This window comes from Streptomyces tyrfis (assembly GCF_037034285.1).
Lineage (GTDB): Bacteria > Actinomycetota > Actinomycetes > Streptomycetales > Streptomycetaceae > Streptomyces.
Genome location: NZ_JBAGJZ010000017.1, coordinates 57672 through 115342, shown reverse-complemented (window position 1 = coordinate 115342; position 57671 = coordinate 57672). Strand labels below are relative to the sequence as shown.

Here is a 57671-nt window from a genome sequence, read left to right as displayed (position 1 = left end):
GCGGGGTGGTGGAGTGCTTGGCCAGCAGCTCCTCCAGCTGGGTGCGCATCCGCAGGATCTCGTTGGCCGCGATCTCCAGGTCGGAGAGCTGCTCGCGGCCGGTCTGCGAGGACGGCTGGTGGATCAGCACGCGCGCGTTGGGCAGCGCCATGCGCTTGCCGGGGGTGCCCGCGGCCAGCAGCACGGCCGCGGCGGAGGCGGCCTGGCCCATGCAGACGGTCTGGATGTCCGGCTTCACGAACTGCATCGTGTCGTAGATCGCGGTGAGCGCGGTGAACGAGCCGCCGGGGCTGTTGATGTAGACGGAGATGTCGCGGTCCGGGTCCATCGACTCCAGGCACAGCAGCTGGGCCATGACGTCGTTGGCCGAGGCGTCGTCGATCTGCACGCCGAGGAAGATCACGCGCTCCTCGAAGAGCTTCGCGTACGGGTCGTACTCGCGTACGCCCTGCGAGGTCCGCTCCACGAAGCGCGGCACGATGTAGCGGTTGTCCACCTGCGGGCCGGTGTAGAGGCCGCTCGCGGAGGCGCCGGGGAAGTTGTTCATGAGAGAGTTCACCGTCCTGGTGGCGTTCTGTGGCTGGGGGTCTCGGCGTACGAGAGGTGCGCGCGGCGCGGAGCCGATCCGGTGCTGCCGGATCAGGCGCCGGTGCCGCCGCCGCCCGGAACGCCCGACGCGAACGAGATGATCTCGTCGATGAGGCCGTACTCCTTGGCCTCCTCCGCCGTGTACCAGCGGTCGCGGTCGCCGTCGCGGATGATGGTCTCGACCGTCTGGCCGGAGTGACGGGCGGTGATCTCCGCCATCCGCTGCTTGGTGCGCAGCAGGTACTGGGCCTGGATCTTGATGTCGGAGGCCGTGCCGCCGATGCCGGCCGAGCCCTGGTGCATGAGGATGTCGGTGTTCGGGAGCGCGAAACGCTTGCCCGCGGCGCCGCCGGTCAGCAGGAACTGGCCCATCGAGGCCGCCATGCCCATGCCGATGGTGACCACGTCGTTCGGGATGTACTGCATGGTGTCGTAGACCGCCATGCCGGCCGTCACCGAGCCGCCGGGGCTGTTGATGTAGAGGTAGATGTCCTTGTCCGGCTCGGCGGCGAGGAGGAGCAGCTGCGCGGTGATCTTGTTGGCGATCTCGTCGTCGACCTGCTGGCCGAGGAAGATGATGCGCTCGCCGAGAAGCCGGCTGTAGACCTGGTCGCCGAGGTTTCCACCGAGGGACGGCTCTCCTGCGGCGTAGGGCATCGGATTCGTCACGTATCCACCTGCTCGTCTCTGACGGCTCCGGCCGTCTCAGCGTCTTCCTACCGGGTGGGGCGGAAACTCCCCTGCCCTTCCTATTCATGGACCCTAACGCGCAGGTGGGGCAACGCCATCCCGCTTCCGCGACTGTTCGCTGGGAGCGCAAGGTCCGCAGTCCGCACAAGGGTTGTGGGGCTTCCCGCGCCGCCCGGCGGGCGGTCCAAGGCGACGGGCTCCGGACGCGCAGCGTCCGGAGCCCGTCGTTCGGATGGCGCGAGGCTCAGGCCTCGTTCTTCTCCGCGGCGGCCTCGGTCTTCTCCCCGGCCTTCTCGGCGGCCTCGGCAGCGGCGTCGGCCACGTCGCCGGCGGAGCCGTCGGCGGCCTCGACCGTCTCGATGGCCTCCTCCTCGTCCTCCAGGTCGACCGGCTCACCGTTGGTGTCGACGACCTTGGCGGCCTCGACGACCACGGCCAGCGCCTTGCCGCGGGCGACCTCGCCGACGAGCATCGGCACCTGGCCGCCCTCGACGACGGCCTGGGCGAACTGGTCGGGGCTCATGCCGGAGGAGGCGGCACGGCGCATGAGGTGCTCGGTGAGCTCCTCCTGGTTGACGTTCAGCTTCTCCTTGTTGACGATCTCGTCGAGGAGGAACTGGGTCTTGATGCCCTTGACCGCCTGCTCGGAGGTCTCGGTCTCGAACTCCTCGACCGTCTTGCCCTGGATCTCCAGGTACTTCTCGAGGGTCAGGCCCATCTGGCCGAGCTGGTGGTGCTCCAGGTTGTGCCGGCGGGTCTGGATCTCGTCCGCGAGGAGCTTCTCCGGAATCGGGACCTCGGCCAGCTCCAGCAGGGCGTCCAGGACGCGCTCCTGGGCCTGGGTGGCCTGCTCGTACTGGCGGCTCTCCTCGAGGCGCTTGCGGCTGTCCGCCTTCAGCTCGTCGAGGGTGTCGAACTCGCTCGCCATCTGGGCGAACTCGTCGTCCAGCTCGGGGAGCTCACGGGCGGCGACGGCGGTGACCTTGACGGTGACCTCGGCCTCCTTGCCCGCGGCCGAGCCGCCCTTCAGCTCGGAGGTGAAGGTGGCCTCGCCGCCCGCCTCCAGGCCGGTGACGGCGGCGTCGATGCCGTCGAGGAGCTCGCCGGAGCCGATGGTGTACGAGACACCCTCGGCCACGCCGTCCTCCAGGACCTCGCCGTCGACCTTGGCCTGCAGGTCGACCGTCACGACGTCGCCCTCGGCGGCGGCGCGCTCGACCGGGCTGGTGGAGGCGAAGCGCTCGCGGAGCTGCTCCACGGCCTTCTCGATGTCCTCGTCGCCGATCTCGACGGCGTCGACGGTGATCTCGATGCCGGAGTAGTCCGGGATCTCGATCTCGGGGCGTACGTCAACCTCGGCGGTGAAGGCCAGCAGCTCGCCGTCCTTCAGCTCGGTGATGTCGACCTCGGGCTGGCCGAGGACGTTGAGCTCACCCTCGTTGACGGCCTCGGTGTAGAACTTCGGGAGGGCGTCGTTGACGGCCTCCTCCAGCACGGCACCGCGCCCGAACCGCTGGTCGATGACCCGCGCGGGGATCTTGCCCTTGCGGAAGCCCTTCACCGTGACCTGCTGGTTGATCTTCTTGTACGCCGCGTCGAGGCTGTCCTTGAGCTCCTCGAAGGGCACCTCGACAGTGAGCCGAACCCGGGTCGGGTTCAGGGTCTCCACGGCGCTCTTCACGGTTCGGTCTCCTTGTGGCTGACTTCTTGGGGTTCTGCTCCGCCGCACCGGTGGCGGCTTCGCGGACCGAGCCCGGTACATCAGACACACGGGCACGCATTTTGCATAGTAACGGCAAGGAGACGGACTCCCGCAACGCGCTCTCGCAAGCGGCCCGCGATCCCTCCGGGGCGATCCGGACCGATCCTGCCAGTGGTCGGCGGTCCCGTTCGCCCGGCCCGTGCGCGCCCCCCGCGCGCCGGGGGAACCGGACGGTCCGTGCCGCTCGCCCGTTCCGCCGGGCCGCTGCCGGGTTTCTGCCGATGGTCGGGGTGGCCGGATTCGAACCGACGACCTTCCGCTCCCAAAGCGGACGCGCTACCAAGCTGCGCCACACCCCGTCGGTGCGACACGTAGGGTACATGCAGAAGGGCGGCGCATCGGCCGCTTCGCGCGGGCGGCTCGCGCGGCGGCGCCGAACGCGACACCGGGCGGCCGCGATCGGGTGTGCGGGCAGCGGTCACGACCCGCTACGATGCTTCTCGTGCCGCCGGTCGCCGGACCAGCGGTGCGCTGTCTGCGGGCGTAGCTCAATGGTAGAGCCCTAGTCTTCCAAACTAGCTACGCGGGTTCGATTCCCGTCGCCCGCTCCATGCCGGGAGCCCGGCTCGACGAACTCGCTCGTCGGGCCGGGCTCTTCGCGTTGCGCGGACGCGTCCGGCACGGGCGAACGACCGGTCGCGTTCCGGCGGCAGCGGCGCACGGGCGGGCGGTACGAGCGCCACGGAACGGGCATGCGCGCGGTCCGGCCGCGTGCGGGCATGGGCGAGGGCCCGGCGGCGTCCGGGCGGCGACGGCCGTCCGGCCCCGGGGGGCTCTCCGGTCCGGCGGGGCGGGGTCAGAAGCTGATCTGGTTGATCGTCTGCGCTATCGAGTCCATGAACCGCTGAATCGTCGGCGCCATGCCGGTCGAGGCCAGGAAGAAGCCGAAGAGCGCCGCGACGAGGGCGGGGCCGGCCTTGATGGATCCGCCGCGGATCATGACCACCAGGATGATCGCCAACATCAGCACCACAGACAGCGAAATGGCCACAACTGATCACACCCTCGGTCGGTCCGCCTTGCCGGCCCGGAGGCATGCGGCCGCGCACCCCTCCGATCGGTCCATCGTGCCACCAACTCCCCCGCGACCGCCGCAGAGTGACGGATCGCACTGACGGGATCGCGCCATCCTCGCGCCTCGTGCGGCCCGCGCGCACCGGGGCGCCCGCCCGTTCCCCGCCGCCGGAAATCAATCATCCGTCAGATGATCACAACAACTCATGAACATGTCGGTTTCTCTATCCACACACTTTATTCACCCCTGATTCCACGTCCGGACGCGACGAAATTCCCACCCCCCAGGGCGTTCCGATATGCCCCATTCAAGGGGGATGAATCCAGGCATTTCGGACGGTTCCCCACGGTTTCACCTTTGTATTGGACGCGGACATGTAATTTCTGTGAGCCGTTTTACGAATTGCGATCCGGGCGTCTAGGGTGCTTTGAATGTTCCAAGCTCCGAACGTATTTCAGAGGGCCCCGCTCCCGTCGGCGACCCGGGAGTCGGAGCCCAGACACCGAGGGCCGAAGGCCGCCGCGGCGGCGCCTCCCACGACGACGGAGCAGAAGCCTCCGGCGGCCGTCCCGGCGAAACGGCGGGACGCCTACTTCGACAACGTGAAATATCTCGCCATCGTGCTGGTGGCGATGGCGCACGCCTGGGAACCGGTGATGGAGGGAAGCCGGACCACCCGCGCGCTCTACATGGTCGCGTACACCTTTCACATGCCGGCGTTCATCATCGTCTCCGGCTATTTCTCCCGCTCGTTCGACATGTCGGCCGCCAAGGTGAAACGCCTGGTCACCGGGGTCGCCGTGCCCTATGTGGTGTTCGAGACGGCGTATTCGCTGTTCAAGCGGTACGCGGGCGACTCGCCCGATCATCCGGTCAGCCTGATCGACCCCTGGTATCTCACCTGGTTCCTGGTCGCGCTGTTCATCTGGCGGATCACCACGCCGCTGTGGCGGACGCTGCGTCATCCGCTTCCGGTGGCGCTCGTCATCGCCATGCTCGCCTCCCTCTCGCCGACGATCGGCGACGATCTCGACCTCCAGCGCGTGCTGCAGTTCCTGCCCTTCTTCGTCCTCGGTCTCCAACTGAGGCCCGAGCACTTCGACCTGGTGCGCCGCCGCGAGGTGCGGATGCTCGCCCCGGCGCTGTTCGCCGCGGCCGTGGTCTTCGCGTACTGGGCGGCGCCCCGGATGCGGCTGGGCTGGTTCTACCGCAGCAACAGCGCGCAGGAGATGGGCGCCCCGTGGTGGTCCGGCCCGGTGATGACGCTGCTGATGTTCGGCTGCGCGACGCTGCTCACCGCCGGCTTCCTGTCCTGGGCGCCGCGCCGCCGCACGTGGTTCAGCGTGCTCGGCGCCGGGACCATCTGCGGCTACCTGCTGCACGGGTTCCTGGTCAAGGGCGCCGAGTACGCCGGGCTGTTCGACGCCTGCGCCTGGCTGTCGACGCCCCCCGGGCTGGTGCTGGTCTCGCTGGTCGCGGCCGGCGCGGTGACGCTGATGTGCACGCCCCCGGTGCGGCGGCTGCTGCGGCCGGTGACCGAGCCCGAGCTGGAATGGGCGTTCCGGCGCGGCTCCGCGACCGCCGGACGCTGAGGACCGCCGGGCGCTGAGGACCGCCAGGCGCTGATTCCGCGCCCTCCGTACGGTCGCGGACCGCGCGGCCCGCGACCGTACGGGAAGGACCGGTCCGGGCCGCTCCTCTTCCGGACCGGCCCTCCCCCGAGTCGGCGCTCCCCCAGGTCGGCGCTTCCGGTCAGTCCTCCGCCGTGTTGGCTTGAATCGTTCGCCCGGCGGGCGGTTCACCTGGGGTGAGACCGAGCAGTCGCCGGACGTGTGCATACTTCTCGGCCAACCGGGTACGCGTCGCCGGATCCAGGGCGGCGAGGCGGTCCGGGTCGGCGTTGTGCGCCAGGTCGGACTCCTTGACCAGCAAGGCGCCCGGGGTGTCGAGGATGCGCCGGGTGTACGGGCCGAGGTCCTCGCCGTCCCTTCTGGTGACGGCGAGGACCATGTCCTTGACCTCCCGCGGCAGCGCCGCCCCGGCCAGCCACTCCTCCGACAGGACGTGGTCCTCGACGGCGTCGTGCAGCCAGGCCGCGGCGATCTGGTCGTCGCTCCCGCCCCTGGCCCGGACGCCCTCGGCGACGGCGTGGAGATGTTCCGCGTAGGGGCGTCCCGCCTTGTCCGTCTGCGCCCGGTGGGCCGCGCGGGCGATCGCCTCGACTTCGGCCAGGTCCAGATTTCCGTGTGGCGTGGTCATGACCCGACCTTACGGACGGGCGGCCGTCCCGCGCAGGGCCGCCCGGGCCGGAATCGTCGCGGCGGCGAGCCCGAGCCCGATGATCGCGGCGACGAAGGCCGCGTACAACATCGGCGGGATGTAAGGGGGTTGGCCGGTCAGCCCCTTCATCATCGGGTTCAGCGTGGCCAGCGCGATGGCGGTGCCCAGTCCGGCCCCGGCGACGGTGACCAGCAGCGCCTCCCAGCGGATCATGCCCATGATCTGGCGGCGGGTGGTGCCGACGAGGTGGAGCACGGTCAGTTCGCGGCGGCGGTCGAGGACGGTCATCACCAGGGTGTTGACGGCGGCGACGGCGGCGAATCCGCCGAGGACCGCGGCCATGACGGCGTTGGCCCAGGCGTTGAGCTCGCGGTCGCCGTCCCGCGCGACGGCGTATCCGGAGGCATCGGTGACGGCGCCGAGCGCGGCGAGGCCCCGGGCGGCGGCGGGGGTCGCCCTCACCAGCAGTTCGGAGGCGTACGGCGAGGTCACGTGGGTCCGCAGGTCGGCGGCGGGCAGCGTGACGAGGCCGGTGCCCAGGCCGCGGCCGTAGACGGCGACGATCTTCGGTGACGCCTTGGCGCCGTCCGGGAGGCGCAGTTCGAGGCGGTCGCCCGTCGTCCGGCCGGTGGAGTCGGCGAGGGTGACGTCGATGGCCGCGGTGCCGGGACGCAGGGCGCTCAGCGATCCGCTCCGGACGTCGAGGTCCTGGACCTCGGTCAGTGCCTCCCCGGTGCCGATGACGCCCTGGACGGGGGTGTTCCGGAGCATCCGTTCGCCGCCCGAGCCGGCCGGCACCAGGACGGAGGTGCGGAGCAGCCCGACGGCCGCGGAGACCCCGGGCGTGGCGGCGGCGCGTCCGGTGGCGTCGGAGGCGAGCCCCGAGGGGGCGGTGACGACGTGGTCGGCGATGACGGCGTCGCGCTGCTGACGGGCGATCACCCGGTCCTCGCTGGTGTGCATGAAGACGAGCGTGGAGGCGAAGGCCATGGCGAGCACGATCGGGGTGATCGCGGAGGCCAGCCGACGGGAGTTCGTGAGGGAGTTGGCGGCGGCCAGCGAGCCGGCGGCTCCCGCGCCGCGCAGCGGGAGTCCGATGACCGCGGCGCAGATCCGGGCGATCAGCGGGCCGAGCAGGGCGACGGCGAGCATGAAGAGCATCACGACGCCGAGTGCGGCGTTCGCCGCGTCCTCGCCGCTGCCGGCGCCCGCGACGCCGGCGAGGACGAGGCCGCCGACGAGCGCGGCGACGCCGAGCGGGGTCCGGATCCAGCCGAACGGCGGGGGTTCGACCGCAGACTGCGCGAGGGCGAGCCCGGGCCGGGTCCTGGAGGGGCGGCGGGCGGCGAGGTGACCGGCGACCAGCGCGGTGAGCATGGTGGTGGCCGTGGCGATGGCCAGGGGCAGCCAGGAGACGTGCAGGACGACCGCCTCGGGGAGGGCGCCCTTGTCCCGGAGCTGTCCGAACCACCAGTGGGCCAGGGCGGCTCCGGGCAGGCAGCCGAGCGCCCCGGCGAGCGGGGCGATGAGCAGCGACTCGGTGGCGACGGCGCGGCGCAGCTGCCGGGGGGTGGCCCCGATGGCGCGCAGCATGGCGAACTCCCGGCCGCGCTGCCCGATGGAGAGGGCGACCGTTCCGGCGGCGGTGAAGACGGCGACCACGGTGGCGACGCCGCCGAAGGAGCCGCCGATCCCGGTGAGGAGTTCCCGGGCGCCGGCGAGGGCCGGTTCCTCGACGGCTCCGCGCTCGTCGCCGGTGCGGACGCGGGCGCCGGAGGTGTGGCCGACGCTCGCGCGCACCCGGTCGGCGAGGGCGGTGGCGGAGACGCCCGGCTCCGGGAGCACGGCGATGGCGTCGATCCGGCCGGGGTGGCCGGAGAGCCGCACGGCCTCGTGGTCGGCGAACCAGACGGCGCCGGCGGCGCCGCCCTCGGCGGGGACGGTGCCCGCGACGCGGAAGTCCCGGGGGCCGGCGGGGGTGTCGAGGGTGACGGTGTCGCCGGTCCGGATCTCGGTGCCGGTGCGCTGCCGGCCGCCGGCCCGGTCCTCGGCGCCGACCCCGTCCTCGGCACCGGCCCGGTCCTCCGCGCCGGTGCGGTGCCGGGTGTCGGCGGGCAGGACGACCTCGCCGGTGCGGGGCGCGCCGCCGGTGAGCAGCCGGGTGCCGGTCAGGGCGGCGGAGCCCCAGCCGTGGGCGGTGAGCGGGGCGCCCTCGTGGTGTGCGAGGAAGCCGACGTCTGCGATCGCGGCGGCCACGCCGGGCGCCGCGGCCACCTCGCGCGCCAGGGACTCGGGGAGCCGTGCGGTGTCCGGTACGGGCGCTCCGGCGTCGTACGCGCCCTCGCCGCGGCCGACCGTCAGCGGGGACCACTGGTCGGCGGCGACCACCACGGGCGCCTTCGCGTAGCGGCCCGCCGGGACGGAGGCGCGCAGACCGGTCTCCAGCAGGATGCCGCAGGCGGAGACGATCGCGGCGGCCAGCAGCAGGGCGACGAACGTGCCGGCGAACGACGCGGGCCGGAAGCGGACGGCGGCACGGGCCAGGCCGTTGGGGAGGCGCGGGGTGAACATCAGGCGGCCGCCCCCGCGCGGGCCGTGCCGGAGAAGGCCCCGGACGCGCCCGGGGCGGTCAGCGCGGTCAGCCGGGCGGCGATCCGTCCGGGGTCGGTGCGCGGCAGGCTGTCCACGATCGCCCCGTCGGCGAGGAAGAGGACCCGGTCGGCCCAGGCCGCGGCGGCCGGGTCGTGGGTGACCACGACGACGGTGGCCCCGAGCTCGTCCACCGCGTGCCGGAGCAGGCCGAGGATCTCGGCGGCGGTGGTGGTGTCGAGCGCGCCGGTCGGCTCGTCGGCGAAGATCACGTCGGGCCGGGTGATCAGGGCGCGGGCGATGGCGACGCGCTGCTGCTGTCCGCCGGAGAGCAGGCCGGGGCGGCGGCCGCCCTTGTCCCCGAGGCCGACGCGGGCGAGGAGTTCGGCGGCCGCCTGCCGGCTGCGGGCGGCGCCGGGGCGCTGGCCGGCCAGGCGCAGCGGCAGCAGGACGTTCTGCTCGACCGTCAGGGACGGGAGCAGGTTGAACGCCTGGAAGACGAAGCCGACGCGGGTGCGGCGCAGTTCGGTGAGGCGGTGCTCGTTCATCCCGGTGATCTCGGTGCCGCCGAGGCGGACGGAGCCGGCGGTGGGCCGGTCGAGTCCGGCCGCGCACTGCAGGAAGGTCGACTTCCCGGAGCCGGAGGGGCCCATGACCGCGGTGAAGCCGGCGCGCGGGAGGGCGAGGTCGATGCCCCGCAGCGCGTGCACGGCCGAGGCGCCGCGGCCGTACTGCCGGCGGACCCCGCGCAGTTCGACCGCGATGTCCGCTCCGGCGGCGGTGTGCGCTCCGGCGGCGTCTGGGAGGCCGGGCCGCCGGTGGGCGTCCGCCGGGCGCGCCGGGGCGCCGGGTGACCCCGCCGCCGTCGGCGCGCCGACCGCGTGCCCCTCGTCCGGCTTCGCCCCGTTCCACTGCCGCGCGCCCGGCCCGTGCGTCCGCGGCCCGTGCCCGTCCGGTTTCCGCGCGCCCGGTCCGGTGCGTCGCAGCCCCATGATCTCCGCCTTCCGTCGTTCACCGACCGGTCCTCCGGCCGGCGATTCGAACGTACGGATCACGGACGGTCGTCGGCCATGGCGGCTGCTGGCGCATCGAGGGTGGGGCAAACCCCAGGCCGGGGTCCAGGAGTCCCGGGGTCATAGTTGCAACGTCAATCGTTCGGTAAACTAATTACTGACGACTTCTTGACGCTCTCTTGACCCAAGCGAAGGATCAGGCTCATCGGACACGCGGACACGCTCATCGCCATGGGCGGCGCCTTCCTGGCCGCCGCCGTTCTCGCCCGCGTCGGCAGCCGTATCGGACTGCCGACCATCCCCCTCTTCATCCTGGCCGGGATCCTGCTCGGCCCCCACACCCCGGGCATCGTGCTGGTCGCCGACCCGCACGACCTGGAGATGCTCTCGGCGCTCGGCCTGGTGCTGCTGCTCTTCTACCTCGGCCTCGAATTCCATCTCGACGACCTCAAGGCCGGCGGCCGCAGGATGGCCGTCGCGGGCTCCGTCTACCTGCTGCTGAACGTCGGCGCCGGGCTCGGCTTCGGCTTCGCGCTGGGCTGGGGCACCTCGGAGGCCCTGGTCATGGCCGGGGTGATCGGCATCTCCTCGTCGGCCATCGTGACCAAGATCCTCGTCGACACCAGGCGACTGGGGAACCCGGAGACCAAGACGATCCTCGGGATCATCGTCGTCGACGACATCTTCCTCGCCCTCTACCTCGCCGCGCTCCAGCCGATCCTGTCGCGCTCGGACAGCCTCGGCGCCGCGGTGCTCGACGGCGGCAAGGCGTTCGGCTTCCTGCTGCTGCTGGCGCTCACCGCCCGGTTCGGCACCAGGCTCGTCAGCCGACTCATCCACACCTCGGACGACGAGCTGCTGGTCATCTCCTTCCTCGGCGCCGCCGTGTTCGTCGCCGGGGTGTCCGAGTGGTTCGGGGTCGCGGACGCGATCGGCGCGTTCATGGTGGGCCTGATGCTGGGCAGCACGACGTCGGGCGGGCGCATCCTCAAGCTGGTCCATCCGCTGCGCGACGCCTTCGGCGCGATCTTCTTCTTCGCCTTCGGCCTCTCCATCAACCCCGGCGACCTGCCGGGGGTGGTGTGGCCGGTGCTGGCCGCCGTGGTGCTGACCGTGCTGATGAACGTGCTCTCCGGGATGGCCTCGGCGCGGGTCTACGGCTTCGGCGCACAGGCCGCGGCGAACATCTCCACCACGCTGACGGCCCGCGGCGAGTTCGCGCTGATCCTCGCCACGATGGCGGCGGGCGCGGGACTGGACGAGCGGCTCCCGCCGTTCATCGCCGGATACGTGCTCGTCCTCGCGGTGCTGTCGCCGCTGTCCGCCGGGCGCTCGCACTGGCTGGCCCGCGTCCTGCCGGGCGGCCGCGACCGGGACGGGGACGGGGGCCGGGGCGATGACGCCGGCGCCGAACGGATGCCGGTCCCGGCCTGAGCCGGCGCGCGCCCGGCCGCTCCGTCCGCGTACGGAACGGCGGCGCACCGACCGCCGCGGTCCGGACCGGTCCGGACCGCCGGCCGGACCACGCCCCGCCCGGAACCCGGCCGCCCCGCCCGGGCGGCGGCCGCCCCGCCCGGGCGGCGGGCGCCCCGCCCGGGCGGCTCGCGCGTCTCAGGCCGTGCGCGACAGCAGCAGCAACGCCCGGTCGTCGTTGACGTCCTTGGCGCACGCCTCGATCAGATGCCAGGCCGCGCCCTCGAAGCCGGTGGCGACATAGCGGTCGGCCTCGCCGGTCAGCCGGTCGATGCCCTCCGCGATGTCCCGGTCGGACGCCTCCACCAGGCCGTCGGTGAACAGCATCAGCACGTCGCCGGGGGCCAGCGAGCCCTTCACGGCGTCGAACTGCGCCCCGTCGTACACCCCGAGGAGCGGCCCCTCGGCCGCCATCTCCTCCCACTGCCCGCTGCCCGAGTGGAGCTGGAGGGCCGGCGGATGGCCCGCGGAGAAGAGTTCGTAGTCGCCGGATTCGAGGTCCAGGACCAGATGGATCGAGGTGGCGAAGCCCTCCTCCCAGTCCTGGCGCAGCAGATAGCCGTTGGCGGCCGGGAGGAAGCCGTGCGGCGGCAGCGAGCCGAGGAGACCGCCGAAGGCCCCGGACAGCAGCAGGGCGCGGGAACCCGCGTCCATGCCCTTGCCGGAGACGTCGGTGAGCACCGCCTCCAGGGTCCGCCCGCCGTGGGTGCGGGCGGCGACGACGAAGTCGCCGGAGAACGACTGCCCGCCCGCCGGGCGCAGCGCCATCTCCCGGTGCCAGCCCTGCGGCAACCGGGGCAGCGCGCTCTGCACCCGGATGCGTTCGCGCAGGTCGAAGAGCATGGTGCTGCCGCGCCGCCACGGCACGCCGACCCGGGCCCGGAACTGGGCGAGGACCAGCCCGAAGAAGCCGCAGGCCGCCACCACGAGCACGACGCCGGGCGTCACCCGGGCCGGGCCGTCCTCGTACGGGCCCAGCCCGAGCGACTCCACGATCAGGGCCGCGGCGGCGGTCGCGTACAGACCCAGCAGGCTCGCCGGGCGCAGCAGCAGGCCGCCCGCCACGATCGGCAGGCCCAGCGCCGCCGGCGAGAACCACACCGGGTTCAGCAGGGTGGCGCAGGTGACGGCCGGAACGACGAGCAGCAGACCGACCAGCGCGATCCAGTCGGATCCGTCGCCGCGGAAGTAGTCGACCCCGGATTTGCGCAGCGCGATGCGCGCCCGGTGCACCGATTTCCTCCATCGGGCCGGGTACATATCTGCTCCTGCGCGTCGGGCCATTGCGGGGACCCTATCCACCCGACGGCTTCCGGTGCAGGGGGACCCCGTGACAATGCGTTCGAAATCGGGTCGACCGGGTGTTGCGTGCCTGGTAGGCATGGACCATGACTACCGAGCTCCGCGTACTGCGCCCCTCCGAGTGGAACCAATGGTTCGAGTGTCTGGAACTCGCGTTCGGCGGTGTCGCGGAGCCACCGGAACAGCGTGAGCTGGACGAACAGCTGACCGAGCACGAGCGGTCGCTCGGCGTCTGGGACGGCTCCGAGGTCGTCGCCACGGCGGGGGCGGCCAGCTTCCGGGTCGCCGTGCCCGGCGGGGCGTTGGTGCCCGCCGCCGGGGTCACGATGGTGAGCGTCGCCTCCACCCACCGCAGGCGCGGGCTGCTGACGTCGATGATGCGCCGGCAGCTCGACGACGTCCGGGCGCTGGGCGAGCCGCTCGCCGTTCTGACGGCGTCCGAGCCGGCGATCTACGGCCGGTTCGGCTACGGCGCGGCCACCCGGCAGATGTCCCTGACGATCGACACGGACCGGGTGCGGCTGACGGTGCCGGAGGGCACGGACGAGGTACGGCTGCGCCGCGCGACGCCGGACGAGGCGACGGCGGCCTGCGAGAGCGTGTACGACCGGCTGGTGGCCGGCCGGCCCGGCACCCCGGCGCACGGCCCCGGCTGGGAACGGAAGCCGATGGTCGACCCGCCGGGCGAGCGGCAGGGGGCGTCGGCGCAGCAGTGCGTGCTGGCCGAGCGGGACGGCGAACTCGTCGGCTATGTCACGTATCACATCAAGCCCGAGTGGGAGCCGTCCGGCCCCAAGGGCACGGTGACGGTGAAGGACCTGGGCGCGCTGGACCCGGCGGCGTACGCGGCGCTGTGGCGGTTCGTCTTCGACATCGACCTGACGTCGACCGTCGTGGCCAGGAACCGGCCGGTCGACGACGCGGTGCTGCATCTGGTGTCGGACGTGCGGCGGTGCAACATCCTGATCCGGGACGCGCTCTACGTACGGCTGGTGGAGCTGGGCGCGGCGCTGGAGGCCCGGACATACCAGGCGCCGGTGGACGTGGTGTTCGAGGTCGAGGACGCGTTCTGCCCCTGGAACGCGGGACGTTGGCGGCTGACGGGCGACGCGAAGGGCGCGGCGACCTGCCGGCGCACCGATGAGGCGGCCGATCTCGCGCTGTCGGCACGGGAGTTGGGCGCGGCCTATCTGGGCGGCGAGTCGCTGACCGCGCTGGCGGCGGCCGGGCGGGTGCGGGAGCTGCGCCCCGGCGCGCTGGCGGAGGCGTCGCGGGCGTTCTCCTCGGACGTCGCGCCCTGGCTGCCCCAGGGGTTCTAGGGGGGCCGGTCCCGGGGCTCGGTCGCGGCCCAAGGCTCAGGCGCGTTGGCAGCCCGGGCACCAGAAGAGGTTGCGGGCGGCGAGTTCGGCGGTGCGGATCTCGCCGCCGCAGACGTGGCAGGACTGCCGGGCCCTGCGGTAGACGTACACCTCGCCGCCGTGGTCGTCGACGCGTGGCGGGCGGCCCATCGCCTCCGGGGTGTGCTCGGGGCGGACCGTGTCGATCCGGTTGTTCCGCACGCCCTCGCGCATCAGCGCCGCCAGGTCGGCCCAGATCGCGTCCCACTCCGCGCGCCGCAGGTCCCTGCCCGCGCGGTACGGGTCGATGCCGTGGCGGAAGAGCACCTCCGCGCGGTACACGTTGCCGACGCCCGCGACGACCTTCTGGTCCATCAGCAGCGCCGCGACGGTGATCCGGCTGCGGGAGATCCGCCGCCAGGCCCGCTCGCCGTCCTCGTCGGTCCGCAGCGGGTCCGGGCCGAGACGGTCGTGTATCGCGTCCTTCTCGGGCTCGGTGATCAGCGCGCAGGTGGTGGGGCCGCGCAGGTCCGCGTGGTGGTCGTCGGTCAGCAGCCGCAGCCGGACCGTGTCGGCGGGCGGGGGCGCCGGGGCGACTCCGAAGCCGAGCTTGCCGAAGAGGCCCAGGTGGATGTGGACCCAGCCGAGTTCCCCGAAGCCGAGGAAGAGGTGCTTGCCGTGGGCGTCGACGCCGGTGAGCGTCCGGCCGTCGAGCAGCGCGGCGCTGTCGGAGAACTTGCCCTGCGGGCTGCTCACCCGCACCCGCCGCCCGGCGAACCGGTCCCGGTGGTCCGCCGCGAGGCGGTGGATGGTGTGTCCCTCGGGCACTGCGGCGGCTCTCCTCGGTGACGTGGCCCCGGCGACGGCGCTCGCGTCGCCGGGGCGTGGCGGTAGGACGGTGCTGCGGTGGTGCGGGGACATGACGGTGCCGCCGGCGAACCGGCGGCACACGGGACGGTCGTCGGTCAGCCCTGCTGCGGGTGGTGGGCCGGGATCGGCGGCAGCTCGCCGGTCGTCTCGTACGCCGTCAGCATCTCGATGCGGCGGGTGTGACGCTCCTCACCGGAGTACGGCGTGGCCAGGAAGATCTCGACGAACTTGGTGGCCTCGTCCACCGAGTGCATCCGGCCGCCGACGGCGATCACGTTGGCGTTGTTGTGCTCGCGGCCCAGGGCGGCGGTCTGCTCGCTCCAGGCGAGCGCGGCGCGCACGCCCTTGACCTTGTTCGCGGCGATCTGCTCGCCGTTGCCGGAGCCGCCGATCACGATGCCGAGGCTGTCCGGGTCCGCGGCCGTCCGCTCGGCGGCGCGGAGGCAGAACGGCGGGTAGTCGTCCTGGGCGTCGTAGATGTGGGGGCCGCAGTCGACGGCCTCATGGCCCTGGGCCTTCAGCCACTCGACGAGGTGGTTCTTGAGTTCATAGCCGGCATGGTCCGAGCCGAGGTACACGCGCATGTTCCGAGTGTGGCACGAGCGACGCCGGGCAGCCTTCAGCGGGGTGGGCGTCGTTCACCGACCGCAGCCGAACCGTTCCGCTGGGCGAGCGGGACGCCGGCCCTCGTCCTGCGCGCGGCGCCTGTGGAGTTCGTGTGCGGCACCGGTGTGGGGAATGCCTCACCGGCAAAGAAATCGGAATGAAGGGTTCCGTTCATGATGCCGGAAGAGCTTCAATGCACCCACGTCCCGCCCACGTCGTCCGTGGCCGGGACGACCGCGCCCCACCGCGGTATCCGTAGCCGAGCGACCGCGCCCCACCGCGGCTTCTCGCCCGGCGGGCGGGGCGTGCACGAGCGATCGGCACACGTAAGGACTCGATTCCATGACGTCGAAGACGACTCCGACCGGGCACCGGCCCGGCGCACCGGACCGGTCGGACGGGCCGGACCCGTCGGGTTCCTCCGACGGACTGCGGGCGGGTCTCAAGAACCGGCACCTCTCGATGATCGCCATCGGCGGAGTCATCGGCGCGGGCCTCTTCGTCGGCTCCGGCACCGGCATCGCCGCCGCGGGACCGGCCATCCTGATCTCGTACGCCCTGGTCGGCATGATGGTCGTCTTCGTCATGCGGATGCTCGGCGAGATGGCGGCGGCCCGCCCCAGCTCCGGTTCCTTCTCCGCCTACGCCGACCAGGCGCTGGGGCGGTGGGCCGGTTTCTCGATCGGCTGGCTGTACTGGTTCTTCTGGGTCGTGGTGCTCGCCGTCGAGGCTACGGCGGGCGCCAAGATCCTGGAGGGCTGGGTGCCGGGCGTCCCGCAGTGGGCGTGGGCGCTGATCGTGATGATCGTCCTGACCGCGACGAACCTGGTCTCGGTCGGGTCGTACGGCGAGTTCGAGTTCTGGTTCGCCGGGATCAAGGTCGTGGCGATCGGCGCGTTCGTGATCGTCGGGCTGCTCGCGGTCTTCGGAGTGCTGCCGGGCTCGGACAACCCGGGCGCGGGCTTCGCTCACCTCACCGACGCCGGCGGGTTCTTCCCCAAGGGGCCCGGCGCGATCCTCACCGGCGTGCTGATGGTCGTCTTCTCCTTCATGGGCAGCGAGATCGTCACCCTCGCCGCCGGCGAGTCCGAGAACCCGCAGCGCGCCGTCCAGAAGGCCACCAACAGCGTGATCTGGCGGATCGCCGTCTTCTACCTGGGCTCGATCTTCGTCGTGCTCACCCTGCTGCCGTGGAACGACGCGTCGCTCCTGAAGGACGGCAGCTACGTGGCCGCCCTGAACTCGATCGGCATCCCGCACGCCGGGCAGGTCATGAACGTCATCGTGCTGACCGCCGTGCTGTCCTGTCTGAACTCCGGCCTCTACACCGCCTCGCGGATGGCGTTCTCGCTGGGCGAGCGCGGTGACGCGCCGAAGGGGTTCGCGCGGGTGAACAAGCGGGGCGTGCCCCAGGCGGCCATCCTCTCGTCGGTCGTCTTCGGCTTCGTCGCGGTGTTCTTCAACTACCAGTGGCCCGACACCGTCTTCCAGTTCCTGCTGAACTCGTCGGGCGCGGTCGCGCTGTTCGTCTGGCTGGTCATCTGCTTCACCCAGTTGCGGATGCGCGGCATGATCCTGCGCGAGTCGCCGGAGAAGCTGGTCGTGCGGATGTGGCTCTTCCCGTATCTGACCTGGGCGACCATCGCGATGATCTCGTTCGTCCTGGTGTACATGCTGACCGACGCCGACGGGCGGCAGCAGGTGCTGCTCTCGCTGCTGGTCGCGGCGCTGGTGGTGGCGATCGCGCTGGTGCGCGACGCACGGCACCGGAAGGCCGCGGCGAGCGGGGCGGTCCTCGCGGCCGGCGTCGCTGCTCCGGCCGGGGCCGAGGCCGCTCAGGCGGTGGGGGCCGCGCCCGCCGCGGGTTCCGCCCAGGAGGCCGGGGCCTGAGAAGCCCGTGTTCCCGGGCCCGGCACCCCGGGGCCCGGGAACACGCGAGAGGCTCGCCCGACCGTGCTGTCACGGTCGGGCGAGCCTCTTCGTACGTGTTCGTACGTGTCCGCGGGGACGCCGGTTCGTACGTGTTCGCGGGGACGCCGGGCGGGAGCCTCTTCGTACGCGTCCGCGGGAGGGGGTCAGCCCCGGCGGCCGGCCAGCTTCCAGGCCGCGGGCAGCGCGCCCATCGCGAGCGCCGCCTTCAGCGCGTCGCCGATCAGGAACGGCACCAGGCCGGCCGCGACGGCGGCGCTCGCCGACATGCCGGTGGAGAGCGCCAGGTACGGCACGCCGACCGCGTAGATGACCGCGGAGCCCAGCACCATCGTGCCCGCGGTGCGCAGCACGGAGCGGTCCCCGCCCCGGCGGGCGAGACCGCCGACGACGGCGGCGGCGAGCATCATGCCGAGGACGTAGCCGAACGACGGGAAGCCCATCCCGGACCTGGCCTCGGCGAACCACGGCATGCCGGCCATGCCGACGAGCGCGTAGACGGCGAGGGAGAGGAAGCCCCGGCGGGCGCCGAGCGCGGTGCCGACGAGGAGCGCGGCGAAGGTCTGGCCGGTGACCGGGACCGGGGAGCCGGGGATCGGGACGGCGATCTGGGCGGCGATCCCGGTGAGCGCGGCGCCCCCGAGGACCAGGGCCGTGTCGACGGCGTAACGGTGCCCGGCGGCGGGCAGCAGGTCGGCGAGGACCGCTCCGGTACGGGCAGGGGCGGCGGCAGCAGTGCTCATCGAAACTCCGCGGGAATGAGGACGGACGGGACGGACGGAGCCGACGTTAGCCCACGGGCCGACGGCCGATCACCATCAGCGGCTGACAAAGCGACGGTCGAGGCATTGGTGCGGTTCACACAAAGGGCCGCTCGCAATCGTCCGGTGACGTGATGCTCGTCACTGAGGTGGGGGCGGCCCGCCTCGCGATCGCTTCGCGTGCCCGGCGGGCCGAGAACTGTAGGTTCTCACCAAAAGGCCCTCCGGGAGCAGGCGTCGGCCACCACAGGCCCGCGGCGACCGGCGCCACCCTGTGCCGATATGTGCACCGTGTGTGAGCATCGTGCCCGTATGGCGGACACCGGTTCCCAGCGGGTGGTGCGCGCGCCCAGACTGTGCCCGCACCTTTCCCCACGACACCACCCCATATCCCCCCAATTCACCGTCCCCGGCGCGTCCTCGCCCGAACCCGGCGACTCGACGGCCCGGCGACTCGACGGCCCGACGGCCCGACGGCCCGCGAGCGTCCGGCGCCCTCCCGCTCCCCGTCCCCCCACTCTCTCGTCTAGCGAACAGAGCTCGTCCATGTCCCGGAATCCCGCTCCTCCCCCCACCGGCTCCCCGACCGACTCCCCCACCGCGTCCCCCACCGCGTCCCCGGCCGGCTCGCCCGCCCCCGGGGTCCGGGCCGATCCGGCCCTCACCCACGAGCTCAAGCAGCGCCATCTGTCGATGATCGCCCTCGGCGGGGTCATCGGCGCCGGGCTGTTCGTCGGCTCCGGCGCCGGCATCGCCGCGGCCGGACCGTCGATCGTCGTCGCGTACACCGTCTCCGGGCTGCTGGTGATGCTCGTGATGCGGATGCTCGGCGAGATGTCGGCCGCGAACCCGGCTTCCGGTTCCTTCTCCGTCCACGCGGAGCGGGCGATCGGGCCGTGGGCGGGGTTCACCGCGGGCTGGGCGTTCTGGGTGCTGCTCTGCGTCGCGGTCGGCCTGGAGGGCATCGGCGCCGCGAAGATCGTCACGGGCTGGCTGCCCGGCACGCCGGAGTGGGCGTGGGTCGCGCTGTTCATGGTGGTCTTCCTGGGCACGAACCTGGCCTCGGTGAAGAGGTTCGGCGAGTTCGAGTTCTGGTTCGCCGCGCTCAAGGTCGTGGCGATCACGCTCTTCCTCGTGCTGGGCGTGCTGGCGATCCTCGGCGTGCTGCCCGGCACGGACGCCCCCGGCCTCGCCAACCTCAGCGGCGAGGGCGGCTTCCTGCCGAACGGGGCCGAGGGCCTGGTGATCGGGCTGCTCGCCTCCGTCTTCGCGTACGGCGGTCTGGAGACCGTCACGATCGCCGCCGCCGAGTCCGAGAACCCGGTGCGGGGCGTCGCCAGGGCCGTGCGGACGGCGATGTGGCGGATCGCGCTGTTCTACATCGGCTCGATGGCCGTCGTGGTGACGCTGGTGCCCTGGAACGACCCGAAGGTGGTGGACGTCGGACCGTTCTTCGCGGCCCTGAACCACCTCGGGATCGGCGGCGCGGCGCAGATCATGAACGTGGTCGTGCTGGTCGCCCTGCTCTCCGCGATGAACGCCAACATCTACGGCTCCTCGCGCATGGCCTGCTCGCTGGTCTCCCGGGGCCAGGGCCCGAAGCGGCTGGGCCGGATCTCCTCCGGCGTCCCGCGCACTGCCGTCCTGGTCTCGTCGGTGTTCGGCTTCCTGTGCGTGCTGCTCAGCTACTGGCGTCCGGACGACGTCTTCCCGTGGCTGCTCAACATGATCGGCGCGGTGATCCTGGTCGTCTGGATCTTCATCGCCGTCTCCCAGCTGGTCCTGCGCGCCCGGACGCAGCGCGAGGACCCGGGGGCGCTCGTCGTGCGGATGTGGTTCTTCCCGTTCCTGACCGTGCTGGCCCTGGTCGCGATGGCGGGGATCTTCGTCCTGATGCTGCGCCAGCCCGGGACGCGCGACCAGCTGTTGGCGACCGGCGCCATGACCGCCGTACTGATCGTCGTCGGTGTCGTACGGCAGCGGCGGGCGGCGGCCGTCACCGCGGACTGACGCCCCCTCCCGGGCTGGCAGGGGGCGGCCCGAGGCCGGGCGCTTCGGGTACGGCGAGGGGCCGGGCGCCTCGGGTACGGCGAGGGGCCGTTCCGACGCCGGGGCTCACGGCGCTTCGGGGCCGTCCGGTCCGCACGGCACGTTGAGGGAGAGCAGCTCGCCGCCCCGCTCTCCGATCCGCAGCTCGCTGACGGCAGTGTTCCGCAGTCCCGGGAAGACCCGGCGGTAGTCGCCCAGCGGGATCGACAGCAGTTCGCAGAGCACCAGTCGCAGCAGGCTGTTGTGGGCGACGACCAGAACCCGCTCTCCCGGGTGGCCGTCCGCGATGCGGCGCAGCGCCATCGTCCCCCGGGCCGCCGCCGTCCGGGGGTCCTCCGCCCCGGGGAAGGGATGCGTCACCGGGTCGGCGCGGTACTCCTGGGCCCGTAGCGGCTGTTCCGCGGCGAACTCCGCCAGGGTGCGCCCCTCCATCTCGCCGAAGTCGCACTCGCGCAGGTCGTGGTCCCGCCGGGGCGTGAGCCCGAGCGCCCGGCACGCGGGGTCGGCCGTCTCGATCGCCCGGGTGAGCGGGGACGTCCAGATCGCGTCGACCGGGTGCCGGACCGCCCACTCCCCCAGCCGCCGGGCCTGGCGGCGCCCCTCGTCGGTGAGCGCGATGTCGCTGACGCCCGCGTAGCGGTTCTCCGCGTGCCAGACGGTCTGACCGTGGCGGGCCAGCAGCAGGACGGCCGGGCTCCTGGTCACGTCTTCTCCCTTCGGTGCGCCCCCGCCCGGGCGGTCACGAGGCCTCGGCCCGCGCCCGGGCGTGCGCCGCGACCGGGCCGGGGAGCCAGCCGCGCCGTTCCAGTTCGTCCACCAGTGTCAGGTACGGCTCGGTGTACCACGCGGTGCGCGCCGGGTGCGGGCGCAGCACGTGCCGCAGTCGTACCATCCGGTTCGCGGCCCCGGCCAGGGTGGCGGCGTCCCGCGCGCCGTACGCGGCGAGGGCCGCCATGCCGAGCGCGGGTTCGCCGGAGCGCGGGATGTACACGGGCCGGCCCAGGACGTCGGCGCGCAGCCGGCTCCAGTAGCCGCTGCGGACCGCGCCGCCGGTGAAGGTGAGCCGGCCGTGCAGCGGGGCGCCGAGCAGGTCGAGGTAGTCGAGGCAGAGCCGTTCGACCAGCGCCGTCCCGGTCAGCAGGGCCGCCCAGTGCTCGGCCGCGTCGGCGGGCTCGCCGAGCAGGAAGCCGGTGGCCTCCGGCGCGACGAAGGGGAAGCGCTCGCCCGTGCCGGCGAGCGGGTACGCGATCACCCGCGCCGGTTCGCGCTCGCGGGCCAGGGCGTCCAGCGCGGCCGGGTCCGCGCCCGGGAACGCGGCGGCCAGCGCCCCGCCGCCGACCCCGGAGGCCCCGCCGGGCAGCCAGCCGCCGTCCGGGGCGCGGTGGTTGTAGACCACCCCGGCCGGATCCGCCACCGGCGACGAGGTGACCCCCTTCAGGACCAGCGTGGTGCCCAGCACCGAGTTCCAGGAGCCCGTGGTGAGCGCGCCCGAGGCGATCTGCGCCGCGCACCCGTCCGTCATCCCGGACACCAGGAGCGTGCCCGCGGGGATGCCGGTCTCCTCGGCGGCCGCCCGCCCCACCTCCCCGATCCGCCGGCCCGGCCGCACCACCCGCGGAAACAGCTCCTCCGGCAGGCCCAGCCGGCGGAGCCTGCGGTGCGGCCAGGCCTCGCGCACCGGGTCGTACCCGGTCTTGAGGGCGTGGCTGGAGTCGGTGGGCAGCGGGGTCCCGGCGAGCCGGGCCAGCACCAGGTCGGCCTGGTGCATGAGCCGTACGGCCGGGTCCGGACGTCCGCCGCGCCCGTACTCCCGCAGCAGCCACATCGCCTTGGGCAGCGCCCAGCTCGGCGGGGTCCGGGCCCGGACCGCCTCGGCCCGGGCCCGGCCGTCGTCGTACATCACCCCCGGGGTCAGCGGCCGTCCCGCCCGGTCGGCGAGCAGGACCGTGCCGGAGGTGGCGCAGACGGCGAGCGCGCGGGGCGCGGGGGCGTCGCGCAGGGCCCGGCGGCTGGCCGCGCAGACCGCCGTCCACCAGTCGAGGGGCCGCTGCTCGTGCCGCACCCCGTCGCGCCGTCCGGTGAGCGGGGCGGAGCCGCTGCCCAGGATCTCGCCCCGTTCCCCGGCCACCACCGCGCGGACGCCCTGCGTGCCGAGATCGATGCCCATCCACATATCGGTCCCTCCTGTGAACTTCCCACTCTGCACCGGGAATTTCCGCGGTGCGAGGGATTGACGGTCAACTTCGGTTGTTCCAAGCTCTGTTAACCAGTCGCCTCGGTGTGTGAACGGGATTCGCCCGTTCGACCGGGCGGGCGGTTCCCCGCGTCGGCGCGGGACCGGGCCGTGCCGCACGGGTCCTCGGGGCCGGTGGGCCTTTGGGCCCGCGCGGCCCGGGGCCGGCTCGGCCGGGGCGGGGATCCGGACGATGGATCGAGGCTTCGAGGAATCAGAGGGATCAGCACGTGAGCAGCGTTCCGCAGCGGGGTCCGGCCCCGCGTCAGGCGTCCATGGCCGAGTACGTCCTCGCCCGGGGCGAGGCGAGCGCCGCCGAACTGGCGGAGCGTTTCGAGGTGAGCCTGATGACCGTCCACCGGGATCTGGACGAACTGGAGCGGCAGGGAGTCGTCCGCAAGTTCCGCGGCGGGGTCACCGCGCAGCCGTCCGGCGTCTTCGAGTCGAACGTGTCGTACCGGTTGAAGGCGATGCGCGCCGAGAAGGCGGCCGTGGCCGCGCGGGCGCTGGAGCTGATCGAGCCGGGCATGGCGGTGATGCTGGACGACTCGACGACCACGCTGGAGATCGTGCGCGGGCTGCGGTCCATCACCCCGCTGACCGTCGTCACCAACTTCCTCGAGGCGATCAACCCGCTGTCGCGCGAGCGCGGCGTCCAGCTGATGGCCCTCGGCGGGGACTTCGATCCGCTGCACGCCTCCTTCCTCGGCGTCTCGTGCGTGGAGGCGGTGCAGTCGCTCCAGGTCGACATATGTTTCACCTCCACCTCCGCGGTGTCCGGCGGTTTCGCCTACCACCAGGAGCAGCGCATCGTCTCGGTGAAGCGGGCGATGCTCGACTCGGCGAGCCGCAACGTGCTGCTGCTGGACCATTCCAAGCTGGACCGGGTCGCCCTGCACCGGCTGGCCCCGCTCTCCCGTTTCGACCTGCTGCTGGTCGACGACGGGGCGTCCGAACGCGCGCTGCGCGACCTCGACGAGCGCAAGGTTCCCTACGAGGTCTGCCGCACCCGCCGGACGCCGGGGACGGGGGGCGACGATGACGGGTGACCGGGCCGGCCCCGCGAGGCGGGCCGGGGGCCGCCCCCGCGCGCCGGAGGGGTCCCGCGCGCACCCGGCTCCGCGCGGGCGCGGCCTCACACGGCCGGGCGCGGGACGGTGCCGCCGTCGAGGCGGTGCGCGTCCCCCGCCGCGGCGTCCGGCGGCGGGTCGCACCGGCATCGCCCGGCGACCGCCCGGAAGATCTTCGTACGCGTCACCGCCGGTCCACCCGGCCCATCCATGTCTACGACGCCCGGACAGGAGACGCTCCGCGATGACCCGCCCCACGACGACGACCGGCTCCCCGGCCCGCCCCGGTACGACCGCCGGTTCCCCGGACCGCCCCCCGACGACCGCCGGCTCCCCGGCCCCCGGCCCCGCGACGCCCGCCCCCACGCCTCCCGGCCCCGGGGCGCCGCGCCGCACCACGAGAATCCTGGCCGCCGGCGACCACTTCGTCCGCAACTCCCTGATCTCCGAGGCGCTGCGCCAGGCCCTCGGCCCGCTCGGCACGGACCCCCTGATCACCGAGCTCACCCTGCCCTGGCCCCTGGAGCCCTTCGGCAGGGTCGCCGAGGTCGACGAGGCCAGCCACGCCGAGGAGGCGCTGATCGCCGCCCTGGACGGGGTCGAGGTGTGCGTCACCCAGATGGGCCCGTTCACGGAACGGGTCCTCGCCGCCGCCCCCGACCTGCGGCTGGTCGTGGTCTGCCGGGGCGGCCCGGTCAACGTGAACGCCGAGGCGGCCCGGGCCCGGGGCGTGCGGGTGTGCTTCGCGCCCGGACGCAACGCGGCGGCGACCGCGGAGTTCACGGTGGGCCTGATGCTGTCGGCGCTGCGCCGCATCCCCGACGCGCACCGCTCGCTCACCGCGCACCGCCGCTGGGACGCCTCCCACTACACGTACGAGCAGTGCGGTGTGGAGCTGGAGGACACCCCCGTCGGCCTGATCGGCTACGGCGCGGTGGGCAGCCGGGTGGCCCGGGTGCTGGCCGCGTTCGGGGCGCGGGTCGAGGTGTACGACCCGTACGCGGGCGACATCGTGGACGGGCTCGGCGTGCGCGCCCCGTCGCTGGAGGCGCTGCTCGCCCGTTCCCGGGTCCTCACCCTGCACGCCCGGCTCACCCCGGAGACCCGGCATCTCGTCGGCGCCCGCGAACTGGCCCTGCTGCCGCGCGGCGCGGTCCTGGTGAACGCGGCCCGGGGCGGGCTGCTGGACACGGAGGCGCTGTGCGACGCCCTGGACTCGGGGCGGCTGCGGGCCGCGGCGCTGGACACCTACGAGCAGGAACCGCCCCCGCAGTCGTCGCGGCTGTTCCGCACCCCGAACCTGCTGATGACCCCTCATGTGGCGGGCGCCAGCCGGGCGGTCGCCCGGAAGGCGGCGCGGATCGCGGCGGCCGAGGTCGCACGGTACGTGCGGGGCGAGCGCCTCGCCCACGCGCTGTGAACCGGGGACGGCCCCATGACGACGTGCGGAGGGACCCGATGACGGCGCGGCGGACCACGAGCCCCGTACCCGCGGGCCGGCAGGCCCCCACCCGGTACCTGGGCATCGACGTCGGCACCTCCGTGGTGAAGGCGGCGGCCTTCGGCCCGGACGGCCGCACGCTCGCCGTGGAGTCCCGCCCGGTGGGGCTGACGATCCGCGACGGCTGTGTGGAGCAGGACATGGACGAGGTGTACGGCGCGGTCCGCGAGGTGCTGGCCGCGCTGGGCTCCGACGGGGTGGCGTTCGCCGGTCTCACCGGTCAGGGCGACGGGGTCTGGCTGGTCGACGGGACGGGCCGACCGGTTCGCACCGCGGTCTCCTGGATGGACGGGCGGGCCCATGAGCTCGTCGACGCCTGGCAGGAGTCGGGGGTGTGCGCGGCCGTGTACCGGCGCACCGGCGGCGCGATGTTCCCGGGCTGCCCCGGCCCGGTGCTGGCCTGGCTCGACCGCCGCGACCCGGCGTCGCTCGACGCCGCGACGACCGCGCTGTACTGCAAGGACATGGTGTTCCAGCGGCTGACCGGGGTGCGGGCGACGGACGTCTCCGACGCGTCGATGCCGTTCCTGGACCCGATGACCCGCGCCTATGCCTCCGACGTGGTGGCCGCGCTCGGTCTGGCCCACCGGGCCGGGCTCCTCGCCCCGGTCAGCGACCCCGTCGCCACCGGGGAGCTCCCCTCGGGGGTGCCGATCTCCAACGGCCCGTACGATCTGCCGGCCTGCGCCCTCGGGGCGGGCGTCACCCGCCCCGGGGACGGGCTGCTGATCGTGGGCACCTGTCTGGCCGCGCTGGTGGCCACCGAGCGGCTGGACCTGGACGGCGAGCCCGCCGGTCTGCACATCTCCACCGACCGCCCCGGCCACTGGCTGCGCGCCATGCCCGCGATGGTCGGCACCGCGGCCCTGGACTGGGTCCTGACCACGACCGGGGTGCACCACTCGGACGTCGACGCGCTGCTGGCCGCGACCCCGCCGGGCGCGAACGGCGTACGGGTGCTCCCCTACTTCGCGCCGTCCGGCGAGCGCGCCCCGTTCGTCGAGCCGAGGCTGCGCGCCGAACTCACCGGCGTGTCGCTGGAGACCACCCCCGCGGACCTGGTCCGCGCGGTCTGCGAGGGCATCGGCTTCGCCGCCCGCCACTGCCTGGAGGCGGCGGGCCTCACCGGCGCCCTCGCCCTGTGCGGCGGCGGCGCCCGCTCCCCCGCCTGGACCCGCCTGTTCGCGGACGTGCTGGGCCGGCCCGTACGGATCGCCGAGGGCGAGGTGGGCGCCCGGGGCGCCGTCCTGGCGGCGGCACGCCGCTTCGGCGCGGACCTCGACACGGCCGCCTGGACGGCTCCCGCGGCGGTCGTCGAACCGGACCCGGCGCGTGCGGCGTTCTACGCGAAGGCGTACGAGGACCATCTGACCCGTCTCGCCGAGGCCCGTACCCGCGCCCGCGCCTGACCGGCCGCCACGGCCGCCCGCTCCGCCGGCCGCCGGCCGCCGCCGGCCGGCGGCCCCGTCGCGGGGACACGGTCTAGGTCCAAAGGCTGATCACCATCCGCACTTCCTGCTGCTAGCCTGCTCCTGCGAATTATTCGCAATAACGACAGGTAAGCAGCTGGAGGGTTCGAAACCATGGCCACGTACACGCTTCCGGAACTCCCGTACGACTACGCGGCGCTCGAACCGGTCATCAACCCGCAGATCATCGAGCTCCACCACGACAAGCACCACGCCGCCTACGTGAAGGGCGCGAACGACACCCTGGAGCAGCTGGAGGAAGCGCGCGACAAGGGTGTCTGGGGGGCGATCAACGGGCTCCAGAAGAACCTCGCGTTCCACCTCTCCGGCCACATCCTGCACTCGATCTACTGGCACAACATGACCGGCGACGGCGGCGGCGAGCCCCTCGCCGCGGACGGCGTCGGCGACCTCGCGGACGCGATCACGGAGTCGTTCGGCTCGTTCGCCGGCTTCAAGGCCCAGCTGACGAAGGCCGCGGCCACCACGCAGGGTTCCGGCTGGGGCGTCCTGGCGTACGAGCCGGTCAGCGGCAAGCTGATCGTCGAGCAGGTCTACGACCACCAGGGCAACGTCGGCCAGGGGTCCACCCCGATCCTGGTCTTCGACGCCTGGGAGCACGCCTTCTACCTCCAGTACAAGAACCAGAAGGTCGACTTCATCGACGCCATGTGGGCCGTCGTCAACTGGCAGGACGTGGCGAAGCGGTACGCGGCCGCCAAGGAGCGCGCCGACGTGCTGCTGCTCGCCCCCTGACCGGGAGGCGCGTGAACGTCCTGCCTCGTGATCGTCTTCTCAACCTTCACCGGGCAGGCGGATGAAGGAAGAACCCCCGCCAGGACGTGACTGGCGGGGGTTCTTCTCGATGTGCCGTCATGTGCCGTCCGGACGGCGCGGTCAGCCGGCGGAGGCGTGCTCCAGCAGGGCGCCCAGCACCTGTCCGGCGTGCGTCCAGAGCACCGACCCGCCCGCGTCCGGCACCAGGTGCCGGACCGCGCCCGGGATGCGCGCGGCCAGCCCTTCGCCGTGGTCGGGCGAGTGGCCGGTGTCCTTCTCCCCGTACCAGAGGTCGACGGGTACGGCGATGTCCCCCAGGGCGATGTCCCACCGGCCCATGGCCAGCGCGGTGTCCCGGGCGTAGCCCGCGGCGGCCCCCTGCGCGAAGGCCTCGTCGAGGGCGCGCCGGTAGGCGGCGGCGAAGGCGGGCTGCCGGTAGACGGCGAGGTCGCATTCCGGGCTGTGGGACATGACCATGTCCCACATGGCCCGCGCGGTGAACCCGGCGAAGATCTTCTCGGCGGCGGCCGGGTCGGACACCGCCAGGTCGACCAGGCCCCGCAGGTCGTCCGGGAGCGCGTCGGCGAACCGCGGCTCGGCCACGTCGTCCGCCCCGGAGACCACCGCGAGCGCGCCGACCACCCCGGCGGCGGCGCAGGCGAGGGCGAAGGGCGCCCCCTGCGAGTTGCCGACCATCAGCGGCCGGCCCAGGCCGCGCTGCCGGGCGAACGCCCGGATGTCCTCGGCGAAGTCGCCGAAGGCACGGCCGGGCAGCGGCGAGGAGGCGCCCAGCCCGGGGCGGTCGACGGAGATCAGCCGCACGCCGAGCCCGTCCACGACGTCGCCGCCGAACCCGAGGCGCCGACTGGTGGCGGCCCCGGGCGACAGCAGCACCGGCACCCCGTCTTCCGGCCCCCATTCGGCCCAGGCCAGCAGCCGCCCTCCCGGCAGCCGCTCGGCGCCGGTACGAAGCGGGTCGGTCACATGCACGTCCATAGAACCGATCATGGGCGCCCCGGACGGGCTTTGTCATACGACTTTCCGTCCCGCCGCCGGACGAACCGGGAAAGCTCCGTCGCCCCCGAGCCGGGACAGCCACCCGGTCGGGGGCCACGGCCCGGCCGAGGACGCCGCGGGGCCTCCGACCGTGCCGGGGGACCGCCGCGCGCCCGGTCGGCCGGTTGTTGCGCCGGGCGCGCGGCGCCTGGCGGGTCAGCCGGTGACCAGGGCCAGCAGCAGGCCGTCGTAGCCCTTGGCGCCGACCGTCTGCAGTGCGGTCGCGGTCAGCGTCGGCTCGGCCGCGACGAGTTCGGTGAACCGGCGCACGCCCCGCACCTTCGGGTCGTCGCTCCCGGCGTCGGCCACCTCGCCGTCGCGCACCACGTTGTCCGCGACGATCAGGCTGCCGGGCCGGGTCAGCTTCAGCGACCAGGCCAGATACTCCGGGTTGCTCGGCTTGTCGGCGTCGATGAACACGACGTCGAACGGTCCTTGCCCCTCCGCCGCGAGCTCCGGCAGCGTGTCGAGCGCCGGGCCGACCCGGACGTCGACGACGTGCGCGAGCCCCGCCCGCGCGATGTTCGCCCGGGCGACCTCCGCGTACGCCGGGTCGGCCTCCAGGGTGACGACCCTGCCGCCCTCGGGCAGCGCCCGCGCCAGCCAGATCGTGCTGTATCCGCCCAGGGTGCCGATCTCCAGCACCGTGCGCGCGCCCTGCAGCCGGGTCAGCATCTGCAGCAGCTTGCCCTGGTTGGCGGCGACCTGGATGGCGGGGAGTCCCGCCTCCTCGCTGGCGGCCACGGCCGCGTCCAGGGCCTCGTCCGCGCCCAGCAGCAGCCCGTTGAAGTAGTCGTCGACCTCGGCCCACGCCGGTTCCATGCCCGCCCCTCTCGTCGGATCCATATAGTTCCCAAAAGGAACCTACCTCATGCCGGGGAATGCGATGATGGGCCCATGCCTCTCCTGCCCGCCGATCCCACCGTGCTGCACCCCATGCCCGGACAGCCCCGGGTCGTCCTGCTGAAGCCCTTGGTGACGTCCGCCCTGATCGAGGTCGGGGACTTCTCGTACTACGACGACCCGGACGACGCGACCGCGTTCGAGACCCGCAACGTGCTGTACCACTACGGCCCGGAGAAGCTGGTCATCGGGAAGTTCTGCGCACTGGGGACCGGGGTGCGGTTCCTCATGAACGGCGCCAACCACCGCATGGACGGTCCGTCCACGTTCCCGTTCCCGTCGATGGGCGGTTCCTGGGCCGAGCACTTCGACCTGCTCACCGGGCTGCCGAGCCGGGGCGACACGGTCGTCGGCAACGACGTCTGGTTCGGGTACGGCGCCACGGTGCTGCCCGGCGTGCGGATCGGGCACGGCGCGATCATCGGCGCGGGTTCGGTCGTCGCCTCCGACGTGCCCGACTACGGAATAGTCGGCGGGAATCCGGCCCGGCTGATCCGCACCCGCTACGACGAGGAGACCGTCGCCCGGCTGCTCGCCGTGGCCTGGTGGGACTGGCCCGTCGACCACCTCACCCGCCACATCCGCACCGTCATGTCCGGCGGCGTCGACGAGCTCGAAGCCGCCGCCCCGGAGGGGACGCCGTGACCATCACCGTCCGCGAGCTCGCCTACTACCCGGTCAAGGGCTGCGCCGGAACCGCCGTCGGCTCCGCCCGGGTGCTGGGGACCGGCCTCGAACACGACCGCACGTTCATGGTGGTCGACACGGCGGACGGCGCGTTCCGCAGCCAGCGCACGCACCCCGCGATGGCCGCGATCGGGGTCGAAGTCCTGGCCGGGGGCGCGGCGTTGGCGCTGTCCGCCGAGGGAGTCGAGCCGCTGCGGCTGGACGTCGACCCGGACGGCCCGCGCCGCGAGGTCAGCATGTTCGACCGCCCGCTCGGCGTCGCCGCCGACCAGGGGGACGAGGTCGCGGAGTGGTTCTCGGACGCCCTCGGCGCCCCGTCCCGCCTGGTACGGGTGGTGCCCGGCTTCGACCGGGACGGCTGGGGCGACACCCCCGGCAAGGTCAACTTCGCCGACGCGCACGCGGTGCTGGTCGCCTCGACGGCCTCCCTCGACGGCCTCAACGCCCGCATCGCCGACCGAGGCGACGCGACGCCCATCCCGATGGACCGCTTCCGCGCCAACATCGTCCTGGCCGGCGACGACGAACCGCACTTCGAGGACCGGGTGCGCCGGATGACCCTCGGCACGGTGGAACTCGCGCACTCCGTACGGGCGACCCGCTGCGCCGTCCCCATGGTCGACCAGCGCACCGGCCGCCGCGCGGGCCCGGAGCCGATCCGCACCCTGTCGACGTACCGCCGCGAACCGGAGTTCAAGAACAAGGTCAGCTTCGGCGCCAAGAACGCGGTGGTGCGGGAGGGCGTGGTGAGCGTCGGGGACGCGGTCGAGGTCGTGGAGTGGCTCAGCCGCTGAAGGCCCGGACCGGAACGGGCCGGGGCGAGCGAAGGGCTGGTCAGGGCAGGAGGTAGCCGAGCAGCCCGCCCATGATCTGCCCCTCGCAGTCGGCCTGGTGGGACTCGAAGATCTGCCGGTTCTCCTTGCGCAGGCAGCGCAGCAGCGGCAGCGTCGACGTCCCGGCGGGCGGTGCGGCGTACAGCCAGCCGAGGCGCGTCACATACGTCTGCCCCTCGCAGCCGACGTCGGTGGTGGCGAAGTGATCACCACGCACCTGACAGAGATAGAGGGGCACGGTGTCCGGCTCGGGCTCGGTGTACAGGGTGCCCAGCGGGCCCTGGAGGTCGTAGCCGACGGGGGCGTCCCACGGGGTGCTCAGGGTGTCGGAGCTCTTGTGGTAGCGCTTGAGCACGAAGGTCGGGGAACCCACGTGGGGCTCACCGGTGCACAGGTACTCGATGTGCACCTGCACCCACCCGTTCGGCAGCGTGTTGACGACGGCGGGGCCGGCGCTCACCTGGCAGTCGGAGCGCGCGAAGCCACGGGCGACCGCGGCATCGAGTCCGGTCTCCCGGGCGGACTGCACGGCAACGTTCAGCGGGCCGCTGCCGAAGCCCGCGACGTGGAGCCTGACGGGCCCCACGGCCGCGGCGGTGGCCGGGGCCGCGGCGGGTGCGGGCGCGGCCGGCGCCGCGGCGGCGGTGCCACCGAACGGGGTCAGGGCGAGCACGGCGGCGAGCGCTGTGGCGAGGACGGCGGCGGACCGTCCGATGGCGCGGCGGAACAACCTCACAGGGCATACCTCGTTCCGGCATGCCGGTGCACGCCCCTCCTACGAGGCCATGCGTACCCGGCGGGGGTCAGTACGACAGGCCATGACTACCAGGCGGAATAGACCCTGTTGGCGCACCTCACGCGGTATGTCCGGTTCCGCGATGATGCTGGCTGAATGAACGCTCTTGACCGCACGGGCGATGGGTGGCTCGACGCTCCGGGGGCGGGAGCCGGCCAAATGCCGTCTCCTGCCGGGCGATCCCGTCACCCGGTCGCCCCGGCACCCGGCGTTCATGTGACCGGACGCAGGCACTGTCCCCCGCCCCACGTGAGCGGTATTCGGGTGCCGGCCACCAGGTGATGGGCGGCGGCGCCGATCCTCATGCCCGAGGTCTTCCGCCCGCCGGCGGCCTCGACGACGGCGGGCCGCGCGACCGCTCGCGGTGCTTGCCGGACCAGGGTTCCGGTGCGGATCACGCGACCGGCGGTCACCGCGATTCCGTGTCCGCTCCCTTGTCCCGGTCCGCGTCCAGGGAGTCCGCGATGTGGGCCATGACGGACCAGATGATGGCCTTCTGGCACTGGTGCATGTCCTTGGTCCCGATGTACAGGGTGTTGTCCCGGCCGACCCGGTAGTTCCCGCGGGTGCCGTCCGCCTTGAGCTTGATGCCTTCCATGCGGCGCTGGAGGTGGGGGACGGTGACGGCGATCTGCTGGGCCTCCACGGTCATCCGGGTGACCTCGTCCCAGGGGATCTCGTCGGCGGCGCCGTCGACGTAGAGGTACGTGGCGCCGATCTCGAAGGGGGGATAGCGGACGTCGCCGCCCCCGGCCAGTTCGCTCAGGATGAGCCGTACCCGCGCCTCGACGACGCGGTCGATGATCCCGCCGAACATCGGCGTCAGGCTGCCCCGGGACCGGAAGAACGTGCGCAGGAAGCCGCCGCCGCTGTCGGAGATGAAGTAGTTACCGGAGAGCTGGCAGGCGATTCCCTCGTTCGCCGTGTACAGACGCGCGACGATCTTGTCCGACACGGGCCGCGACGACCCGCCGAGGTAGGTGGCCTCGCGGGACAGCGTGACGTCGTGGATGTCCTCCCAGGCGTACGCCCACCGCACCCCGCGCCTGCCCCGGTAGACGATGCCGTCCTCGTACAGGTCCAGCCAGGAGACGAAGGAACGGATCAGCCTGACCGCTCCCCATACGGACAGCAGGAGGCAGACGGCGTCGAATATGAGGTGTCCGACGCCGTGCGTGGCGAGGGATTCGTCCAGGAACAGGGAGAACGCGACCGCCGGGACGACGGTCATGGCGAGCTTGCCCATCGTCGGGCGTTCCCGGTAGGACGCGAGGAGCCGGCCCAGTCCGGCCGGGTCCGCCGCCCGCCGCCGTCCGCCGCCCGTGCCGCCCCCGCCGCCCGTGCCGCTGTCACCGCCGCGCTTGCCGCCCCGGTCCGTCATGGTCCTTCCCCCCTCGCTCGGCCCCTTGTCGTTCGCGTGCGCTCAACTGCGGTCCGGACGACGGACGTTCGATGCCCGCCGTCTCCCTGTCCCGCTGCGCTCCCCGCAAGCCTATGCCCAGGCCGAGGGGGCGGCGGGACGCCCGCCCGCCCGGTCGTCGCGCCGGGCGTTCACCAGCGCGTCCCCCACGTCCGTACGGAAGTACAGCACCGACCGGCCCGCTCGGCGGCGGTCGATCAGGCCCGAGTCCAGCAGCACCCTGAGGTGGCGGCCGACCGAGCCCAGGCCCTGGCCGGTCAGCGCGACGAGCTGGGTGGTGCTCTTGGGGCGGGCGAGGAGGACCAGGACCGCCGCCCGCGCCGGACCCAGCAGCCGGCCCAGGGGCTCCGGCGCCGACGCCCGGTCCGCGTCGGCCAGGGCGCCCGAGCAGGGGTAGACGATCGCGTACCGCAGGGCGTCGTCGGCCCAGGACACCCAGCCCGCCTTCTGGGTGACCGGAACGAAGAAGAGTCGCGCCCCGGACAGCCGCTTCGGCGGGTGGTCGTGCGCGTTGATCCGGAGCCGGCCGTCCCCCAGCCACCGCATCCCCGGGCGCAGCCCGCTGAGGGCGGCGGCCCAGCCGTGCCGGCCCAGTTGTCCGGTCCGCTCGACGATGTCCGCCTCGATGATCCGGCGGCGGCGCGGCCAGCCGGGCAGCACGGTGTGGTGCCAGACCCAGTGCAGCACGTCGGCGGCGCGCCCGGCCAGGTCGTCGCGGACCAGGGGCTCCGGGAGCGGGCGCCCGCCCAGGGACACCACCACGTCGGCGCGGGCGCGCTCGGGCGAGGTGGCCCGGACGGCGGCCAGCTCCTCCTCGAAGGACGGGGCGCCCTCGCCCTTCGGGGTGGGGGTGATGAAGTCCGCGTTCCAGCTGCCGCAGAGCGCCGTCGGGACGAGGAGCGCGGCCACCGGGTCGGCGGCCCGCCGCGCCCGGTAGGCGGGCAGATGGGCGTCGAGCCAGGCGCGTTCGCCGGGATGCTCGGGCCGTCCGCGTTCCAGGGACTTGAGGGCGGCGACGGTCTCGGCGAGCGGCGAGACCACGAACCGGCCGCCCGCGAGGGTGTCCGCGCTGATCTCCCACAGCCCCATGACGTTTCGCCTCCGCGCGAAACAGTAACGGCCCGCGCGGACCGCCGCCGAGACTCCCCGCATGCGCACCTACCGGGACCTCTTCCGGGCGCCCCAGTTCCGGCCGCTCTTCGCGCTCAGCGCCGTCCAGGTCGCCGCGTCGACGATGAGCGGGCCGGCCCTGGGCGCCCTCGTCTACTCCGCGACCGACTCGCCGCTGCTGGCCGCCCTGTCCATGTTCGGTTCCTCGCTGGCCCAGGTGATCGGGGCGACCGTGCTGATGTCCGCGGCGGACCGGCTGCCGCCGCGGGCCGCGATGACCGGCATGGCGCTCGCCTTCGGGGCGGCCACCGCCGTGCTGGCCGTCCCCGGGCTTCCGCTGCCGGCCGTCTTCGCGATCGTCCTGGCGGAAGGGGTGGTCGCCGCGGTGGGCGGCGGGGTGCGGTACGGGCTGCTGAACGAGATCCTGCCCAGGGACGGCTATCTGCTGGGGCGTTCGGTGCTGAACATGTGCACCGGGCTGGCTCAGGTCGGCGGGTACGCGATCGGCGGGCTCCTGGTGGCGGCGCTGACCGCGCGCGGTGCGCTGCTGGTCGCCGCCGTCCTCTATCTCGCCGGGGCGGCCGCCGCCCGGTTCGGGCTGGCGCGCCGCCCGCCCCGGGCCTCCGGGCGGCCCTCGGTCGCCGCGACCTGGCGGGTCAACCGGGTGCTGTGGTCCTCGGGCCCGCGCCGCCGGACGTATCTCGCGCTCTGGGTGCCGAACGGGCTGGTCGTCGGCTGCGAGTCGCTGTTCGTCCCGTACGCCCCCGGGCACGCGGGGCTGCTGTTCGCCTGTGCCGCGCTGGGGATGCTGGCCGGGGACACGGCGGTGGGCCGGTTCGTCGCGCCGCGCCTGCGGGAACGGGCGCACGGGCCGGGGTCCGGGCAGTGGGCGGCCACCGCGCTGCTGCTGCTCCTGGCGGCCCCGTACCTGCTGTTCGCCGCGCGTCCGGCGCTGCCCCTGGCGCTCGCGCTGGCCGCGCCGGCCTCGGTCGGGTTCGCGGCGAGCCTGCTGCTCCAGCAGCGTCTGATGGACCTGACCCCGGACGAGATCAGCGGCCACGCGCTGGGGCTGCACTCCTCCGGCATGCTCACCCTGCAGGGCGTCGCCGCGGGGCTCGCCGGGACCGTCGCCGAGTGGACCTCGCCGGGGACGGCGATGGCCGTGATGGCGGGAGCCTCCCTCACGGTCACCCTGGTCCTGGCGGCGGCGGGCCGCCGGGACGCCGAGGCGGGCGACGCCGGTGCGCCGGGCGGTGGCGCCGCGGGCAGCGGGGCCGCGGGCGGTGACGCCGGGGCACGGATCGCGGGCGCGCGGGCCGCCGGCGCGGCGGACACCGGCACGGCGGACACGAACGCCGGGGACACGAACGCCGGGGACGGCGGCGCCGGGGAAACGGGCCCCGGCGACCCGCAGGGGGTCAGCGCGGGGTGACCGCGTACTCCATCAGCGGCAGCACACGGCCGGGGATCGAGCCGGACGGGGTCTCCCCGATCCGGACCGCGCCCATCGCCCGGTAGAACGGCTCCGCGTTCGGGTCGGCGTCGATGGTGAGGCGGGTGAAGCCGAGGCGGCGGGCCTCCGCCCCGATGTGCTCGAACAGGAGGCGTCCGGCGCCCCGGCCGATCGCCTCCGGGGCGACGAACATCATGCCGAGCGCGCCCGCGGGCGGGGCGCCCTCCAGGGTGGCGAAGCCGAGGACCCGTCCGCCCTCCTCCGCGACCGTCGTCCGGCGGCGCTCGATCTCGTCCGGGCGCAGGGTGAGTTCCTCGCGGCAGGCGGCGAGGAACGCCTCGTCGTAGTCCCAGTGCCCCTTCGACGCCAGGGCCAGCTCGCTGAGCAGCTCCGCCTCGTGCGCCCGTGCCGGTCGCAGGTCCATGTCCGCTTCCCCTTCTCCCCCGGTCCCGTCTCCGGTCCCGCCGTCGTCCGGCTCGCCGGTCCCCGGTCCGGCCCCGGCGGCCGCCGCTCCGCCCGGCCTCCTTCGGGGACTCGGCCTTCGGAGGCCCGACGGGAGCGGGACTGTCGGACCCATGATCCATGCTGTGCCTCATGGACACCACGGACTTCTGGCACCTGATCGACGAGGCCCGCGCCGGGGCCGGGGAACCGGCGGACGCGGAGACCGTCGTCGTACGGGCCTGCGAACTGCTCGCCGCCCGGCCCCCGGAGGAGATCGTCGCCGCGCAGCAGCTGGTGTGGGACCTGATGGCCGCCTCCTACCGGGCCCCGCTGTGGGCGGCGGCGTACCTGATCAACGGCGGCTGCTCCGACGACGGCTTCGAGTACTTCCGGGGCTGGCTCATGGCGCAGGGCCGGGAGGTGTTCGAGCGGGTCGTCGCCGATCCGGACGCGCTGGCCGGACTGCCGGAGATCCGGGCCGCGGCGGCGGAGGGCGAGGAGGTGGAGTGCGAGCGGATGCTCGCGGTGGCCTGGGAGGCGCATCGGGCGGCCACCGGCGAGAACCTGCCCGGCGGCTCGTTCTCGGTCCGCTACCCCGCCCTGGACCCGGAGTGGGACTTCGACTTCGAGGACACGGAGCGGGTGGCCTCCCGGCTGCCGAAGGTGGCCGCGCTGTGCGGGTGACGGCCCCGGGCGGGCTCCCGCCCCGAGGAGGGACGGCGCCCGTCGGTCCCCGGTCCCGCGCACCTGTGCGGGGCCGGGACCGGGGGGCGGAAGCCGCCCGGGGAGGCCGTCCGACCGCCCGTTCCGGCTCAGTCGAAGATCGGGCCCTGCGTCCGGGTCCGCTTGATCTCGTAGAAGCCCGGGATCGACGCGACCAGCAGCGTGCCGTCCCACAGCTTCGCCGCCTCCTCGCCCTTGGGGGCGGGGGTGACGACCGGGCCGAAGAAGGCGATCTGCTCGCCGTCCGCGCCCGGGACGGCGATGACCGGGGTGCCGACGTCTTGGCCGACCTTGTCGATGCCCTCCTTGTGGGAGGCGCGCAGCTCGGCGTCGTACGCGCCGGAGTCCGCGTAGTCGGCCAGCTCGGCGGGCAGGCCGACGTCCTCCAGCGCGCCCGCGATCGCCTCGCGGGTGGCACCCTCGCCCTGGTTGTGGAAGCGGGTGCCGAGGGCGGTGTAGAGCGGGCCGACGATGTCGTCGCCGTGCTTCTGCTGGGCGGCGACGACCACGCGGACCGGGCCCCACGCCTGGTTCTCCAGCATGTCCCGGTACTCCTCGGGCAGCTCGTCGAGCCTGTCCTCGTTGAGGACGGCCAGGCTCATCACGTGCCAGCGGACCTCGACGTCACGGACCTTCTCCACCTCCAGCATCCAGCGGGAGGTCATCCACGCCCAGGGGCAGAGCGGGTCGAACCAGAAGTCGACGGGGGTCCTGCCGGTCGCCGCGGTGTTCTCAGACATGTCTCTCCTCATCGGGGCGTGCACACCTGTGCGCGAGAACGCCTTCGGGTGCTCGGGCCATTCCCGCACGCCGGGCCCGGCGGCGGCGTGGGAGGATCAAAGTATTCGAACGTACCCAAAGGAACGTGACCACAAAGGAGTGTGCCCGTGCCCGGTGAGAACCTGTCCCGCGACGAGGCCCGCGAACGGGCCGAGCTGCTGAGCGTCGACGGATACGAGGTCGTTCTCGACCTGCGGTCGGCCGTCGGCGGCTCCGGTGGGTCCGGCGGGGAGGGCGGCTCCGGCGACGGCGCCCCCTCCGGCTCGCCGACCTTCCGCTCGGTGACGACGATCCGGTTCCGCACCGCGCGGGCGGGGGCGTCGACCTTCGCGGACCTGGTGGCGCCGAGCGTGAACGCGGTGACGCTCAACGGGCGGCCGCTCGACCCCGCCGCCGTCTTCGACGGGACGCGGGTGGCGCTGGACGACCTCCCGGAGGGCGAGAACCTGCTGGTGGTCGACGCGCAGTGCGCGTACAGCCGGACCGGTGAGGGCATGCACCGCTTCGTCGACCCGGAGGACGGCGAGGTCTACCTCTACACGCAGTACGAGCCGGCCGACTCGCGCCGGGTCTTCGCGAACTTCGAGCAACCCGACCTGAAGGCCCCCTTCCGCTTCGAGGTCGCGGCGCCCGAGGACTGGACGGTCTGGAGCAACGGGGCCGTCGAGTCGCGGGACGGCGGGGTGTGGCGGTTCGCCGAGACCAAGCCGATCTCGACGTACATCACGGCGGTCGTCGCGGGTCCGTACCACTACGTCACCGACTCCTACAGCCGCGCGTTCGACGACGGCACGACGCTGGAGATCCCGCTCGGCGCGATGTGCCGCAAGGGGCTCGCCAAGCACTTCGACGCGGACGACGTCTTCCTCGTCACCAAGCAGGGCCTGGACTTCTTCCACGACCACTTCGACTACCCGTACCCGTTCGGGAAGTACGACCAGGCGTTCGTGCCGGAGTACAACCTGGGCGCGATGGAGAACCCGGGCTGCGTCACGTTCCGCGAGGAGTACATCTTCCGCGGCAAGGTGACGCAGGCGTCGTACGAGAGCCGGGCCAACGTCATCCTGCACGAGATGGCGCACATGTGGTTCGGCGACCTGGTCACCATGCGGTGGTGGGACGACCTGTGGCTGAAGGAGTCGTTCGCGGACTTCATGGGCGTCTTCGCGATGGTGGAGGCGACCCGGTTCGAGGACGGCTGGATCACCTTCGCCAACAACCGCAAGTCATGGGCGTACCGCGCCGACCAGCTGCCGTCCACCCACCCGGTCACGGCCGACATCCGTGACCTGGAGGACGCCAAGCTGAACTTCGACGGCATCACATACGCCAAGGGCGCCTCGGTGCTGAAGCAACTGGTGGCGTACGTGGGGCGGGAGGCGTTCCTGGAGGGCGCCCGGCGCTACTTCAAGAAGCACGCCTACGGCAACACCCGGCTGGACGACCTGCTGTCGGTGCTGGCCGAGACGTCCGGCCGCGACATGACCGCCTGGTCGCGCTCCTGGCTGCAGACCGCGGGCGTCAACTCGCTGACGCCCGTGGCGACGTACGACGCGGCGGGCCGGATCACCGAGCTCGCCGTCCTCCAGGAGGCGGCCGGGTCCCACCCGGAGCTGCGCCCGCACCGGGTGGCGGTCGGGCTGTACCGCCGGGACGCCGACGGGAGCCTGGTGCGGTACGCGCGCGCCGAGACGGACGTGGCGGGGCCGCGCACGGTGGTCGGGGAGCTGACCGGGGCGGAGCGGCCGGAGCTGATCCTGGTCAACGACGACGACCTGACGTACTGCAAGGTCCGTTTCGACGAGGGGTCGCTGGCCACGCTGCGGGAGCGCCTCGGGGACCTGACCGATCCCCTGGCGCGGGCGCTGTGCTGGTCGGCGCTGTGGAACATGACGCGCGACGGGCTGATGCCGGCCCGTGACTTCGTCTCCCTGGTGCTGGCCTTCTCGGGCCGGGAGTCCGACATCGGCGTCCTCCAGATGCTGCACGCCTGGACCCGGACGGCCCTGACCCACTACGCGGCGCCCCAGTGGCGCGAGGAGGGCGGCCGGGCGCTGTCCGAGGGCGCGCTGCGGGAGCTGCGGATCGCCGAGCCGGGCAGCGAGCACCAGCTGGCCTGGGCGCGGTTCTTCGCGTCGGTCGCCGAGTCGGAGGAGGACTTCCGGCTGCTGAAGGGGCTGCTCGACGGCTCGGCCGGGGTCGACGGGCTGGACGTGGACCAGGAGCTGCGGTGGGCGTTCCTGTCGCCGCTGGCCGCGCACGGGGCGGTCGACGCGTCGGTGATCGACGCCGAGCTGACCCGTGACGACACCGCGTCCGGGGAGCGGCACCAGGTGCGGTGCCTGGCCTCGCGGCCCTCCGCCGAGGTGAAGGCGCGCGCCTGGGCGGACGTCGTGGAGTCGGACGCGCTGTCCAACGCGCTGGCGGAGGCCACGATCGCGGGCTTCGAGCAGCCCTCGCAGCGCGACCTGCTGGCGCCGTACGCGGAGAAGTACTTCGCCGCGATCGAGCGGCTGTGGGCCGAGCGGTCGATCCAGACCGGGATGAACGTGGTGCGGGGCCTGTTCCCGTCGCTCCAGGACAGCCCGGCGACGCTGGAGGCGACGGACGCCTGGCTGGCCGGCCACGCGGACGCGGCGCCGGCGCTGCGGCGGCTGGTGCTGGAGGCGCGGGACGACCTGGCCCGGGCGCTGCGGGCCCAGGCGTGCGACGCGGGCGCGACCGCGCCGGCCGGCGTCTGACGCGGGCGGCCGGTTCCGGGTCCGCCCGGCCCGGCTGCCCCGGGGCCGTCCCGGCGGGGTGTCCTCCCGCCGGGACGGCCCTTTTCCGGCCGCCGGACGCGCGTACTTCAGGACGGCGTCGTCCTGAATTGCCGACGGGTGTGTAACAAGGGGTTGGCGGCGCGGCCGGATGCGGCATACCCGGAAGCATGACCCAGAACACTCCGCCCTTCCCCTGCCGCTTCCGCATCACCGACGACGTCCGCCGACGCGTCGTGTCCGAGGCGCAGTTGAGGGCATACGGCGTCTCCGCCGCCCAGGCCGCGGCGCGGTGCGGGGCCGGCGGTCCGTGGCAGCAGCCGCTGCCCGGCGTGTACGTCCTGCACCCGGGGCCGCCGTCCGACGAGGAGCGGCTGCGCTCCGCCCTGCTGTACGCGGGCCGCCCGCCGCTCTCCCGGCGCCGGGGCGCCCGCGGGGCGGCGGACGGGACGGCGGACGGCCGGGCGCGGCCCGGCGCGGACCCCGGGTACGGGGAGGCCATGATCACGGGGCTCGCCGCGCTCGCCCTGCACGGTTTCGTGACGGCGGCGCCGCTCGGCGCGTCGGAGCGGATCGACGTGCTCGTGCCGCGCACCCGCCGGCTGCGCTCGCTGCGGGACGTGCGCCTGGTGCGGTCCGGCGACCGCCCGCGCCCCGAGCAGGTGCGCGGGCTGCCCGTGGCGCCGGTGGAACGGGCGCTGGCGGACGCCGTGGCGGGGCTCCCGGACGCCTCGGCGGTGCGCCGGCTGCTCGTCGAGGCGATCCGCGGCGGCCACGGCGAACCGGCCGCCGTGGTGGGCGAGCTGCGCCGGGCCGGGCTGCTGGGGCGCGCCCCGGTGGCGGACACGGTCGACTCGCTGCTGGCCGAGGGCCGCGCCCGGGCGGAGGGCCGGCTGTACGCCCTGGTGCGCTCGTACGGGCTGCCGGATCCGCTGTGGAACGTGGATCTGCGGCTCCCCGGGGGCGCGCGTCTGGGCGCGGTGGACGCGTACTGGCCCGAGCACGCGGTGGCCGTGGTGCTCGACGCCGGGGCGCCCGGGCGCGGCGGGACCGACGACGACCGGCGGCGGGGGCCCGACGACCGGCGGTCCGCGCGCGCCGCCCGGCGGGAGCGGCTGGAACGGCTGGGGGTCGCCGTCGTCCCTCTCGTGCCGGGGCAGTTGCTCGACGCGCCCGCCCGGCAGGCGGCCGCGGTGCGCACGGCGCTGGCGGCGGGCCGCGGGACGGCCGTCCGCCTGGTGGTCCTGCCCCGCTGAGCGCCGGCGCGCCCGGCCGCGTACGCGCACCCTCGGGGAGCGTGCGGAACCGAACACACCGCCCGGGACACGCGATCGCCGTGTATGCGCCATGCCGAAAACACCTCTTGCCAGGAGCATGGCCTGTCGAGTAAGCACCGCGTCGCGCACCCGTCACAGCGACCGCTTTTGCATCACTTCATCCCTGATGGCACATCAGCTCAGATGGCGGGATGCCGCCATGTACACATCTCGCCCCCTACAACTCTCCACAAACCCCTGTCATTTACGAAAGGGTGAGCGGTCATCCGGTACCGAATTCCGGACTGTCTCGATCAATCTCAGGGATGCTGATGACCTCCGAGTCCCCCAGTCTCATACCCGGGGCAAGACGCGTGGCCCGAGTGGCGGCCGCGGCAGGCCTGGTGGCCGCGCTGGCCGCCACCGGTGCGGCCCCCGTCTTCGCCGTCGACAACCCCGCGCCCGGGCCCGTCAAGTCCTCCACCGAGGACGCCTCGGCGGACAAGCTCGGTGCGACCGACGCCGAAGTCCTGGCCAAGGCCAAGGCCAAGGGCGAGAAGAACATCACGATGATGGTCGCCACCACGCCCGGCAAGACCGCCCAGGTCGCCGAGCAGCTGGACTCCGTCGAGGGCTCCGTGCTGGGGCGCACCTACGACAAGCTCGGCTATGTGCGGGCCACCGTGCCCACCGCGACCGCCGAGAAGACCATCAGGGCCGCCTCCAAGCTGTCGTCCGTCCAGGGCATCGATCTCAAGCAGGAGATCAAGCTCGACGACCCGACGCCCGCGGGCGACCGCGCCAACGGGTCCTCCCCGAAGACGAAGGCCACCGGCAGCTACCCGGCGCCGGACAGGAAGACCCCGGCGAAGAACCCGTACAACCCGTCCTTCGAGACGGGCGCGGTCGACTTCGTCCAGCAGCACCCCAAGGCCGACGGCCGCGGGATCACCATCGGCATCCTCGACTCGGGCGTCGACGTCGGCCACCCGGCGCTGCAGAAGACCACCACGGGCGAGCGCAAGATCGTCGACTGGGTGACCGCGACCGACCCGGTCAGCGACGGCGACGGCACCTGGCTGCGGATGACCGACTCGGTGTCCGGCCCGGCGTTCACCTACAAGGGACGCTCGTACAAGGCGCCCAAGGGCGACTACCGGATCAGCCTGTTCGCCGAGGCCGCCACCAAGGGCGGCGACATGGCGGGCGACCTGAACCGCGACGGCGACACCACCGACGTGTGGGCCGTGCTGTACGACCCGGTCACCGGCGAGGTGCGCGTCGACCTGAACGACGACGGCGACTTCACCAATGACACGGCCATGAAGCCGTACAAGGAGAAGCACCAGGTCGGCTACTTCGGCGAGGACGACCCGCGCACCGACGTCGCCGAGCGCATCCCGTTCACCGTGGAGACGCGCAAGAACGTCGTCTACAACGCGGCGGGCGCCAAGGCCGACTTCGTCAGCATCGGCGTCATCGAGAGCGAACACGGCACCCACGTCGCGGGCATCACCGCCGCGAACGGCCTGTTCGGCGGCAAGATGAACGGCGCCGCGCCGGGCGCGAAGATCGTCTCCTCGCGCGCCTGCACCTGGTCCGGCGGCTGCACCAACATCGCGCTCACCGAGGGCATGATCGACCTCGTCGTGAACCGCGGCGTCGACGTCGTCAACATGTCGATCGGCGGCCTGCCGCCGCTGAACGACGGCAACAACGCCCGCGCGGAGCTCTACAAGCGGCTCATCGACATCTACGGCGTCCAGCTGGTCATCTCGGCCGGCAACGACGGCCCGGGCGTCAACACCATCGGCGACCCCGGCCTCGCCGACCACGTGATCTCCGTCGGCGCGTCCATCTCCAAGGAGACCTGGGCCGCCAACTACGGCTCGAACGTCACCAAGAAGTACGACATGATGCCGTTCTCCTCGCGCGGCCCGCGTGAGGACGGCGGCTTCACGCCGACCCTGACGGCCCCCGGCGCCGCGATCAACACCACCCAGACCTGGCTGCCCGGCGGCCCGGTCAAGGAGGCGGGCTACAGCCTGCCGGCCGGCTACTCCATGCTCCAGGGCACCTCGATGGCCTCCCCGCAGGCCGCCGGCGCCACCGCGCTGCTGCTGTCGGCCGCGAAGCAGAAGCACATCGAGCTTCCGCCGGCCGACCTGCGCACCGCGCTGACCAGCACCGCCACCCACATCAAGGACGTGCCCGCGCACGCCCAGGGCGCCGGTCTGATCGACATCGTCGGCGCCTGGAAGCTGATCGAGAAGCAGGGCGCCCCGGCGCACGAGTACTCGGTGAAGGCCCCGGTCGACACCGCGATCGACTTCGCGCTCAAGACCCCCGGCTTCGGCACCGGCCTCTACGACCGCGAGGGCGGCCTCAAGGTCGGCCAGAAGAAGACGTACGACGTCACGATCACCCGCACCACGGGTCCGGACAAGGCCGTCAAGCACCAGCTGTCCTGGAAGAACAACGACGGCACCTTCAAGCTGGTCGGCCCGTCCTCCGTCTCCCTCCCGCTGGACCAGCCGGTCACGGTGAAGGTCCAGGCGAAGCCGGGCAGCACGGGCGTGCACAGCGCGATCCTGCTCGTGGACGACAAGAAGACCGCCGGCGTGGACCAGCAGATCCTCAGCACGGTCGTCGTCTCCACCGAGCTGAAGAAGCCGTCCTACGCGTTCAAGGCGTCCGGCTCGGTGCAGCGCAACAGCAGCACCTCGTACTTCCTCACCGTCCCGGAGGGCGCCAAGACCCTTGAGGTCGCGATGAGCGGTCTGCGCTCCGGCAGCCAGACCCGCTTCATCTCGATTCACCCGTACGGGGTACAGATGGAGGACAGCTCCACCATCTACTGCTACCCGAACTACGAGAACCCGGCCAACACCTGCCGCCCCGACGTGCGCTCCTACAAGGACCCGCAGCCGGGCGTCTGGGAGATCGAGGTCGAGGCGCGCCGCACCTCGCCGCTGCTGGACAACCCGTACAAGCTGGACGTCTCGCTGCTGGGCGCCACCTTCGACCCGGCGGTGCAGACCATCGCCGAGGCGAAGATCGGCACGCCCGCCGCGGTGACCTGGAAGGCCACCAACAACGCCGGTGACCTGGTGGGCTCGCTCAAGGGCGGCTCGCTGGGCTCGGCCAAGGTCGCCAAGCCGTCGATCAGGACGGGCGACGAGCAGGAGTTCGAGGTCACCATCGGTGAGGGCGTCGAGAAGCTGGACGTCGCCATCGGCGGTACGTCGGACACCAACGCGGACCTGGACCTGTACGTCTTCAAGGGCAACACCCAGGTCGGCAAGTCCACCACGGCCGGGTCCGAGGAGGCGGTCAGCCTGGCGAAGCCCGCCGCCGGCACGTACACCGTCGTCGTCCACGGCTACTCCGTCCCGGCCGGGACCACCACGTACGACTACCGCGACGTGTACTATGCGCCGTCGCTCGGCACGATCAAGGTCGACGAGTCGGAGGCCGTGAACCTGGCCAACGGCGCCGTCGCCGAGATCGGTGCCGAGGTCTCGGTCGCCGGTCCGGCCCCCGAGGGCCGGCAGTTCTTCGGCGAGGTCCACCTGGTGAACAGCCGCGGCACCGCCGCGGGCACCGGCAGCGTGGTGATCGAGAAGGTCACGCAGTGACGCCGCCGGACACCGGTACGGGCGAACGGCCCGTACCGGTGTCCGGAACCGGCATGTGATCCGTACGACAGTGGGGCGGGGGCTCGGCGGAGCCCCCGCCCCACCGCCGTGCCCGCCCCGGGCGCGGCCCGCGGCGGCTGTCCGGTACGCCCCGGAAACGGTCGGCCGAGCGGGCACTGTCCGTACCCCGGACAATGGATTGGACAAGGAAGCCGTGGACATACGCATCATGGAGCGGCAACCGTGCCAGTTCGTACGTTCGAAGGAGTCCCCGTGAAGGTCGGAATCGTCGGCGCCACCGGTCAGGTCGGCACAGTCATGCGCGGGATCCTGGCCGAGCGGAAGTTCCCGGTCGACGAGCTGCGGCTGTTCGCCTCCGCGCGCTCCGCGGGTTCCACGATCGACTGGGAGGGCCGCGAGATCACCGTCGAGGACGCCTCGACGGCCGACTACACCGGACTGGACATCGTGCTGTTCTCGGCCGGCGGCGCGACTTCGAAGGCGCTGGCCGAGAAGGTCGCCTCGCAGGGCGCCGTGGTCATCGACAACTCCTCCGCCTGGCGCAGGGACCCCGAGGTCCCCCTGGTGGTCTCCGAGGTCAACCCGCACGCGATCGCGAACCGGCCGAAGGGCATCATCGCCAACCCGAACTGCACCACGATGGCCGCCATGCCCGTGCTGCGCCCGCTGCACGAGGAGGCCGGCCTGGAGGCGCTGACGGTCGCCACGTACCAGGCGGTGTCCGGTTCCGGGCTGGCCGGCGTCGCCGAGCTGCACGGCCAGGCGTCCAAGGTCGTCGCCGACGCGGACCGGCTCACCCACGACGGCGCGGCCGTCGACTTCCCCGAGCCCGCCGTCTACAAGCGCCCGATCGCCTTCAACGTGCTGCCGCTGGCGGGTTCGATCGTGGACGACGGTTCCTTCGAGACCGACGAGGAGCAGAAGCTCCGCAACGAGTCCCGCAAGATCCTGGAGATCCCGGAGCTGAAGGTGTCCGGCACCTGCGTCCGGGTGCCGGTCTTCTCCGGCCACTCGCTCCAGGTCAACGCGCGCTTCGCCCGCCCGATCGGCGTCGAGCGTGCCTACGAGCTGCTGAAGGACGCCCCGGGCGTCGAGATCTCCGAGATCCCCACCCCGCTCCAGGCCGCCGGCCGGGACGCCTCGTACGTGGGCCGGATCCGGGTCGACGAGACCGTGGAGAACGGCCTGGCGCTCTTCGTCTCCAACGACAACCTGCGCAAGGGCGCGGCGCTGAACGCGGTGCAGATCGCGGAGCTGGTCGCGGCGGAGCTGAAGGGCTGACGCGTTCCCGTACGCGCTGTGCGAAGGGCGGCCACCGGTGCTCCGGCGGCCGCCCTTCCGCATCCGCGCCGGGGTCGTCCGCCGAGGCGCCCGTCAGAGGGCGGGACGCCGCCGCAGGGCGGCGTCGATCTCGGACGGGCATGCGACGTGGAAGGATGACCGAAAACGTCACACCCAAGGAGATGACCGCGTGCCTGGCACGAATCTGACCCGCGAAGAGGCACAGGAGCGGGCGCGCCTGCTGACCGTGGACGCGTACGAGATCGATCTCGACCTCTCGGGAGCGCAGGAGGGCGGCACCTACCGGTCCGTGACCACGGTGCGCTTCGACTCCGCCGAGGCCGGGGCGGAGACCTTCATCGACCTGGTCGCCCCTGCCGTGCACGAGGTCGAGCTGAACGGCCGGGCGCTCGACGTCGCCGCCGTGTTCCAGGACTCGCGCATCGCGCTCCCGGACCTGCTCGCGGGCTCCAACGAGCTGAAGGTCGTCGCCGACTGCGCGTACACCAACACGGGCGAGGGCCTGCACCGCTTCGTCGACCCGGTCGACCAGCAGGCGTACCTCTACACCCAGTTCGAGGTGCCGGACGCCCGGCGGGTCTTCGCGAGCTTCGAGCAGCCCGACCTGAAGGCGACGTTCCGGTTCACCGTGAAGGCTCCGGAGGGCTGGACGGTGATCTCGAACTCGCCGACGCCCGAGCCGCGCGACGACGTCTGGTCCTTCGAGCCGACCCCGCGCATCTCGACGTACATCACCGCGCTGATCGCCGGCCCGTACCACGCGGTGCACAGCAGCTACGAGAAGGACGGCCGGACCGTTCCGCTCGGCATCTACTGCCGCCCGTCGCTGGCCGAGTTCCTGGACGCGGACGCGATCTTCGAGGTCACCCGGCAGGGCTTCGACTGGTTCCAGGAGAAGTTCGACTACGACTACCCGTTCGCCAAGTACGACCAGCTCTTCGTCCCGGAGTTCAACGCGGGCGCGATGGAGAACGCGGGCGCGGTCACCATCCGCGACCAGTACGTGTTCCGCTCGAAGGTGACGGACGCGGCGTACGAGACGCGCGCCGAGACCATCCTGCACGAGCTGGCCCACATGTGGTTCGGCGACCTCGTCACCATGGAGTGGTGGAACGACCTGTGGCTGAACGAGTCGTTCGCCACGTACACGTCGATCGCCTGCCAGGCGTACGCGGAGGGCTCCAAGTGGCCGCACTCCTGGACGACGTTCGCCAACTCCATGAAGACCTGGGCGTACCGCCAGGACCAGCTGCCGTCCACGCACCCGATCATGGCGGACATCCGTGACCTGGACGACGTGCTGGTCAACTTCGACGGGATCACGTACGCCAAGGGCGCCTCGGTGCTCAAGCAGCTGGTGGCGTACGTCGGCATGGACGAGTTCTTCAAGGGCGTCCAGGCGTACTTCAAGGCGCACGCCTACGGCAACACCCGCCTGTCCGACCTGCTGGGCGCGCTGGAGGAGACCTCCGGCCGCGACCTGAAGACCTGGTCGAAGGCGTGGCTGGAGACGGCGGGCATCAACGTCCTGCGCCCGGAGATCGAGACGGACGAGAACGGCCGCGTGACCTCGTTCGCCGTGCTCCAGGAGGCTCCCGCGCTGCCCGCCGGCGCGAAGGGCGAGCCGGTGCTGCGCCCGCACCGGATCGCGGTCGGCTGCTATGACATCGACACCGCCGGCTCCGGCAAGCTGGTCCGTACGAACCGGATCGAGCTGGACGTCGACGGCGAGCGCACCGCCGTGCCGTTCCCGGCCGGCGCCGCCCGCCCGGCCGTGATCCTGCTCAACGACGACGACCTCTCGTACGCCAAGGTCCGGCTCGACGAGGAGTCGCTGCGGTTCGTCACCGAGCACCTGGGCGACTTCGCCGAGTCCCTGCCCCGCGCCCTGTGCTGGGCCTCCGCCTGGGACATGACCCGCGACGGCGAGCTGGCCACCCGCGACTACCTCTCCCTGGTGCTCTCCGGCATCGGCAAGGAGTCGGACATCGGCGTCGTCCAGTCGCTGCACCGCCAGGTGAAGCTGGCGCTGGACCTGTACGCGGCGCCGGAGTGGCGCGAGGCCGGTCTGACCCGGTGGACCGAGGCGACCCTCGCCCACCTGCGCGCGGCGGAGCCGGGCAGCGACCACCAGCTGGCCTGGGCCCGCGCCTTCGCGGCGACCGCCCGCACCCCGCAGCAGCTGGACCTGCTGGCCTCGCTGCTCGACGGCAAGGAGACCATCGAGGGTCTGGCCGTCGACACCGAGCTGCGCTGGGCGTTCGTCGAGCGGCTCGCCGCGACCGGCGTGTACGAGGAGGACGAGATCGCCGGCGAGTACGAGCGCGACCGGACGGCGGCGGGCGAGCGCCACGCGGCGACCGCCCGCGCGGCCCGCCCGACGGAGGCGGCGAAGGCGGAGGCGTGGGCCTCGGTCGTCGAGTCCGACAAGCTTCCGAACGCCGTCCAGGAGGCGGTCATCGCCGGCTTCGTCCAGACCGACCAGCGCGAGCTGCTGGCCCCGTACACGGAGAAGTTCTTCGCGGCGGTCAAGGACGTGTGGGAGTCCCGCAGCCACGAGATGGCCCAGCAGATCGCCGTCGGCCTCTACCCGGCGGTCCAGGTCGCCGAGGAGACCCTGGAGGCCACGGACGCCTGGCTCTCCTCGGCCCGCCCGAACGCGGCCCTGCGCCGCCTGGTCTCCGAGTCGCGCTCCGGCGTGGAACGCGCGCTGAAGGCCCGCGCGGCGGACGCGGCGGCGGCCACGGCGTAACGCGGCCCCGCACGGAAGAACGGGGGCGCCCCGGACCGTCGTCAGGACGGTCGGGGGCGCCCCCGTTCCCGTGGTCCGACCCGCTCGGTCGCGCCGCGCCCCGGTCTCCGTCACGGCCCTGCGGACCGTCCGGATCGCGCGCGTGGAGCGGCAGCCCCTCGGCCGCCGCGACGGCCGCGATCATCAGGTCCACGCGGCGGGGACGTGGATTCCGGCCCGACTGGCCCCCGCGGAGCGCGATCCCCGGGCCCCGGGACCGTCCGCGAGGGGGCGGCCCCGGGGGCGGCCTACCCGCGGGCCTGCTCGTAGCGGCGGGTCAGGTCGGCCGTGCCGGTCTCGGTGAGGGTGCCGTGCAGGCGCATGCGGGCGACGCCGCCGTCGGGGAAGGCGTCGAGGCGGACGTGGGTGACGACCGGCCGGGTGCGCAGCGGGAAGCGGTGGAGGGTGTCGGGCTGGAGGCGGGTGCGGGGGATGATCTCGAACCATTCGCCGGTCTCGCCGTCGCGGCCGTGCAGGGCGATCCAGCCCGCGGCGTTGCCCTTGAGATAGGCGGTGTCGATCTCCACCGCGCGGACCGCGCCCTGGGCGGGGAGGCGGAAGCGGACCCAGTCGTTGGTGTCGCGGACCCGGCGGCGGCGGTTCTCCCAGCCGTCGTCCATCTTGCGGGAGGCGCCGGGCAGGATGATCTGGGTCGGCGAGGAGTAGAAGCGGTCGGAGGCGTCCTCGTAGCTGCCGCCGTTCAGCACGGATATCAGGTCGAAGGCGCCGAGCGCGGCGAGCCAGGACGGGTCGGGGAGGACCTCGCCGTGGACGCGGAGGCGGGCGATGCCGCCGTCGGGGTGCTGGCAGAGGCGCAGGTGGGTGTAGCGGCGGCCGTCGGTGATCTCGAAGCCGTTGGCGGCGTGGCCGCGCACGGGTGTCGGCGGGACGATCTCCTCCCACTTCACGTCGTCGGCGAGGAGTTCCTCGGGGCCGGGCGAACCTTCGACGGACGTGGCCTGGATCGAGACGCGCTGGGGGTAGTTGCCGCGGAAGTGGGCCGTGTCGACGACGATGCCGCGGATGACGCCGGGGGCGCCGAGACGGATCAGGGCCCAGTCGTGCTCGTCCGGGGCCGGGAACGGGTGGTCCGCGTCCGCGCCGCGCCGCCGGCGGGTCTCCCAGCCGTCCATGATCTTGCCCTTGTGGCCGAAGCGCTCGGGGTCGAAGACCGCGCGCCCGGGGACGAGGAGGTTCTCGCGCTGGGCGAAGAACTCGTCGTTGGCCGCGACCACGCCCGCGCCGAGGCGGCGGTCGGCGAGGTCGACGAGGTCGGTGAAGGGGAGGTCGGCGGCGCGATAGTCGGCGTAGGGGTCTCCGCCGCCGTAGGGGGCCGCGTCGTTGGCGTGGGGGTCGTCGTGGTGGTGCTCGTTCCGGTTCTCGTTCTGGTCGGAGGTCATGGGGCCACTGTCACGACCGACCACCCATCGGGTCCAGTGAAAGTTTTTACAGTCTCTGTTCAGCGGAAGTGAACGATTCGGCGGCCCGGCCCAGTGCGCCGAGGACCCGGGCCAGCGCGGGGCCCCGCTCGGCGCCCTGCCGCACCGCCGCCACCACATGGCGGCGCGGCTGGTCCGCCGCCAGGACCCGCATCACCACGCCGCCCCGGCCGGCGTGCCGTTCCACCGACGCCATGCGCGGGATCAGCGCGACGCCCATGCCGGCCTCGACCATGGCCAGGATCGCCGTCCAGCCGACGGCGCTGTGCGCCTGCTCGGGCACGAACCCGGCGGCCTCGCACGCCGCCGTGGTGATCCGCGACCAGGGGCCGGAGCCGCCGAAGATCCAGGGGTCGCCGGCGAGGTCCGCCAGCCGCAGCCCGGGCACGGCGGCGAGTCGGTGTCCGGCGGGCAGCGCCACGTCCAGCGGGTCCGCGAGCAGCGGCAGCACGGAGAACCGGGGGTCGCGGGCCGCCGGGGCGTGGGCGGCGAGGGACAGCGCGAGGTCCGCGTCACCGGCGGCCAGCAGTTCGTACGCCTGCGCGGCCTCCGCCTCCCGCACCCGTACGTCCGGGCCAAGACGGTCCTCGGCGCGCAGCCGCTGGATCGCCGGTACGACGAGGGCGGGCACCGCCGTGGAGAACGCCGCGATCCGCACCCGGCCGGCCTCGCCGCGCAGATAGCCGGTCAGCTCCGCGTCGGCGCGCTCCAGCTGGGCGAAGACCGCCTCGGCGTGGCGCAGCACGAGATGGGCGGCGTCGGTGAGGCGGACCCGCCGGCCCTGGGCCTCCAGGAGCGGGACGCCGAGCTGCCGGGACAGGTTGGACAGCTGCTGCGAGACCGCCGACGGGGTCATCAGCAGCGCCTCCGCGGTCGCGGTGACCGTGCCCCGGTCGCGCAGGGTGCGCAGGATGCGGAGCTTCTTGACGTCCCAGTCGGTCATGGCCGCAACCTATCCGGGGCGGCCGGAGCCGGGGCCCGGGCCGGTCCGAACGCGCCAAGGCGCCGCGCGGCACGAGGTGCCGGCGGCGCGCTCGGACGGGAGCGGTCGCGGACGGGCCCGCCCGACTGACCCGCCGGACCCTCCGCCGAGGTTCGTCAGGCGTTCTTCTTGGACTTGTCGAAGATCATGACCAGGCCCGTGATGATCACGAACAGGGCGATGGGGGCCACGACGTACAGGCCGACCGTCTCCATCACGCTCAGGCCCTGACCCGGGTCGTCACCGGCGTCGCGGGTGAGCGCGAGCGCGGGGGACGACATGAGCAGCATCATCAGCGTCGTTCCGGCCGCGACGGCGCCGGCGCGCATAGCGTTCTTCTTGTCCACGGTGCAAACGTAGCGAACGCCCCCGAGGGGCGCGCGCCCGGGGTGCCGTACGGAGACCGGGCGCGGTCCAGCAGGCCGTCCAGCGGGCCGTCCGGGGGCACGGCGCCGGTGGGACGGGTCACCCGCGGGGCCCCGGGCGGCCCGCCGGCCATTCCGGCGCCTCGTCCCCGCGCGGGCGGAAGACCCCCATCAGCCGGTGCAGTCGGGGGGCGGCGGCCAGCTCTTCCAGGGTGACCGGGCGGCCCTCCGCGTCGGCCACGGGCAGGCGCCAGTTGGGGTACTGGTCCCAGGTGCCGGGGACGTTCTGCGGGCGGCGGTCGCCGAGCGCGTCCGGGAGCCAGACGCCGATCATGCGGGCGGGGGTGCGCAGCAGGAAGCGGTGCACGGCGCGGACGGCGCCCTCCTCGTCGCCCTCCCCCTCCGGGAGCAGACCGAGGCGGGCGAGCCGGGCGAGCCACTCGGAGGTGTCGTGGGCGTCCGCGGCCAGTTCCCGGGCGAGGTCGCGGGTGAGCAGGCCGAGGCGGTCGCGGAGCACCACGTGGTCGCCGGCCAGCCGGGCGGCGGTGGGCGGCAGGTCGTGCGTGGTGGCGGTGGCCAGGCAGCTCTCGCGCCACTGTTCGGGGGCCAGCGGGCGGCCGGTGCCGTCCCAGTCCCGTTCGAACCAGAGCACGGAGGTGCCGAGCACGCCGCGGCGGGCCAGGATCTCGCGCACCCACGGCTCGACGGTGCCGAGGTCCTCCCCCACGACGACGGCCCCGGCCCGGTGCGCCTCCAGCACGAGGACGGCGAGCATCGCCTCGGCGTCGTGGCTGACGTAGGCGCCCTCGGTCGGCGGCCGCCCCTCGGGCACCCACCAGAGCCGGAACAGGCCCATGACGTGGTCGACCCGCAGCGCCCCGGCGTGCGCGAGGAGGCCGCGCAGCAGGGCGCGGTACGGGGCGTAGCCGGACGCGGCGAGGGCGTCCGGGCGCCACGGGGGCAGTCCCCAGTCCTGGCCCCGGGCGTTGAAGGCGTCCGGGGGCGCGCCGACGGACATGCCGTGCGCGAGGGCGTCCTGCTGGGCCCAGGCGTCGGAGCCGCCGGGGTGCACGCCGACGGCGAGGTCGTGGACGATGCCGACGGCCATCCCCGCGTCCAGGGCGGCGCGCTGGGCTGCGGCGAGCTGTTCGTCGGTCAGCCAGGCGAGCCGGCAGTGGAAGTCGACCCGGTCCAGGAGGGCGCGGCGGGCCCGGGCGGTCTCCTCGGAGCGGGGGTCGCGGAGGGCGGGCGGCCAGACGTGCCAGTCCGGGCCGTGCACCTCGGCGAGGGCACACCACAGGGCGTGGTCCTCCAGGGCCTGTCCCTGTCCGGCCAGGAAGTCGCAGTAGGCGGCGCGGCGGCCGGGGGTGAGGGGGACGGTCCCGACGCGTTCGAGGGCCTGGCGCTTGAGCTCCCAGACGGCGTCCCGGTCGATCAGGGCGCCCTTGCTGAGGACGGTGTCGGCGAGCGCGGCGGCGCCCTGCCGGAGGTCGTCGAGGACGGCCCGGTCCGGCACGTGCCCGTATTCGGGGACCGATTCGACGCGCAGATGGACCGGGTCGGGGAAGCGCCGCGAGGACGGGCGGTACGGGGACGGGTCGGTGGGGTCGCCGGGCACGGCCGCGTGCAGCGGATTGACCTGCACGAACCCGGCGCCGAGGGCGCGCCCCGACCAGGCGGCCAGGTCCGCGAGGTCGCCGAGGTCGCCCATCCCCCAGGAGCGGGCGGAGAGCAGGGAGTAGAGCTGGACGAGGAAGCCGTGGCAGCGGGCGGGCGGGCCGGGCGCCCGGGGCGGGGCGACGACGAGTGTGGCGGTCGCGCTCCGGCCGCCCGGCGCGCGCACGGACAGCCGGTGCACGCCGAGCGGCGGTTCGGTCCACCAGGCGGGGGCCGGTCCGGCTCCGCCCGTCCCGCCGTCGGCGGACGGGCCCCCGCCGCTTCCCGGCCCGCTCCCCGGCCCACTCCCTGGCCTGCTTCCTGACCCGCTTCCTGACCCGCTTCCCGGGCGCGTGCCCGCCGTGCCGCCCGCGCCGGCCCCGTCCGCCGCGCCCCCGGCACCGCCCGCGCCGCCCGCCCCCGTACCGGCGCCGGATCCCGCACCGCCGCCCGGGCCCGTACCGCCGTCGGCCGTGATCCGCATGAGCGGCAGCGGCCCGGAGCCGGGCCCGCCGGGCGCGTCGTCGGGGCCGCCCTCGCCGATGCCGAAGTCGACGCCGTCGTCGAGGGCGATGTCGAGCGTGGTGCCGGGCGGCAGCGCGGTCAGCGCGGCGGGCGGCGGCTCCCCGGCCCACACCACCAGCGTCGGCGGGAGCAGGCCGGACCGGGCGGCCGACTCGGCGGTGGCGAGCGACTCCCCCACCGCCTCGGGGGTGGCGGCGTCCACGCCGAGCGCCGCGAGCACGGCGACCAGTGTGCCGTCGGACACGGGCACCGTGACGTCGGCGGACGGGGAGTAGGAGGTGGCGACGCCGTGCAGTGCGGCGAGCCGGGACAGGCCCATTCAGACTCCTGGGGACTCCATGCCCCACGTGCTGCCGGCGGTGGCCGGCTCGCTGGTCAGCGGGGCATTGACGGCGAGCGGGGGTTCGCTGGTCAACGGGGTGGCCTCGGCGAGCGGGGGCTCGCTGGTCAGGGGTATCGCGTCGGCGAGCGGCGGCTCGCTGGTCAGCGGCCCGGGACCGGGCGCGGGGATCGCGACGGGCGGCGGCTCGGGGCTCTGCGGGGAGAGGGCGGTGAACAGGAGTTGCGCGGCGGCGGGCATGGTGGCCTCCTGGCCGTGACGGAACAGGGCACAGCACGCCTACCCAGCGGGCCTGTCCGCAGACGCAGGCGTTATCGCAACGAGTTCAACGTGCCCCGAGTCACATTCCGTTCCCCTGGGGCCGGTTCTCCGCAAGTCGTCCGCCGATTTCGGTCATTCGGCGTCATCCTTGGCGTCCCGGGCCAGCAGCCGATGGCCTCTCACCTCATCCGCCGCATCGGGCATTTACGGCACAACCACCCCCCGCATTGACACCCTCGCGCGCGGGTGGTGGGCTCGAAGCCACCGGGGGCGGCGGTGGACGCGCCGTCGGCGGGGCGGTGGAATCGCCGTCGGCCGGAGCGAGGAAAGCGAGGAAGACGGGCGATGCGGCTCAGGTACGGGAAGCGGACGACGGCCGTCGCGGTCGCCGTGCTCGGCGGGCTGCTGTCCGCGGGAAGCCCGGCGGCCGTCGCGGCCCCCTCGGCCCCCGGGTCCCCCGCCGTCACCACGCCGGACCGCGCGGAGGGGGGCGCCCCGCCCGCCGTGTGGCCGCGCCCCCAGTCCATCGAGAGGTCCGGCCCGTCCGTCCCGCTCACCGCCGAGGTCACGCTCGTGACCGGCGCGGACGCCGATCCGTACGCCGTCGACGCGCTCCGCGGGGTCCTGCGGGACGCGGGCGTGCGCACCGTCCACGAGGCGCTGCCGGGCCGCGGCCCCGTCGTCCGGCTCGGCGGCGACGGCGCCGGGGACGCGCTGCGGGCGCTGCGCGTCCCCGAGCGCGGCGACCTGCCCTCCGGCGGCTACCGGATCGCGGCCGGCCGGGTGGCCGGCCGGGACACCGTCGCCGTGGACGGCGTCGGCGGGGACGGTCTCTTCCACGGCGTGCAGACGCTGCGTCAGCTGGTCCGGGACGGCGCCGTCGCCGGGGTCGTGGTCCGGGACTGGCCGGGCGCCGCCGTGCGCGGGATGACCGAGGGCTTCTACGGGCAGCCGTGGACCCTCGCCGAACGGCTGGCGCAGCTCGGCTTCATGGGGCGCACCAAGCAGAACCGCTATCTGTACGCGGCGGGCGACGACCCGTACCGGCAGGCCCGCTGGCGCGACCCCTACCCGGCCGACCGGCGGGCCGGCTTCCGGGCGCTGGCCGAGCGGGCCCGCGCGGAGCATGTGACGCTGGGCTGGGCCGTCGCCCCCGGTCAGAGCATGTGCATGTCGTCGGACGAGGACGTGCGGGCGCTGACGCGGAAGCTCGACGCGATGTGGGCGCTGGGCGTGCGCGCGTTCCAGCTGCAGTTCCAGGACGTCAGTTACAGCGAGTGGCACTGCGGCGCCGACGCCGCCGCCTTCGGCCGCGGCCCGGAGGCGGCGGCCCGGGCGCAGGCGCGGGTGGCCGGCGCGGTGGCGCGGCATCTCGCGGAGCGGCACCCGGGGGCGGAGCCGCTGTCGCTGATGCCGACGGAGTACTACCAGGACGGGGCGACCGCGTACCGCACGGCGCTCGCGGGGGAGCTGGACGACCGGGTGCAGGTCGCCTGGACCGGGGTGGGGGTGGTGCCCAGGACCATCACCGGCGGGGAACTGGCCGAGGCCAGCGCCGCGTTCCGGCATCCGCTGGTCACGATGGACAACTACCCGGTGAACGACTACGCGCGGGACCGGATTTTCCTCGGCCCGTACACCGGCCGGGACCCGGCGGTGGCGGCCGGTTCCGCCGCGCTGCTGGCGAACGCGATGGAGCAGCCGTCGGCGTCCCGCATCCCGCTGTTCACCGCCGCCGACTTCGCGTGGAACCCGAAGGGGTACCGGCCGCAGGAGTCCTGGCGGGCGGCGATCGACGACCTCGCGGGCGGCGACGCCCGTTCCGGGGAGGCGCTGCGGGCGCTGGCCGGGAACAGCGCGACGTCCGTCCTGGGCGGCGACGAGTCGGCGTATCTGCGGCCGCTGCTGGACGCGTTCTGGCGGTCGCGCACGGCGGAGGACGCGGCGGCGCGGGAGCCCGCGGAGCGCGCGCTGCGGGACGCGTTCACGGTGATGCGCCGGGCCCCGCAGCAGCTGGCGGGGCCGGCCGACGGGCGGCTCGGCGAGGAGGTGCGGCCGTGGGCGGAGCAGTTGTCCCGCTACGGCCGGGCGGGCGAGCTGGCCGTCGATCTGCTGCGGGCCCAGGCGCGGGGCGACGGCGCGGCGGCGTGGCGGGCCTCCCTGGCGCTGGAGCCGCTGCACCGGGCGGCGAAGAAGAGCGGCGCGACGGTCGGCGCGGGCGTGCTGGGACCGTTCCTGGACCGGGTGCGCCGGGAGGCGGACGCCTGGACCGGCGCGGACCGGAAGGCGGGCACGGTGACCCGGGCTCCGGGCAGCTACACGGTGCGGCTGGGCCGGTCCCGCCCGGTGGAGGCCGTGACGGCGATGACCCTGCCGGGCGACGGCACGGCGGGCGCCGTGCTGGAGGCGCATGTGCCCGGGGAGGGCTGGCGCGCGCTGGGCCCGGTGTCGGCGTCCGGCTGGACCCAGATCCGGGCCGGCGGGCTGCGGGCCGACGCGCTCCGGATCGCGCGGCCCGCCGACGGCCCGGCCGCGCCCCCGGTCATCACGGGCACGATGCCGCCGATCGTCCCGGAGGGCGCGACGGGCGGCGGGACCGTGCCGGAGCCCCGGGTGCGGGCGCTCGTGCCGTGGTTCGGGGACGAGCCGGCCGCCCGGCTCGACCTCGCGCGCGACGAGACGGACGCGGAGATCGGCGGCGGGCCGCAGCGGGTGCGGGCCCGGCTGGAGCCCCGGCGCCCCGCCGAGGTGCGGGGCAGGCTCGTCGCACGGGCCCCCGAGGGCATCGAGGTGAGCGTCCCCGAGCAGACCCGGGTG

At 73.6% G+C, this 57671-nt stretch carries 44 protein-coding genes and 2 tRNA genes (2 of these 46 cut by a window edge); 20 read left to right on the top strand and 26 right to left on the bottom strand.

Annotation, left to right across the window (positions count from 1 at the left end; genetic code table 11):
* The 4 genes from WA762_RS15780 to WA762_RS15765 form a co-directional block, all read right to left on the bottom strand.
* Nucleotides 1-547: the 5' portion of an ATP-dependent Clp protease proteolytic subunit gene (locus WA762_RS15780; RefSeq protein ID WP_335936332.1), read on the bottom strand. 122 nt of this gene lie to the left of the window's left edge; only the first 547 of its 669 coding nucleotides appear in the window; it begins with the start codon at nucleotides 545-547; the stop codon falls past the left edge of the window.
* A 92-nt stretch (nucleotides 548-639) separates the two neighbouring features.
* Complete coding sequence (locus WA762_RS15775) at nucleotides 640-1245, bottom strand: ATP-dependent Clp protease proteolytic subunit (protein ID WP_335936370.1); 606 nt, start codon at nucleotides 1243-1245, stop codon at nucleotides 640-642.
* 277 nt (nucleotides 1246-1522) lie between these two features.
* Entirely contained in the window at nucleotides 1523-2959 is a 1437-nt protein-coding gene (gene tig / locus WA762_RS15770; protein ID WP_335936331.1) for a trigger factor, read from the bottom strand.
* 303 nt (nucleotides 2960-3262) lie between these two features.
* Nucleotides 3263-3339, bottom strand: a tRNA-Pro gene (locus WA762_RS15765).
* A 178-nt stretch (nucleotides 3340-3517) separates the two neighbouring features.
* Here WA762_RS15765 and WA762_RS15760 point away from each other — a divergent pair.
* Nucleotides 3518-3591, top strand: a tRNA-Gly gene (locus WA762_RS15760).
* Nucleotides 3592-3836: 245 nt separating this feature from the next.
* Here the strand turns inward: WA762_RS15760 and WA762_RS15755 are convergent.
* The gene (locus tag WA762_RS15755) at nucleotides 3837-4031 is read right to left on the bottom strand and encodes a hypothetical protein (protein ID WP_335936330.1); all 195 of its coding nucleotides are present in this window, start codon (nucleotides 4029-4031) and stop codon (nucleotides 3837-3839) included.
* Nucleotides 4032-4486: 455 nt separating this feature from the next.
* Here WA762_RS15755 and WA762_RS15750 point away from each other — a divergent pair, with 455 nt between their 5' ends.
* Nucleotides 4487-5647: an acyltransferase family protein gene (locus WA762_RS15750; protein WP_335936329.1), complete on the top strand. Its 1161-nt coding sequence runs from the start codon at nucleotides 4487-4489 to the stop codon at nucleotides 5645-5647.
* A 160-nt stretch (nucleotides 5648-5807) separates the two neighbouring features.
* Here WA762_RS15750 and WA762_RS15745 read toward each other — a convergent pair whose 3' ends face one another.
* Genes WA762_RS15745 through WA762_RS15735 form a run of 3 tightly spaced genes read right to left on the bottom strand, consistent with a single transcriptional unit; the run spans nucleotide 5808 to nucleotide 9916 of the window.
* Nucleotides 5808-6314, bottom strand: a complete 507-nt coding sequence (locus tag WA762_RS15745; RefSeq protein ID WP_335936328.1) for an HD domain-containing protein — start codon at nucleotides 6312-6314, stop codon at nucleotides 5808-5810.
* Nucleotides 6315-6323: 9 nt separating this feature from the next.
* Nucleotides 6324-8906, bottom strand: coding sequence for an ABC transporter permease (locus tag WA762_RS15740; RefSeq protein WP_335936327.1), 2583 nt, complete (start codon nucleotides 8904-8906; stop codon nucleotides 6324-6326).
* The gene (locus WA762_RS15735; RefSeq protein WP_335936326.1) at nucleotides 8906-9916 is read right to left on the bottom strand and encodes an ABC transporter ATP-binding protein; all 1011 of its coding nucleotides are present in this window, start codon (nucleotides 9914-9916) and stop codon (nucleotides 8906-8908) included. The genes WA762_RS15740 and WA762_RS15735 overlap by 1 nt, the downstream gene beginning before the upstream one ends.
* 252 nt (nucleotides 9917-10168) lie before the next feature.
* On the opposite strand from WA762_RS15735, the gene WA762_RS15730 reads away from it, so the two are divergent.
* A complete protein-coding gene (locus tag WA762_RS15730) occupies nucleotides 10169-11371 on the top strand; it encodes a cation:proton antiporter (RefSeq protein ID WP_335936325.1) in 1203 nt (400 codons plus the stop codon).
* A gap of 177 nt (nucleotides 11372-11548) precedes the next feature.
* On the opposite strand, the gene WA762_RS15725 is transcribed toward WA762_RS15730, so the two are convergent.
* A complete protein-coding gene (locus WA762_RS15725; protein WP_335936324.1) occupies nucleotides 11549-12694 on the bottom strand; it encodes a PP2C family protein-serine/threonine phosphatase in 1146 nt (381 codons plus the stop codon).
* A gap of 104 nt (nucleotides 12695-12798) precedes the next feature.
* Here WA762_RS15725 and WA762_RS15720 point away from each other — a divergent pair, with 104 nt between their 5' ends.
* Complete coding sequence (locus WA762_RS15720) at nucleotides 12799-14031, top strand: GNAT family N-acetyltransferase (protein ID WP_335936323.1); 1233 nt, start codon at nucleotides 12799-12801, stop codon at nucleotides 14029-14031.
* A 36-nt stretch (nucleotides 14032-14067) separates the two neighbouring features.
* Here the strand turns inward: WA762_RS15720 and WA762_RS15715 are convergent, their stop codons facing one another.
* Both WA762_RS15715 and WA762_RS15710 read right to left on the bottom strand, forming a co-directional pair.
* On the bottom strand, nucleotides 14068-14877 hold the full coding sequence (locus tag WA762_RS15715; protein ID WP_335936322.1) for an Fpg/Nei family DNA glycosylase: 810 nt from the start codon (nucleotides 14875-14877) through the stop codon (nucleotides 14068-14070).
* 137 nt (nucleotides 14878-15014) lie between these two features.
* Nucleotides 15015-15503, bottom strand: coding sequence for a ribose-5-phosphate isomerase (locus WA762_RS15710; RefSeq protein ID WP_335936321.1), 489 nt, complete (start codon nucleotides 15501-15503; stop codon nucleotides 15015-15017).
* A 364-nt stretch (nucleotides 15504-15867) separates the two neighbouring features.
* Between WA762_RS15710 and WA762_RS15705 the strand changes: the two genes are divergently transcribed.
* On the top strand, nucleotides 15868-17415 hold the full coding sequence (locus WA762_RS15705) for an amino acid permease (protein WP_335936320.1): 1548 nt from the start codon (nucleotides 15868-15870) through the stop codon (nucleotides 17413-17415).
* Between the two features lie 185 nt (nucleotides 17416-17600).
* Here WA762_RS15705 and WA762_RS15700 read toward each other — a convergent pair whose 3' ends face one another.
* Nucleotides 17601-18197 (bottom strand): biotin transporter BioY, encoded by a 597-nt coding sequence (locus WA762_RS15700; RefSeq protein ID WP_335936319.1) that lies wholly within the window; start codon nucleotides 18195-18197, stop codon nucleotides 17601-17603.
* A gap of 564 nt (nucleotides 18198-18761) precedes the next feature.
* Here WA762_RS15700 and WA762_RS15695 point away from each other — a divergent pair.
* Nucleotides 18762-20225: an amino acid permease gene (locus WA762_RS15695; RefSeq protein WP_335936318.1), complete on the top strand. Its 1464-nt coding sequence runs from the start codon at nucleotides 18762-18764 to the stop codon at nucleotides 20223-20225.
* A 105-nt stretch (nucleotides 20226-20330) separates the two neighbouring features.
* Here WA762_RS15695 and WA762_RS15690 read toward each other — a convergent pair whose 3' ends face one another.
* Both WA762_RS15690 and WA762_RS15685 read right to left on the bottom strand, forming a co-directional pair.
* The gene (locus WA762_RS15690) at nucleotides 20331-20969 is read right to left on the bottom strand and encodes a histidine phosphatase family protein (protein WP_335936317.1); all 639 of its coding nucleotides are present in this window, start codon (nucleotides 20967-20969) and stop codon (nucleotides 20331-20333) included.
* Between the two features lie 34 nt (nucleotides 20970-21003).
* Nucleotides 21004-22437 carry an FGGY-family carbohydrate kinase gene (locus WA762_RS15685; protein WP_335936316.1) on the bottom strand — a complete coding sequence of 478 codons (1434 nt, stop codon included), beginning with the start codon at nucleotides 22435-22437 and terminating at the stop codon, nucleotides 21004-21006.
* Nucleotides 22438-22772: 335 nt separating this feature from the next.
* On the opposite strand from WA762_RS15685, the gene WA762_RS15680 reads away from it, so the two are divergent.
* From WA762_RS15680 to WA762_RS15665, 4 genes are all read left to right on the top strand, one after another.
* Nucleotides 22773-23546 (top strand): DeoR/GlpR family DNA-binding transcription regulator, encoded by a 774-nt coding sequence (locus WA762_RS15680; protein WP_443080600.1) that lies wholly within the window; start codon nucleotides 22773-22775, stop codon nucleotides 23544-23546.
* A gap of 265 nt (nucleotides 23547-23811) precedes the next feature.
* Nucleotides 23812-24987 (top strand): 2-hydroxyacid dehydrogenase, encoded by a 1176-nt coding sequence (locus tag WA762_RS15675; RefSeq protein WP_335936314.1) that lies wholly within the window; start codon nucleotides 23812-23814, stop codon nucleotides 24985-24987.
* Nucleotides 24988-25025: 38 nt separating this feature from the next.
* The gene (locus WA762_RS15670; protein ID WP_335936313.1) at nucleotides 25026-26477 is read left to right on the top strand and encodes an FGGY-family carbohydrate kinase; all 1452 of its coding nucleotides are present in this window, start codon (nucleotides 25026-25028) and stop codon (nucleotides 26475-26477) included.
* A 174-nt stretch (nucleotides 26478-26651) separates the two neighbouring features.
* The gene (locus tag WA762_RS15665; protein ID WP_335936312.1) at nucleotides 26652-27293 is read left to right on the top strand and encodes a superoxide dismutase; all 642 of its coding nucleotides are present in this window, start codon (nucleotides 26652-26654) and stop codon (nucleotides 27291-27293) included.
* Between the two features lie 141 nt (nucleotides 27294-27434).
* On the opposite strand, the gene WA762_RS15660 is transcribed toward WA762_RS15665, so the two are convergent.
* Both WA762_RS15660 and WA762_RS15655 read right to left on the bottom strand, forming a co-directional pair.
* Nucleotides 27435-28310, bottom strand: coding sequence for an alpha/beta fold hydrolase (locus WA762_RS15660; protein ID WP_335936311.1), 876 nt, complete (start codon nucleotides 28308-28310; stop codon nucleotides 27435-27437).
* A gap of 216 nt (nucleotides 28311-28526) precedes the next feature.
* A complete protein-coding gene (locus WA762_RS15655; protein WP_335936310.1) occupies nucleotides 28527-29192 on the bottom strand; it encodes an O-methyltransferase in 666 nt (221 codons plus the stop codon).
* Nucleotides 29193-29267: 75 nt separating this feature from the next.
* On the opposite strand from WA762_RS15655, the gene WA762_RS15650 reads away from it, so the two are divergent.
* Both WA762_RS15650 and WA762_RS15645 read left to right on the top strand, forming a co-directional pair.
* A complete protein-coding gene (locus WA762_RS15650; protein ID WP_335936309.1) occupies nucleotides 29268-29918 on the top strand; it encodes a CatB-related O-acetyltransferase in 651 nt (216 codons plus the stop codon).
* On the top strand, nucleotides 29915-30754 hold the full coding sequence (locus tag WA762_RS15645) for an MOSC domain-containing protein (RefSeq protein ID WP_335936308.1): 840 nt from the start codon (nucleotides 29915-29917) through the stop codon (nucleotides 30752-30754). The genes WA762_RS15650 and WA762_RS15645 overlap by 4 nt, the downstream gene beginning before the upstream one ends.
* Nucleotides 30755-30794: 40 nt before the next feature.
* Here WA762_RS15645 and WA762_RS15640 read toward each other — a convergent pair whose 3' ends face one another.
* The 3 genes from WA762_RS15640 to WA762_RS15630 all read right to left on the bottom strand — a co-directional run bounded on the left by WA762_RS15640 (nucleotide 30795) and on the right by WA762_RS15630 (nucleotide 34098).
* Nucleotides 30795-31529 (bottom strand): hypothetical protein, encoded by a 735-nt coding sequence (locus tag WA762_RS15640; RefSeq protein ID WP_335936307.1) that lies wholly within the window; start codon nucleotides 31527-31529, stop codon nucleotides 30795-30797.
* Between the two features lie 469 nt (nucleotides 31530-31998).
* Complete coding sequence (locus tag WA762_RS15635) at nucleotides 31999-32970, bottom strand: hypothetical protein (protein ID WP_335936306.1); 972 nt, start codon at nucleotides 32968-32970, stop codon at nucleotides 31999-32001.
* A gap of 111 nt (nucleotides 32971-33081) precedes the next feature.
* On the bottom strand, nucleotides 33082-34098 hold the full coding sequence (locus WA762_RS15630; protein WP_335936305.1) for an ArsR/SmtB family transcription factor: 1017 nt from the start codon (nucleotides 34096-34098) through the stop codon (nucleotides 33082-33084).
* A 61-nt stretch (nucleotides 34099-34159) separates the two neighbouring features.
* Between WA762_RS15630 and WA762_RS15625 the strand changes: the two genes are divergently transcribed.
* Entirely contained in the window at nucleotides 34160-35551 is a 1392-nt protein-coding gene (locus WA762_RS15625; protein ID WP_335936304.1) for an MFS transporter, read from the top strand.
* Here the strand turns inward: WA762_RS15625 and WA762_RS15620 are convergent.
* Nucleotides 35538-35996, bottom strand: coding sequence for a GNAT family N-acetyltransferase (locus tag WA762_RS15620; RefSeq protein WP_335936303.1), 459 nt, complete (start codon nucleotides 35994-35996; stop codon nucleotides 35538-35540). The two genes, WA762_RS15625 and WA762_RS15620, sit on opposite strands and share 14 nt — an antisense overlap.
* A 170-nt stretch (nucleotides 35997-36166) precedes the next feature.
* Between WA762_RS15620 and WA762_RS15615 the strand changes: the two genes are divergently transcribed.
* Nucleotides 36167-36700, top strand: a complete 534-nt coding sequence (locus WA762_RS15615; protein ID WP_335936302.1) for a DUF4240 domain-containing protein — start codon at nucleotides 36167-36169, stop codon at nucleotides 36698-36700.
* A 128-nt stretch (nucleotides 36701-36828) separates the two neighbouring features.
* Here WA762_RS15615 and WA762_RS15610 read toward each other — a convergent pair whose 3' ends face one another.
* A complete protein-coding gene (locus tag WA762_RS15610) occupies nucleotides 36829-37479 on the bottom strand; it encodes a mycothiol-dependent nitroreductase Rv2466c family protein (RefSeq protein ID WP_335936301.1) in 651 nt (216 codons plus the stop codon).
* Between the two features lie 147 nt (nucleotides 37480-37626).
* Here WA762_RS15610 and pepN (WA762_RS15605) point away from each other — a divergent pair, with 147 nt between their 5' ends.
* The 5 genes from pepN (WA762_RS15605) to pepN (WA762_RS15585) all read left to right on the top strand — a co-directional run bounded on the left by pepN (WA762_RS15605) (nucleotide 37627) and on the right by pepN (WA762_RS15585) (nucleotide 49247).
* Nucleotides 37627-40260 carry an aminopeptidase N gene (gene pepN, locus WA762_RS15605; RefSeq protein WP_335936300.1) on the top strand — a complete coding sequence of 878 codons (2634 nt, stop codon included), beginning with the start codon at nucleotides 37627-37629 and terminating at the stop codon, nucleotides 40258-40260.
* 188 nt (nucleotides 40261-40448) lie between these two features.
* Nucleotides 40449-41534, top strand: coding sequence for a hypothetical protein (locus tag WA762_RS15600; protein WP_335936299.1), 1086 nt, complete (start codon nucleotides 40449-40451; stop codon nucleotides 41532-41534).
* A 326-nt stretch (nucleotides 41535-41860) separates the two neighbouring features.
* On the top strand, nucleotides 41861-45172 hold the full coding sequence (locus WA762_RS15595; RefSeq protein ID WP_335936298.1) for a S8 family serine peptidase: 3312 nt from the start codon (nucleotides 41861-41863) through the stop codon (nucleotides 45170-45172).
* 273 nt (nucleotides 45173-45445) lie between these two features.
* Nucleotides 45446-46474: an aspartate-semialdehyde dehydrogenase gene (locus tag WA762_RS15590; protein WP_335936297.1), complete on the top strand. Its 1029-nt coding sequence runs from the start codon at nucleotides 45446-45448 to the stop codon at nucleotides 46472-46474.
* Between the two features lie 190 nt (nucleotides 46475-46664).
* A complete protein-coding gene (gene pepN, locus WA762_RS15585) occupies nucleotides 46665-49247 on the top strand; it encodes an aminopeptidase N (protein WP_335936296.1) in 2583 nt (860 codons plus the stop codon).
* Between the two features lie 287 nt (nucleotides 49248-49534).
* Here the strand turns inward: pepN (WA762_RS15585) and alc are convergent, their stop codons facing one another.
* From alc to WA762_RS15560, 5 genes are all read right to left on the bottom strand, one after another.
* Nucleotides 49535-50686 (bottom strand): allantoicase, encoded by a 1152-nt coding sequence (alc, locus tag WA762_RS15580; protein ID WP_335936295.1) that lies wholly within the window; start codon nucleotides 50684-50686, stop codon nucleotides 49535-49537.
* Between the two features lie 46 nt (nucleotides 50687-50732).
* Nucleotides 50733-51668, bottom strand: a complete 936-nt coding sequence (locus WA762_RS15575) for a LysR family transcriptional regulator (protein ID WP_335936294.1) — start codon at nucleotides 51666-51668, stop codon at nucleotides 50733-50735.
* A 155-nt stretch (nucleotides 51669-51823) separates the two neighbouring features.
* Nucleotides 51824-52054, bottom strand: coding sequence for a hypothetical protein (locus WA762_RS15570; protein ID WP_335936293.1), 231 nt, complete (start codon nucleotides 52052-52054; stop codon nucleotides 51824-51826).
* 118 nt (nucleotides 52055-52172) lie between these two features.
* On the bottom strand, nucleotides 52173-54572 hold the full coding sequence (gene malQ / locus WA762_RS15565; RefSeq protein WP_335936292.1) for a 4-alpha-glucanotransferase: 2400 nt from the start codon (nucleotides 54570-54572) through the stop codon (nucleotides 52173-52175).
* Nucleotides 54573-54833 (bottom strand): hypothetical protein, encoded by a 261-nt coding sequence (locus WA762_RS15560; protein ID WP_335936291.1) that lies wholly within the window; start codon nucleotides 54831-54833, stop codon nucleotides 54573-54575. It abuts the gene before it with no gap.
* 366 nt (nucleotides 54834-55199) lie between these two features.
* Between WA762_RS15560 and WA762_RS15555 the strand changes: the two genes are divergently transcribed.
* Nucleotides 55200-57671: the 5' portion of a beta-N-acetylglucosaminidase domain-containing protein gene (locus WA762_RS15555; protein ID WP_335936290.1), read on the top strand. Its footprint extends 537 nt past the window's final position; the window shows 2472 of its 3009 coding nt (coding positions 1-2472); the start codon lies at nucleotides 55200-55202; its stop codon lies beyond the right edge, outside the window.

Bases quoted from the DNA above. Each gene is read 5' to 3' on its own strand.
- WA762_RS15775 (WP_335936370.1), bottom strand. From the start codon at position 1,245: ATGCCCTACGCCGCAGGAGAGCCGTCCCTCGGTGGAAACCTCGGCGAC.
- WA762_RS15750 (WP_335936329.1), top strand. From the start codon at position 4,487: ATGTTCCAAGCTCCGAACGTATTTCAGAGGGCCCCGCTCCCGTCGGCG.
- WA762_RS15745 (WP_335936328.1), bottom strand. From the start codon at position 6,314: ATGACCACGCCACACGGAAATCTGGACCTGGCCGAAGTCGAGGCGATC.
- WA762_RS15740 (WP_335936327.1), bottom strand. From the start codon at position 8,906: ATGTTCACCCCGCGCCTCCCCAACGGCCTGGCCCGTGCCGCCGTCCGC.
- WA762_RS15735 (WP_335936326.1), bottom strand. From the start codon at position 9,916: ATGGGGCTGCGACGCACCGGACCGGGCGCGCGGAAACCGGACGGGCAC.
- WA762_RS15730 (WP_335936325.1), top strand. From the start codon at position 10,169: ATGGGCGGCGCCTTCCTGGCCGCCGCCGTTCTCGCCCGCGTCGGCAGC.
- WA762_RS15725 (WP_335936324.1), bottom strand. From the start codon at position 12,694: ATGGCCCGACGCGCAGGAGCAGATATGTACCCGGCCCGATGGAGGAAA.
- WA762_RS15720 (WP_335936323.1), top strand. From the start codon at position 12,799: ATGACTACCGAGCTCCGCGTACTGCGCCCCTCCGAGTGGAACCAATGG.
- WA762_RS15710 (WP_335936321.1), bottom strand. From the start codon at position 15,503: ATGCGCGTGTACCTCGGCTCGGACCATGCCGGCTATGAACTCAAGAAC.
- WA762_RS15705 (WP_335936320.1), top strand. From the start codon at position 15,868: ATGACGTCGAAGACGACTCCGACCGGGCACCGGCCCGGCGCACCGGAC.
- WA762_RS15700 (WP_335936319.1), bottom strand. From the start codon at position 18,197: ATGAGCACTGCTGCCGCCGCCCCTGCCCGTACCGGAGCGGTCCTCGCC.
- WA762_RS15695 (WP_335936318.1), top strand. From the start codon at position 18,762: ATGTCCCGGAATCCCGCTCCTCCCCCCACCGGCTCCCCGACCGACTCC.
- WA762_RS15685 (WP_335936316.1), bottom strand. From the start codon at position 22,437: ATGTGGATGGGCATCGATCTCGGCACGCAGGGCGTCCGCGCGGTGGTG.
- WA762_RS15680 (WP_443080600.1), top strand. From the start codon at position 22,773: ATGGCCGAGTACGTCCTCGCCCGGGGCGAGGCGAGCGCCGCCGAACTG.
- WA762_RS15675 (WP_335936314.1), top strand. From the start codon at position 23,812: ATGACCCGCCCCACGACGACGACCGGCTCCCCGGCCCGCCCCGGTACG.
- WA762_RS15670 (WP_335936313.1), top strand. From the start codon at position 25,026: ATGACGGCGCGGCGGACCACGAGCCCCGTACCCGCGGGCCGGCAGGCC.
- WA762_RS15665 (WP_335936312.1), top strand. From the start codon at position 26,652: ATGGCCACGTACACGCTTCCGGAACTCCCGTACGACTACGCGGCGCTC.
- WA762_RS15660 (WP_335936311.1), bottom strand. From the start codon at position 28,310: ATGGACGTGCATGTGACCGACCCGCTTCGTACCGGCGCCGAGCGGCTG.
- WA762_RS15655 (WP_335936310.1), bottom strand. From the start codon at position 29,192: ATGGAACCGGCGTGGGCCGAGGTCGACGACTACTTCAACGGGCTGCTG.
- WA762_RS15650 (WP_335936309.1), top strand. From the start codon at position 29,268: ATGCCTCTCCTGCCCGCCGATCCCACCGTGCTGCACCCCATGCCCGGA.
- WA762_RS15635 (WP_335936306.1), bottom strand. From the start codon at position 32,970: ATGACGGACCGGGGCGGCAAGCGCGGCGGTGACAGCGGCACGGGCGGC.
- WA762_RS15630 (WP_335936305.1), bottom strand. From the start codon at position 34,098: ATGGGGCTGTGGGAGATCAGCGCGGACACCCTCGCGGGCGGCCGGTTC.
- WA762_RS15625 (WP_335936304.1), top strand. From the start codon at position 34,160: ATGCGCACCTACCGGGACCTCTTCCGGGCGCCCCAGTTCCGGCCGCTC.
- WA762_RS15620 (WP_335936303.1), bottom strand. From the start codon at position 35,996: ATGGACCTGCGACCGGCACGGGCGCACGAGGCGGAGCTGCTCAGCGAG.
- WA762_RS15615 (WP_335936302.1), top strand. From the start codon at position 36,167: ATGGACACCACGGACTTCTGGCACCTGATCGACGAGGCCCGCGCCGGG.
- WA762_RS15610 (WP_335936301.1), bottom strand. From the start codon at position 37,479: ATGTCTGAGAACACCGCGGCGACCGGCAGGACCCCCGTCGACTTCTGG.
- WA762_RS15600 (WP_335936299.1), top strand. From the start codon at position 40,449: ATGACCCAGAACACTCCGCCCTTCCCCTGCCGCTTCCGCATCACCGAC.
- WA762_RS15595 (WP_335936298.1), top strand. From the start codon at position 41,861: ATGCTGATGACCTCCGAGTCCCCCAGTCTCATACCCGGGGCAAGACGC.
- alc (WP_335936295.1), bottom strand. From the start codon at position 50,686: ATGACCTCCGACCAGAACGAGAACCGGAACGAGCACCACCACGACGAC.
- WA762_RS15575 (WP_335936294.1), bottom strand. From the start codon at position 51,668: ATGACCGACTGGGACGTCAAGAAGCTCCGCATCCTGCGCACCCTGCGC.
- malQ (WP_335936292.1), bottom strand. From the start codon at position 54,572: ATGGGCCTGTCCCGGCTCGCCGCACTGCACGGCGTCGCCACCTCCTAC.
- WA762_RS15560 (WP_335936291.1), bottom strand. From the start codon at position 54,833: ATGCCCGCCGCCGCGCAACTCCTGTTCACCGCCCTCTCCCCGCAGAGC.